This window comes from Frankia sp. BMG5.60 (assembly GCF_059428125.1).
Genome location: NZ_CM182091.1, coordinates 6,908,040 through 6,965,710, shown reverse-complemented (window position 1 = coordinate 6,965,710; position 57,671 = coordinate 6,908,040). Strand labels below are relative to the sequence as shown.

Sequence of the window (57,671 nt, the reverse complement as noted above, 5' to 3'; positions counted from 1 at the left end):
GTCACGTCGACTTCGCCCTCGTGAGCTCCGCCATCTGTACCGCGCGCTGAGCCGCGCGGGGGCGTCCTCGCCCCGGGCGGTGTACTCAGCGCGTTCCTGAGGTTCGTCGGCGCCCGGGTGCCCCGCCGTCACCGCGCGGGGCCGGTCACCCTCGCCGCCCAGCTCCGGCCAGCCCTCTTCACGCGAGCGTCCTCTCGCCGGCGAGATCCGTCCGGCCCCGCGCCCCCGCGCCCCACCGTCCCCGGGGCCAGCCGGATGCGGTGCCCGGGCGGGGCTCGGCGGGCTATCCGTTCGCCCACGCGGTCGGGCCGGCCGCTGTTCGGCCGAAGCGGCCCGGCCGCGATCCACCGATCTCCCCGTGGCGGCCCCCGCAGTCCATCGGGTCCGGCCCGAGCCACGGCCAGCTCCTTATCTTCCCGCGATGCATCGAAACGAGGTCCCGCATGTCCCGCCGCCTGTTCACGTCGGAGTCCGTAACCGAGGGTCATCCCGACAAGCTGGCCGATCAGATCAGCGACGCCCTGCTCGACGCCTACCTGGCCGCCGACCCGAGCTCCCGGGTCGCGGTGGAGACCCTGCTGACCACGGGGCACGTCCACGTGGCCGGCGAGGTCACCAGCTCCGCCCACGTGGACGTGACCTCGGTGGTGCGACGCACCCTCACCGAGATCGGCTACGACGCCGCGACGGGCTTCGACGGGGCCACCGTCGGCGTTCTGGTCTCGATCGGTGCGCAGTCCCCCGACATCGCCCAGGGCGTCGACCAGGCCTACGAGGCCCGGGTCGAGGGCGGCGAGGACGCGCTCGCCCAGCAGGGCGCCGGCGACCAGGGAATCATGTTCGGCTACGCCAGCGACGAGACGCCCGACCTGCTCCCGCTGCCGATCACCCTGGCGCACCGGCTGGCCCAGCGGCTGTCCCAGGTTCGTCACGAGGGCGTGCTGCCCTACCTGCGCCCGGACGGCAAGACCCAGGTGACGATCGAGTACGACGACGACCGGCCGGTGCGGCTGGACACCATCGTCGTCTCGGCGCACCACGCCGCGGACGTCGACCTCACGACCCGCCTCATCCCGGACATCCGCGACCAGGTCATCACGCCGGAGCTCAAGCGGCTGGCCGAGGAGAACCTCGGCCTGGAGGTGGACGGCTACCGGCTTCTCGTCAACCCGACCGGCCGGTTCGAGATCGGCGGGCCGATCGGTGACGCCGGCCTGACCGGCCGCAAGATCATCATCGACACCTACGGCGGGTACGCCCGCCACGGCGGCGGCGCCTTCTCCGGCAAGGACCCGTCCAAGGTCGACCGGTCGGCGGCCTACGCGCTGCGCTGGGTGGCCAAGAACGTCGTCGCGGCGGGCCTGGCCCGCCGGGCGGAGCTGCAGGTCGCCTACGCGATCGGGAAGGCCGAGCCGGTGGGCCTGTTCGTCGAGACCTTCGGTACCGAGACGGTGCCGGTGGCCGAGATCTCCCGGGCCGTCACCGAGGTCTTCGACCTGCGGCCCGCGGCGATCATCCGCGACCTCGACCTGCTGCGGCCGATCTACCGCCAGACCGCGGCCTACGGTCACTTCGGCCGGCCGCTGCCCGACTTCGCCTGGGAGCGCACCGACCGCGCCGACGCGCTGCGCGCCGCCGCCGGCCGCCGAGGCTGAGCGGCGGATCCTTCGCGGCTCGCACCCCCACCCGGAGCGGCACGGCACCTCCCGTGGCCCGTCCCGGCTCCCCCGCCGGGACGGGCCACTGCCGTGCCGGCACCAGTCCGACGCGCGTGGCGACCGCCACCCGGGACAATCGCGGGCGACAGAGCCCCACCGCCTGGTCACACTGACTGAGATGACCAGACCACGACACCCCGGGCCGGTGCCCGCCGGAGCAGACTCCACCGGGCCCACGCACCAGGGGCCCCGCCCGGATGGACCGGATGGACCGGACGCGTCCGCGGGCGAACGCGGCGGCGCCGAACCGCAACCGCCGTCGACCCGACCCGCCGAGCGCCCCCGCGACGCTCTCGGCCGGCCCCTGCCGCGCGGAGCGGCCGGCGTGGCGCCCCTGAGCCTGCCGAACCCGCTGCCCCCGGGCGCCGCGCTCGCCGCCGCCCAGCATCTGCTCGACACCGGCCACCCCTTCCAGGCGCACGAGGCGCTCGAGGCCGCCTGGAAGGCCGCCGCGGACGACGAACGCGGCCTGTGGCGCGGGCTGACCCAACTGGCCGTGGGGATCACCCATCTGGCCCGCGGCAACGTCAGAGGCGGCGTGGCCGTGCTGGCTCGCGCGTCGGACAACCTGGCGCCCTACACCGAGCACCCGCCACACGACGTGGACGTCGCCGGCCTGCGCGGGTGGATCGCCGACCGCGTCACCGCGGTCGAGCGCGCGCATCCTCGGCCGCCCTGTGTCGTGGGCGACCCGACCGCCTCGGCCGATCTCCCGTCCGGCGGGGACGGACGCCCCGGCACCGCCGCCGGTAACCGTCCGCCGCGGCTGGTCCGTTGACGCTCTCCGCCGCGGTGGGCGGCCGGCGGTCCCGGGCCGGCGGGGGACTCGTCCTCCCCGCTCCCCCGCGTCCCCGGCGCCGGGCCGGGCCGGTCGGTCGCACCGGGCCGCGAAGTATGGAATTGTCACTCCAATTTGCTTGTTGACCCATCAAGAGCAGGCTCGTAGCGTCGACTCGAACGATCGCCAAGCGGAACATGGCACGACCCGCCCGGCGCGATCCTGGCCAGGGCGGCAGTACCGCGCATGTGAGGGCGGGTCATGGCAGGGTCTACTTAGCGAGCGCTAGACAACCAAGCGAGCGCTGGACATCGGGTGGGCGACACGGGCAGCGTGGCGGATCGGTCCGCCACGCTGGTGACGAGGGAGATCCCATGGAAAACGCAGTCATCGTCGATGCGGTCCGGACGGCGTCGGGTCGCGGCAAGCCCGGTGGGGCGCTGTCCGAGACCCACCCGGTGGAGCTGCTGGCCACCGTGCTCAAGGCGCTGGTCACGCGCAACGACCTCGACCCGGCGCTGGTCGACGACGTGATCGCGGGCTGTGTCGGCCAGGTCGGCGAGCAGTCGCTGAACATCGGTCGCACCGCGTTGCTGTCCGCGGGCTTCCCCGAGTCGGTGCCCGCCACGACCATCGACCGCCAGTGCGGGTCGAGCCAGCAGGCCGCCCACTTCGCCGCGCAGGGCGTCATCGCGGGGGCGTACGACGTCGTCATCGCCGGTGGGGTGGAGTCGATGAGCCGGGTGCCGATGGGCTCCGCGGTCATCGGCAAGGACCCCAACGGCCCGGGTTTCCACGCCCGCTACCCGGAGGGCCTGGCCAACCAGGGCATCGGCGCCGAACTGATCGCCGCGCGCTGGAAGCTCAACCGCGAGGACCTGGACGCCTTCTCCGCCCGCTCGCACCAGCTCGCCGCGGCCTCGGCGGCGGCCGGCGACTTCGCGAACGAGATCGTCCCGGTGGAGATCACCCTGCCGGACGGCACGAAGACCCAGCACCTCGCCGACCAGACCGTCCGGCCCACGACCACCTTCGAGGGTCTGCAGCAGCTCAAGCCCTCCTTCTACAGCGAGCAGTGGGCGGCCCGCTTCCCGGAGATCACCTGGAGCATCACCCCGGGCAACTCCTCACCGCTGACCGACGGCGCCTCCGCCGTGCTGATCATGAGTGAGACGAAGGCCAACGAACTCGGCCTGCGGCCCCGGGCCCGCTTCCACACCTTCGCGTTGGCCGGCGACGACCCGCTGCTCATGCTGACCGCCCCCATCCCGGCGACCCGCAAGGCCCTCCAGCGCTCCGGGCTGTCCATCGACGACATCGACGCCTTCGAGGTCAACGAGGCGTTCGCGCCGGTGCCCCTGGCCTGGGCCCGTGACACCGGGGCCGACCCGGCCAAGCTCAACCCGCGGGGCGGGGCGATCGCGCTCGGCCACGCCCTGGGCGGCTCGGGTGCCCGCCTGCTGACCACCATGGTCAACTACCTGGAGGCGACCGGCGGTCGCTACGGCCTGCAGACGATGTGCGAGGGCGGCGGCATGGCCAACGCCACCATCATCGAGCGGCTCTGACATTCGCGAAACGGCTCTGACATTCGAACGGTTCTGACATTCGAACGGCTCTGACGTCCGAACGGCTCCGGCCGACCTGGTGACGCGGTGCCGTCGGCGGCCTGGCTCGTCGACGGCACCGGCCCGTCGATCGATCCGCCCCGAGCACGCGAGCTCGCGGCGGTTCGGTCACCCTGCGCGTGGTCCGGATCCACGCGTGGGATGGCCGGTCCACACTGGTCAGGACCAGCCACACCCGGGAGGCCCATCGTGACGGCAGGACCCGTGCTGGCGGCGGCGAACTGGCGCGAGTTCGCCCCGCCCCAGCTCACCCCGATCCTGCAGGGCGCGATGGAGGCCCTCTATGAGCACGGCTACCACGGCACGACGGTGCGGGACATCGCGCGCCGTGCCGGCGTCACCGTGCCCGCGCTCTACTACCACTACGCCAACAAGCAGGGCATCCTCGTGGCGCTGCTGGACCTGGGGATCGAGGATGCGCTCGGCCGGGCCCGCGCCGCGCTCGCCGAGGTGGGCGAGAGCGCACCCGCCCGCGCCCGCTTCGTCGCGTTCGTCGAGTCGATGACGCTCTTCATGGCGCACCGGGTGCGGATGGCCGTCCTCGACTCCGAGCTGCGTTACCTGGAGCCGGCCAACCGCCGCGGTTACGCCGCCAAGCGCAAGGAGCTCGAGACCCTGCTGCTCGACATCCTCGTCGACGGCAACAGCAGCGGGGTGTTCCGGATGGCCAGTCCCGCGGACACCTCCCGAGCGCTGCTCGGCATGCTGCGTTCGATCACCGGCTGGTACCACCCGGACGGGCCGCTCACGCCGACGGAGATCAGCAGGCGTTACGTCGACATCGCCCTGAGCACCGTCGGAGCGGCCGACCCGGCCGCCGGCTGACCACCGCCCCCGGTGGGTGCGGCGGCGGTGGTCAGCCGATGACGCGTCAGCGGGTGAAGGCGGTCACCGACAACTGCTGCACGGCCGGACTGCTGCACGCCGAGACACCGGACAGCGCCAGCCGCAGGGCCGTCGTGTTCGCCGGCGGGAAGATCCGCAAGGCGGCGACGGGTGTGCTCTGCTCCGGCTCGTCGCAGCCCTCCTGGATGCCGGGGTGCACGGTCCGCAAGGTCGCCCTGGCCGAGGCACCGGGGGCCAGCCGGACGGCCGGGCCAGCCGGACCCGTCCGGACCGCGGCCGCGCCGACCTGACGGCCCGCGGCGTCGAGGTAGGAGACGCCGGGGAAGCCGCGCAGCACGCAGGACGTGGTGCCGGTATTGGTCAGCACCAGGTGTTCGTACGTGCTGCCGGCCGCGCCCTCACCGTCAGCGGAGCGCACCGCCAACCGGGCGGTGGGGCACAGCCCGCCGGCCGGCGCGGTGACACTCCCGGCCGGCGCCCTCGACGCCGAGGCCGCCGTGCCGGCACCGGTCGCCCCCGCAGCGCCCAGCTCAGCCGTGGCCCGGGCAGCCGTGGTCTGGGCAGCCGGCCCGCGCGTGCCCGGTGTCGCCGTGCCCGGTGTCGCCGGGGCGGCCGACCATCCGGCTGGCGGGCCACCGCGGGGCGCGGTCACCGTGGCGGGGGCCTTCCCGCCCGCGGAGCTCCCAGCGCAGCCGGCGGCCAGCAGCAGGGTCGCCGCCGCCACGAGGAGCGCCGCCCGCGACGCGGTCGCCGTCGTCGGCCGCGAACCCGGTTCCACCGGGTGGGGAGGCCGGGACACCGTGCGGTCGGTCGGGAGCGCGGGCGCCTGATCGGGCCAGGCGGGTATTGGCACGGACCGTGTCTGAAGTCGATGCATGGCGACCTCCTCGCCCGACGGCTGGGTGGCGGCACCCGGCGACGACACCCACCTTCTTCCCGCTGTCACCCTCCGTGACACCCGAGGAATTCGTGCGTGTCGGACCCGAGCCGCTTCCTCCCATCCTGGCGATCGCCCGGGCCCGCGACCGGCCTTTCAAGGCCGCCGTCCGCGGCCGGCCGCCCGTGTACGCGGCGACGGTCGTGGCGGATCGTGGCCGGGCGATGGGGCTTCGGCCGGCACGCGGCCCCGGGACCACGCAGTGATCTACTACCGAACGCCCCCCGAGGTCTGGACCGTCCGGCGACGACAGGTCATCGTGAAACGGACGGGCTGCCCGGCGCGTTGAACCCGCGTGACGCGGGTAAGCCCAGCGCACGGGCCGACCCGGACCGACCGGAAGGGATCATGAAGGACTCCGACGACGCCGGATGTAGTTCCGGCCGGCCCACGCGTGGAGAAGCGCCCGCGGGGGTCGACCGATGATCGAGGCGCTTCTGCTGGTGCTCGGCCTGGCGCTCGTGGCCACCTGCGGGGTTTTCGTGGCCGCCGAGTTCGCCCTCGTCACCGCCGACCGGCCGTCGGTGCAGCGGGCCGCCGACCGGGGTGAGCGGGGCGCCCGGGGTGTGCTCGCCGCCCTGCGTGGCCTGTCCACCCAACTGTCCGGCGCCCAGCTCGGGATCACGGTCACGAACCTGGCGATCGGTTTCCTGACCGAGCCCGCCATCGCCACGCTGCTGCGCGGGCCGCTGACCTCGCTCGGCGCCTCCGACGGGCTGGCCGGCGCCTTGTCCGTGGTGGTGGCCATGGTGCTCGCCACCGCCGTGACGATGGTGTTCGGCGAACTCGTCCCCAAGAACCTGGCGCTGGCCCATCCGCTTGAAACGGCCAAGGCGGTGCAGGGCCCGCAGCGGATGTTCACCCGGGCCACCGGGCTGCTGATCCGCTTCCTGAACGCGACCGCGAACGCCGTGCTGCGCCGCCTCGGCATCGAACCGCAGGAGGAGCTGGCCTCGGCCCGCTCCGCCCAGGAACTGTTCTCACTGGTGGGGCGGTCCGCCGAGCACGGCACCCTGTCGCAGGAGACGGCGACGCTGGTGCAGCGCTCGTTGCTGTTCGGTGACCGGACTGCCGAGGACGTGATGACCCCACGGATGCGGATGCGCACGGTGCACGCCGATGAGCCGATCAGCGAGGTCATCACCCTTACCCGGCGAACCGGCCACTCCCGGTACCCGGTGCTCGGCGCGGACAGCGACGACGTCGTGGGAGTGATCCACATCAAGAACGCGGTCGGCGTCCCCGAAGACGACCGCGAGCGCACACCGGTGCGTGATGTCATGGTCGCGCCGGTCACGGTCCCCTCCACGCTCCTGCTGGAGCCGCTGCTGGAGACGCTGCGGGCCGGCGGGCTGCAGATGGCCATCGTCGTCGACGAGTTCGGCGGCACGGACGGTCTGGTCACCGCCGAGGATCTGATCGAGGAGATCGTTGGCGACGTCGTCGACGAGCACGACCGGGTCTCCCCCCGGGCCCTGCGCCGTCACGACGGTAGCTGGCTGCTGTCCGGTCTGCTTCGTCCGGAGGAGGCGAGCAACGTCACCGGGATCGCGATCCCGACCGACGACACGTACCAGACGCTCGGCGGTCTGGTAGCCCGCGCGCTGGGCCGCATCCCCCGGGCGGGGGACGCCGCGGCCGTCGAGGGGGTCCGCTACACCGTCGAGCGGATGGACGGCCGGCGAGTGGACCGGATCCGGCTGGAGCCGGTGGCCCCGAGGGGGGTCACCATGGCGGACGACCCGGCTCCGGCGCACCGGCCCGCGGGGACGCGGGATCGCGATCGGTCAGGGGGGCACCGCGAGCGGTCCACCGGCCCGCGCGAGCGTGGCGGCGGGTCCGGCTCCCGGACGCACGGCGACGGAGCACGCCAGCCGGCCGCGGGCGGCGCGCCCGAGGCGCTCGGGCGGGCGGCGCAGCGATGAGCGGCCTGCTGGCGATCGCCGCCACGATCCTGCTGCTGGTGCTCAACGCGCTGTTCGTCGGCGCCGAGTTCGCGCTGATCTCCGCCCGGCGAACGAGCATCGAGCCGATGGCGCAGGCCGGTTCCCGGCTGGCGAGGATCACCCTCGGCGCGATGGAGAACGTGTCGTTGATGCTCGCCGGCGCGCAGCTCGGCGTCACCGTCTGCACCCTCGGACTGGGCGCGCTCGGCGAACCGGCGATCGCGGACATGCTGCACGGCCCCTTCGAGGCGGCCGGGCTGCCCTCGGCGCTGCTGCACCCGGTGTCCTTCGCGATCGCGCTGGCACTGGTGACCTTCCTGCACGTGGTCGTCGGGGAGATGGTGCCCAAGAACATCGCGCTCGCCCTGCCGGATCGGGCCGTGCTGCTGCTGGCTCCGCTGCTGGTCGGCGTCGTCCGGCTGGGCAAGCCGGTGATCATGCTTCTGAACGCGGTGGCGGGCATGTCGCTGCGCGTCGTCGGCGTCGAACCGAAGGACGAGGTGGCCAGCGTCTTCACCCGCGACGAGGTGGCCGGCCTCATCGAGGAGTCGCACCGGGAAGGTCTGCTCGCCGAGGACGAGCACGAGCTGCTGACGGGAGCCCTGTCGTTCGAGGAGCGAACGGCGCGCGCCGTGCTGCTCGCGCCGGACGGGCTGGTCACGGTCCCGCCGACGATCACTCCCCGGGAGGTCGAGCGGCTCGCCGCCCGCACCGGGTTCACCCGGTTCCCCGTGCACGACGGCGACGGCGACGGCGACGGCGACGAGATGACCGGCTACCTGCATCTGAAGGACGTGCTGGAGACCCGCCCGGAGCGGCGGTCGAGCCCGGTGGCGGCGAAGTGGATCCGGCCGCTGGCGCATGTCGGCGCCGAGGACAGCCTGCGCACGGCCCTCGCGACGATGCAGCAGTCGGGCGCCCACCTCGCCCGGGTCACCGACGCGCAGGGCTCGGTCCTGGGACTCGTCGCGCTGGAGGACATCCTCGAGGAACTGGTCGGCAAGATCCGCGACGACGCGGTCCGCGGCGGTCACCGGCCCGAGCACCAGCCCGCCTGACGGAAGGCGGCGCGGCCGGCCGGTCAGGACCGGCGCGGGCGGGACCGTCGTGGGTCAGGACGGCCATGGGTCAGGACCGCCGCGGGTCAGGACCGCCGCGGGCCGCGGGCCGCGGGCCACGATGACGGCCATCGAGGGCGCCCACCAGTAGCTGCAGTCCTCGGGTGGGCGCAGGCCGTCGACGATCTCGACCGCGAACGTGCGGAAGTGGCGCAGCAGCGCGCGCTGGTGTCGCCGGGAGACCGAGTCGATCTCGTTGGAGTAGTAGGTGAACGCGCCGCCGTCGGTCAGGGCCGCCGCGGCCGGCGCGAAGAAGTGCTCGGCGAAGGTCGCGTCACGCATGACGTACTCGTCGACCTCCGTCTCGTCCATGGGATAGGTGTCGAACAGGACGCCGTCGAACCGGCCGAGCCCGGCGAGGGCGTCCTGCCAGCGCCCGGTGACGATCTCCACGCCGCGCCGGCCGTCGGCTCGCGCCCACTGCTCGGCGACCGCGGCGGTCTGCGGGTTCGCCTCCACGATGACGTGGCGGGCGGGCCCGACCTCCTGCACGAACCCGGCGGACAGCCCGAGACCGAAACCGATCTCCAGCACCGCTCCCCCCGGCGTCGTGACCGCCTGCGCGAGGGCCCGCATCAGCGGCGCCTCCCAGGTCTGCATCACCTCCTGGCCGGAGACGAGCAGGGTGCCGTCGACCACCGCGGGCGCGGCCGCGTCGATGGCGGTGTCGATGCGTGGGCGGGCGGCGCCCGGCACCATGGCTGCGGCCGCCTCGTCCAGCGCGCCGAGATCGGCGACGAACTCGTCCAGGGCCCGGTCCAGCAGGAACTGGCGAGGCTCGGCGGACATCGGGGCGAGCAGGGACTGCGCGGTCGGGTTCAGCGTCACCTCGAACTTCGCGGCACGGCGGAGCACGCGGCCTCCCGGGTCAGGGCGCGCCGGGTGCGGCCCGGCATCCGTTCCATATCGTAGAGCGATCAATCCCCTGCTACCGACGATCCGCCGGATGCGGGCGGTTATGATCGTGCCACGCTTCGGCGCAGACGGGGGATTGTGCCGGGGTAAGCAGAACGGCACCTCGGGGGAACGCGTGCGATACCAGCTCGGCATCAGTCCCGGCGTCGACGTCACCACGGCCGCCATCGCGGAGAACGGCTGGCCGTCCGCCATCGCCGTCGAGGGCGAGCCGCAGATTCCGACCGTGCTCCATCTCGCCGCCGACGGCACGGTGCGCGTCGGGCGCTCGGCCGTCCGGCTGCGAGCCGGCCAGCCGGAGCGGACCGCCGACGGCTTCGTGCACTGGCTCGGAGATTCGACGCCGATCCTCGTCGGCGGGATCGGCTACACCGCCTCGGCCCTGCTCGCCCGCTTCCTCGACGCGGTGATCCGCACGGCCACCGCCCAGCGCGGTGAACCGCCGGAGCTGGTCGTCGTGACCAGTCCGGCGACCTGGCCGGCGCGCCGGCAGGAGGGGCTCGCCGACGCGCTCGCCCGCCTGGAGACCACCACGCCGGTCGTCGCCCGCAGCTCCACGGAGGCGATGGCCGCCCTGTTCTCGCAGACCACTCCCGTGGCCGACGGGCGCGGCGCGGCGACCTACCAGCTCGGCTCCCACTGGTTCGAGGCCGCGGTGTTCACCGCGACGGCCGGCGGCTACGTGCCCGTCGGTTCCGCGGTCGGGCTCGGCGACGTGTCGACCTCGATGCTCGACGACCTGCTCTACGCCCACGTCGCCGGGCTGGTCGGCGACGCGGGCGAGCGTCTGCGCGGCGGCCCGCGGGCCTCGGCCGACGGCGCCCGCCTCGGCGCGGCCTGCGCCGAGGCCCGGGAGATCCTGACCGAGGAGACGTTCGCCGACGTCGCCGTGCCCACCGGCGACACGACCACCGTCGTTCAGGTCAGCCGGGACGGCTACGAGTCGCTCGTCCGGCCGTTGCTCGATGACTCGGTCCGGGCGTTGTCCCGGGCGATGCGCGCCGCGGCGGGCGAGACCAGCGCGCTCGGCCTGCTCGCGGTCTACGGTCCGGGTGCGCGAATCCCGCTGGTCAGCCGGTTGCTCGGCGAGCACTTCCCGGACGTGGGCCGGCTGGAGATCCGCCACGACGGCGAGTTCGCCCTCGGGGCGGCGCTGCTCGCCGCGCGCGACGCCGTGGCCGAGCCGGCGAGCTCGGAAACGGTCCTGCTCGGCCCGGCCGCCTTCGCGACGACCCCGCCGCCGAGTGTGCCGCCCGTCGTCGGGCACACCCCGCCGCCGACGTTGGAGTCGTCGGGTCCGGCCGCGAAGGGCGGCTGGGCGGGTTCCGGCACCCCGACGGGGCCGGCCGGCCCGCACGGGATCGCTGCCGCGGCGTCGGGTGAGGGCGCCCAGGCGTCCGTGGCCGGCGGGCGTCGGCGCTGGTCGGCGGGCGGTCGGCCGAGGCGCCGGCTCTTGGCGGGCGTGCTGGCGCTGGTCGTGTTCATCGCCGGAAGCGTCACTCTCGGCCTCGTTCTGACCGGCGGGGGCGACGGCACCTCGGTGACCGCCGCCGCACTGCCCCGCTCGACGGTCGATCAGCATCCCCAGCTACCCGCCGACACGATGCGCGCGGCCGAACGGGCCGCCGGGATCGCTGGCGGGGCCGGCGCGGGCGGAGCGGGCGCCGGCGCAGCGGGCGCCGGCGGCGGCGCCGTCGACCCCAATGCGGTGATCACGACGGGTTCGGCGGAGGTGGCCGCGATCACCGGGACGGCGTACAGCCTGTTCCGCGAGTCGGCGAAGGGCGTCACCGTCCGCGTCGGCAGCACCGACACGGACGACGGTTTCCAGAAGGTCTGCGCCGGCCAGGCAGACATCGTCGGGGCCTCCTACGCGCTGCCCGACAAGGCCTGCGGGGCTCGGGTCGCCGGCTTCGAGATCGCCCACCACCTGCTGCCCATCGTGGTGAGCAGGCAGAACACCTGGGTGCAGTGCCTTACCACGGCGCAGGTCGGCCGCATCTGGTCGCGGGACTCGACGGTGACCAACTGGAACCAGGTCGATCCGAGCTTCCCGAACGTTCCGCTGTCACCCATCGGCCCCGCGGCGTCGACCGTCCACGCCAAGGTGTTCCTCGCCAGCATGACCGGCAGCTCGACGAACACCCGCGCCTACGAGACCCGGGAACTCGACGAGATCCCGGCCCGCGTCGACGGCGACCGCGGCGCCATCGCCTTCATGGACTACTCGAACTTCCTGACGACGAGCCGGGCCGTGCGCGCCATCAAGCTCGACTCCGGCCGCGGCTGCGTCGAGCCGAACGCGCTCACCGCCGGCACCGGTATGTACATGCCACTGTGCAAGCCGCTGTACCTGTACGCGAACAAGGCATCGCTGCGCAAGCCGGCGGTGGCCGCGTTCCTGCGGTACTACCTGCAGAACCAGAAGGAGATCACGTCCCAGGCGCACTACATCGCCCGCGACGACGCCACGGTGCGTGACAACATCGCCATCGCGCAGAACCTGACGGCCGGCGTTCCGGCCGTCAAACCGGCCTAGCCGCGCCCTGGCCATCCACCGGGCGGCGCACCGTCGCGAACACATCAGTGTTGGTCTGATCCGGAAACGCTGCACTACATCGTCACCTGGTATGAACATGGGGTCAGACGGACGCCGAGGCCGGCGTGCCGTGATTGCGGGGCGGGGCATGCGGGGCCGAGACGGCCCCGCGGGAGTGGGGCACGGTGACGGGGACGACACCACCGCCGTTGTCCGGGAACACGGCGCGCCCGTTGCAGCCCGAGGATCCTCGCCGCCTCGGCCCCTACCAGGTGATCGGCCGACTCGGCCAGGGTGGGATGGGCACGGTGTTCCTCGGCCGGGCCCCCGACGGCACCGTGGTGGCCATCAAGGTGATCCGGCCGGAACTCGCGCAGCGCCCCGAGTTCCGTGCCCGGTTCGCCCGGGAGGCCGAGAGCGCGCGCCGGGTGCGCCGGTTCACCACTGCGGCCGTGCTCGACGCCGACCCCCACGGCCCGCAGCCGTACCTCGTGACCGAGTTCGTCGAGGGCCCGACGCTGTCCCGGCACGTGTCGGTCCGGGGGCCGATGCGGCCCGCCGACCTCGAGCAGCTCGCCGTCAGCGTCACCACCGCGCTGAGCGCCATCCACGCCGCCGGGATCGTGCACCGGGACCTCACCCCCGGCAACGTGCTGCTGTCCCCGGTCGGCCCGAAGGTGATCGACTTCGGGCTGGCCCGGGAGTTCAACGCCGACACCGAGCTGAGCCGGAACGTGCGCCAGGCCATCGGGACGCCCGGATACATGTCGCCCGAGCAGATTCTCGACGCGCCGATCACCTCGGCGGTCGACGTCTTCTCCTGGGGCGCGGTCATGGTCTTCGCCGCCACCGGCCAGCCGCCGTTCGGCACCGGCCGGATGGAGGCGATCCTCTACCGGATCATCAATGAGCCGCCTCGGCTCGACGGCGTCAGCGGGGAACTGCGCGGCCTCATCGAGGTCGCGATGGCGAAGGACGCCGCGGCCCGACCGAGCGCGGAGGAGCTGCGCACGGCGCTGATCGGCGGTGGGGCGCTGCCTGCTCGACCGGCGCCCGGGGCAACGCCGGACGAGCCCGCCGAGAGCTCCGCCGCCCAGCCCCGGCGATGGGGACGGCGTGGCCGTGGCGCCGCGGCCCCGAGCCCGGCAACGCAACCACCCGGCACCGCAGGTCCCGCAGGCGCTGCGGGGGCAGGATTCGCCGGCTCGGCGGGGACACCCGCGCCCGGCGGGTCGCCCCCGCCCACCACAGGACAGGGCGGGGGGGCCACGGTCGCCTCGCTGGGCGGCCACCCCGGCACCGCGGTGCCGCCGTACGCGACCGGTGGTGGTCCCCCGGCCGCGGCGATGCCGGCGACCCAGATGTCGCCGGCGCCGCTGGCATCCCCGCCCCCGATCCCACCTCGGACCCCACCGCCCGGCGGGTCGCCGGGCTCGACACCACCTCGGGTCGGCTCCTCTGGCCCGGCGGGGCGTACCGGTGCGGGTGAGCCGGCGACGCCGCCCATTCCGCCAGGCGGATCAGTCCCGCCAGGCGGATCAGTCCCGCCAGGCAGATCAGTCCCACCAGGCAGATCAGTCCCACCGCCGATACAGGCTCCGGGCAGCGCATCCACGACGCCGGGTGGTCCGCCGGACAGCGCGCCGCCCACCCGGCGCCGGCGCCGTCCCCGTGCGCTCGTGCTCGCCGGCGCCCTGGTGGTCCTGCTCTCCGCCGCAGTGGCGATTCCGGTCATCGTCCTGAGCGGCGGCGGCGGGCCGGGTGCTGCGAGCCCGGCCGAGCGGGCGGCCGCGTCGACGCGACTGGCCACCGGCGCCGCCGCACGTCGCGCCCAGGATCCGCAGCTCGCCGCGCGGCTCAGCCTCGCGGCCTACGCGATCGCCCCGACCACCGCGGCCCGCGACGCGCTGATCGCCTCGTTCGCGCAGCCGACCGCGACGCGGGTGCCCGCCGGCGCGTCGGCGTACTCCGACCTCGCACTCAGCCCGGACGGCACGACACTCGCCGGCACCGACGACGCCGGCCGGCTGCACCTGTGGCGCCTGGACGCCGCCGGCCGGCCGACCGTCGCCGCGCAGGGCTCGGCCGACGACCACACCAGCGGGGTGATCTTCGACAGCGGCGGGCGGACGCTGGCGACCGGCGGAGCCACCGACGCCGGCCGGCTGTGGGACGTCAGCGACCCGACGAGGCCGCGCCCGGTCGGCGCGCTCGGCACCCAGTCGACGCCGGTGCACCGCCTGGCCCTGTCCACCAGGGCTCATCTGCTCGCCACGGCCGGCGTCGACTGGTCGGTCGGGCTGTGGGACATCACCGACCCCGCCCGGCCCGCCTCTCTGCAACTGCTGATCGGGCGGTCCGGGCCGGTGACCGGGGTGGCGCTTCGCCCCGACGGCGCCGTGCTCGCCATCGCCGGGGTGGGTGGCACCGTCCAACTGTGGAACGTGCGCGACCCGCGCAACCCCGCGCAGATGGGGTCGGTGCCGGGCCACACCGGCGCCGTCAACACGGTGACGTTCAGTCCGGACGGCACGCTGCTGGCGACCGGGGGCGACGACCGGAACCTGCAGGTGTCCGATGTCGCCGACCCGAATCATCCTCGGGTCGTGCACCGCCTGCCCGGGCACGCCGCGCCCGTGACCACCGTCGCCTTCGCCACCGACGACCAGTTGCTGAGCGCGGACAGCGCCGGCAGCGTCGCCCACTCGAACCTCGCCGCCGCCGCGCCCGCGCTCATCCCGGTGGGCACGCTGGACTCGCCGGTGCGGGCGATGAGCACGACCGCCACCGGGACCGTCGCGCTGACCACCGACAGGGGCACGATCCTGCTCGGGACGGTGGACCCGCAGCGGCTGCGGCAACGCGCCTGCGCGAAGCCGGGGGCGGCGCTGAGCCGGGCCGAGTGGAGCCGACTCGTCCCCGGCCTCCCCTGGTCCGACGCCTGCGCGAGCTGATCACCTGCCGACCGCGGATCTCAGGGGGCCGACCGGCGTCGGCGCCACCGGCGCGCGAGCATGACCAGCATCCCGACGCCGAACAGCGACCCGCCGGTGGCGATCGCGGACGTGACCGCGACCCGGCGGGTGGAGGCGCCACTCACGCGGACCCGTTCGGAGGCGCCGCGACGGTCCGGGAAGCGGATCACCGCCGTGGCGGTCCGCTCGACCAGCCCGCTGTGCAGTTTCACCGTGGCGGTCCACGGCCCGGCCGGCATCTGCCCGTCGAGTGCGAACGAGACCGGGCTGACCTCCCCGGGGGCGATCGTCGTCCCGAGGTTCGCCGCGAACGGCCCGGCCTGCAGCCCGCCGGGGCCCTTGGTCAACGTCAGGTCGCCGGACATGTCCAGGGCCCGACCGCCGGTGTTGTGGATCTCGGTACCGACCGCCAGTCGCCCGTCGAGCAGGCGGCTCGCGGTGAGTGCGGCGATGGTGAAGCCGGCGGCGGGCGGGCCGCCGGGGCCGATGTCCAGATACATCCGGATCCCGACCCGGTTGACCATCTGGAATCCGACGCCCTCCGGCGCTGCGCTGCCTGCCTGTGCCCAGAGCACGCCGTAGTGCTCGCCCGGCGAGGCGTCACGGGGGACGGCGAAGGTGACCTCGGCCTGTTCCCGCGAATGCGGGCCGACCTCAATCGCACTCCGATCCAGACTGACCCAGGTGGTCAGCTCGTTGGGCGTGTGCCCCTCGGCGAAGTGGAACGAACTCCTGCCGAGGCTCGCGGCCCCCGGATAGAGCTCGATCCGCATCGGCCCGTCGGTGTTGTTCACGACCTCCACCTGGCGGCGCATCGTGGTGCCCGGGTTGAGGTGGTCGACGATGTACTGCCTGGCCCGGGGGTCCTTCCACAGCGACGCGGTGACCTCGCCCAGCCTGATCCCGAACGTCCCGTCGGAGTTGACGGTCCCCCTGCGGGGCGCGGCCGACACAGCAGGAACGGTGGTGGCCGGGATAAGCATCCCGGCCACCACCGCGAGGACACCGAGGATGGTGCCTCTGTTCATCCCGTAGCCCCGATCACGGCACCGTGGAGTGGGTGATCGTTGCGGTGTAGTTGGTGCCGGCGACGGCGGTGGGCGGGATGTCCACCGTCAGCGTCGGGTTCCACGACGCCGAGTTGATGCCCGGCCCGCCGGTGGCCGTCACCGTCGGTACCGGGGTGTTTTCGGCGGTGAAGGTGACGTCAGTCGCGGTCCCCGTGTTGTTCACGCGGGTGACCGTCCCCGGCGCGTAGTGGATGTTCGTGACGGGGATCGGAGCGATACCGGATCCCACCGGCGCGTTGAAGTTGGTGGTGGACACGCTGGCCACCCAGGAGGGCGCTTCGATGCCCTGGGTGTCGGTGACCGTGACGAGCCCAAGCGGACCCGACACGGGTGTCGTGCCGATCGCGCCGGTCAGGGTGGCGGTGGCCGGGGCCGTGATGTTCACGGCCCCTCCGGTGAGGGTCAGGGTCACCACGGTGTCGGCGGTCGCGGCACTGGCCGGTAGCGCCGTGCCGAGAAGTGCGGCCGCCGCGGCGGCCGCACTCAGAAGAAACAGCGATGACTTACGCAATGGAACTACTCCCCTACGTGAGGCCGAAGCGCCCTCTGCTGCGGTATCGAGAGGCAAGATCCGCCGGGCACGCAGCGAAAGCTATCACCCTGAGTAGCGATCAATCACGTAGGGCAACCGACCGCGTGTCTCGAGAGCTTTCCTCGGCCTCCGCCCGCCCCCGCGCCAGCCGGACTCTCCCCGTCCGCCCCCGAGGTGCAAGCTCACCGTCGTCCGTCGTGGTACCAAGGCCAGCATCGTGCCGCGGACCTGGTCGGGAGTCGTCGAGATGCGGTGCAGCCTCCTCGCGCAGGGGCGGACGGCAGGCAGGCTTTCGACACTCGCTGGCCTACTGGTCCGGCCCCGCCACCGACACGACCGGCCCGCTGTCCCTGGTCACCCCTGGCCAGGCCACCGCGGTCAGTGCCGTGCCGCTGGATGCCTCCCGCACCGCCTTCTCCGCCACCGCGAACAGCGTTGCCACGAGCACCGTCTCCTGGCAGCCGACACTCAGCGTGGCCATCCCCACGAACGTGATCGTCGGCACCTACACCTGCACCGTCGCCCACTCCGTGGCCTGAGAGCCGGCGGGCTCTGCGTGGCCTGACAGCCGGCAGGCTCACCGTGGTCTGAAAGCGGCAGGCTCTGCGTGGCCCGAGAGCCGGCAGGCTCACCGCGCCCTGCGACCGCGCGGCTGACGTACCCCGCCCTACCACGGAGATCGGCCGGCCCGCGTGCTGCGCGGACCGGCCGCCCGGTCAGGCGGGTACCTGCGCCACCCCCGTCGTCAGCTTCTCCAGCCTGGCGACGTTCTCCCCGACGGTGTCGTCGCTGCGGGGCACGTAGTGGGCGTCGAAGGCGATCTTGCGACCGTTCTCGAGGAAGTAGCGCAGGAAGGCGGCGGTCGCCGGCTGGCGCAGCGCGTCGGTGCGGGCGTAGACGAAAAGCGGCTTGCACAGCGGCAGGTACAGGCCGGTGCCGACGGCCACCGCGGTAGGCGCGACGCATCCCTCGCCATTGTTGATCTCCACGCCGCGCAGCCGGTTGCCGAACGTCTCGTACGTGGGGTAGTCCAGGAATCCGATGGCCGACCGGTCACCGGCCACGTCGTTGGCAACCCCGCTCAGGTCCACCTGCCGATAGGCGCGGGAGCGGTCGCTGGCGTCACTGATGGTCGCGTTGAAGACCTCCGCCTGCACCGAGTCGTGGGGCGGACCGACGAACGCGATCGGTTCGTCTGGGAACGAGCTGTCGATCTGGTTCCAACGGGTCACCGACGAGTCGGCGCCCCAGATCTGCTTGACCTGCTTGAGGTTGAGGCAGTGCAGCCAGGTGTTCTGCGGATTGACCACGATCGGCAGGGTGTGGTGCGCAACCTCGAACCCGACGACCTTCTTCGCGCATCCGGGATCCCTGACGACTCCCGGGGTGAGCTCGAAGGAGGCGTCGGCGAGTTCGGCCCTGCCACTGCACAGGGCCGCGAAACCGTCCTCGGTGCTGGTCGCCTCGATGCTGACGGTGACGTTGCGCTGGGCCTGGCGGAACTCGTTGTAGGCGGTCTCGGTGATGGGAGCGACCTCGGAGGAGCCCGCGACCCGGACGAGGTTCGCGGCGGGCGGCGGCTCGGAGGTGGGGCTGGACGACGGCGGAATCGGATCCGTGGTTGGGAAGGAGGCCCCGACGGCGGCCACGGAGTCCCCGCCCGAACCCGAGTCGCGCCCCGTGAGCACGACTCCGGCGGTCGTCCCGATGGCGACGAACAGGACGGCGATGATCGCCGCGGCCACCATGACCCGACGGGACCCGAAGATCCCGCCACCGCCTCCCCCGCCGCCTCCCCCGCCGGCACGGTGCGACCCGCCGGCGTCCGCGGGCGGACCCGCCGCGTCGGCGGGGAGCAGTCCGGTCTCGTCTGCGCTCGCGGCCGCGGCATAGGCAGCAGGGGCCGCGACATAGGCACCTGGGGCCGCGCCCGACTGGCCGAGCGCACCACCGCCGCCCCCACCCGCCGGGCCGGCGGCGCCACGACCGTGACCGGCGTCCGGTGTGAGCACGGTGGCCTCGCCGGAACCGGGTGAACCGCCCACAGCCCCGTAGGGATCCGGACTCCCCCCGTCCGACGATCCGGCGGCGACCGTCACCCCGCCCTCGTCGGTCGCCCCGGCGGCACCGGCCCCCGGCGGCGTCCCGCCCCCGGAGAGGAACGGCGGCAGCGATGTGAGGCTGGCGGCGTCCGGCGGGCGGATGACCGCGGTGACGTCGTACGGCTCGTCGATGGCCCCGGCGCCCGCCGCTCCCACGGCGCCGAACAGCGCCCCGCCGGCCCGGGCGGAACGATCAGCGAGGTCGGCGGCGATCAGCGCCGCGCCCATCGCCACGTCCGCGTCCGCGCGGTGCTCGATCCGGCCGATCTCCGGGAAGGCGGCACGCAGCCGGCGCAGCACCAGCGGCAGGTGCGCCACCCCGCCGGACAGCAGGATGCGGGAGAGGTCGGTGGGGCCCGCCGGCACCGAGCGCAGCGCCCGCCGGAAGGTCTCGACGGTGTCGTCGACGGTCGGGCCGGCGAACGTCTCCAGCTCGCCGCGGGTCAGCGTGACCGTGACGTCGATGCCGGGAAGCTCCACCGCCAGGTCGACCTCGTCCTCCTCGGCAAGGATCTCCTTGGCCTGCGCGGCCTCGCGGCGCAGTCGGGCGAGCGCGGTGCGGGTGGCGGCGTCGGCCCGGTCGAGGTGCGCGGGCGCGGCGCCGGCCGCGGCCAGCACCCGGTCCACCAGCAGCTCGTCGAGGTCGAGACCGGCGCCGTGACGCATTCCCGCCGGCGCGCCGACGAGCTGGAACCCGAAGGGCGAGAAGGACAGGATCGCGGCGTCGAGGAAGCCAGCGCCCAGGTCGTACCAGCCGACGAGGTCGACCGTCTGGGTCACCGAACTGCGGGCGAGCAGCGTCCCCATCGCGTCGGCCGCGGGCAGGGCCACGACCGGCAGCTCCAGCCCGGAGAGCTGGGTGATCGCGTCGGTGAAGGTCTCCCGCCGGCCCGGGGACCAGAACGTTGGGAAGGTCACCACCACCTGGTCCGGGGGTCCGCCGAGCTGATCGGCGGCCAGGGCGACGAGATGGGCGACCAGGCGGGCGAGCAGGCCCTCGCGGCTGTAGGCGGCGCCGCCGAGCAGGATCGGGCCGCCGTCGCCGAGCCGGCGCAACAGGTCGGTCGCGGACCGGTCCGGATCGGCCTGGGCCCGCCGCGCCGCCGCGCGGGCGAACTGCAGTCCGCCAGCCGGTGGCGCGTACACCGCCGACGGCAACCGCCGCTGCCCCCCGAGTTCGAGCACGCGGGGCCAGCCGCCGTCCGCGACCGCGACGATCGTGTTCGCGGATCCGATATCGATACCGAGCTGATAACCCACCGCGACTCCCGAAACCCACACGATCACCGAGGCGTCCCGGGGCGCATGGACCGCCCCCGGCCGCCGGAGCTCTCGCCCCACCAGATGGTGCGATCATCGTAGACGCTTGACCAGGCAATTTTCGTGTCCGGTGCAAGACAGGACAGGGTCGGACCAACCCTTGCCGAAGGCACATCGCTCAGTGGTCGTCCGCAGCCGAACGGTAGCGACTGCTTGGGTGAAGTGCGTCGTCCGGCACCCGGATCGGATCGGCAGGTGCGGAACGGCAGGCCGAGGACGTCGGCATCGGCATCGGCATCGGCATCGGCAGTCCTGGCCGCGTCGTCACCCCGCCTTCCGGCAGCCACATATGGGTTATACAGAACATACGGGCCATAAGCCTCGATTGTAATCTTCCATTTCACCAGGCCCTACGATGCTCCTCAGCAAATATTTGGACCCGGGCCGACCTGGTTCAGTGCAGATCCGGTTCGAGTGGTAAAAAAGGGTCGAGCGTGCTGGGCGGTGTCATCGCGGCTCCACCCGCCAGCGCCCGGCGATCATTGGAGATCGGATGGCAATTCTTTCGGGGGATGACGCAGATCCGGATGAGGCGACCGAGTCCCAGTTCGAACTCGCCAAACGGATCGCACTGCTCGCGGATCGGGCGGGGGCCGACACCGCGGCGGCGTTGATACGGCAGGCAGGACGGCGTGCCCAATCGTCGGCCGCCAGGGTGTGCGTTGTAGGCGGCACCAACGTTGGTAAGTCCAGTCTGATTAACAGGCTCGTCGGCGCAGAATGTGTGCCGGTCTCAGTCCAGCCGATCGTCACCGGACCAACAGTGGTCCAATCTGCCGCAGTCCGAACCGCCGCTGCCGAGTCGTCGCGCCAGGGCCACGGAACCAGCGGCTACAAAACCGTGACCGTCGGCGGGGACTCGGGCATGTGGCTGACCCGGGCTGGCCTGGAACTGGTGGACACCCCGAGCTGGGAGAACTGGACCAGCCAGGATTCGGCGCTCGCCGACACCGGCACGCTCAGCCGAGTTGTGACGGACTGCGACCTGGTGGTGGTCGCCACCGAGGCGCGCCGGGCACTGCCCGGAACGGACCAGGCCAGAATCGGGGCGTTGGTCAGCCAGCAACATAGTCCACCCGTGGTCGTGATCGTCACCAAGCTCGACGAGGTCGGCGACGAGGTGGACGAGGTGATGCGTCGAGTCCGGTACCTCGCCCGGGAGACGGCTCCACAGATCCAGGTGTTACTGGGGCCGGCAGACCCACGAAGTTCCGCGTCTACGGAGCGTCTGGAGCAGTGCCGCAGCGCGTTGGCCGCGCTGTCCGGCGCACACCACCGCATCGGTCTACGCACCATTCGCAGGATCCATCTTCTCAACGCCACCTGCGAACTGATCGCAGACGCCGCCGAGCGGGCCCTCGCGGACGCCCATTGGAGCGATCCGACGAAGGCACGGGCGGCGCAGGTCTGGCAGGCGGCGCGGGAGAGCGCGCAGTTCAACTGGATCGTCCTGGTCGCAGCCCTCGATGACCAGCGGGGGACCCTCGTCGCCCGGATACGGGCCGAGACCGACAGGCGTCGTGTGCAGTGCATGGCAAGCCTGGCCGCAGAGCTTTCCGAAACCACGACCACCACCCGGTCCTTCATGGAACTGCGGGTCACCCCACAGATCGACGTCATTCGGCAGGAACTGCAGGCATGGATCGTCGAGGCCGTGAGCTCCGCGCTTTCCGACGCGGCCGGCTGGCTGCACGGCGAACTCCTGCGCAACCGGCCGGGCGAGGAGTTGTTCACCGGTCCCTCCGGGCCGCACGTCTATCGACCCGTGCCCATCGTCGCCGATACCGCATCGCCGGCAGGCGCAGCGGCCGACCCGGACGGCTGGGAAGCCTCCTGGCTGCCGGAATTCGTCGGAACAACCCTGCAGAGCGTCCTGACACCGATGATCTCCGAAACGATCGCCCACCTGGTGGGCGCGGTCGGCGCCGCAGTGGTGGGTGAGGCGGTTCAACACGGACAGGACCGCCGTCTGCGCAACACCGTCGACACGCTCAGACAGTTGGTGGTGTCGGCCTTCGCCGACCAGCTGGCCCGTGCTGAGGATCACGTCGAGCAGGAGTTCCGTCGGCTGGCCGTCCGTGCGCGAGACCGCGACGAGCAGTGGTGGCGGCTGCACTCGGCAGCGCTCGCCGCACAGCCGGAATCTGTTGAACACTGGCGCGCCCTCCTGGCAGAGGCCCAACTTCTCCGCCGGTCAGCACGCATCAATCTGTCCTCCGTGGAAGGAAGATAATGGGCGACACGAGTAGCCCGGATTACAGTCGATCCGCGGGACAGTTTGACGATTGGAACACACGTGTCAACACACTGAAGAATCTCTATTCAAGCATTCAGAGGATCGCCCGAGGCTCTGGCGGCCTCCTCGGCGACCCGGCCGACGACGATCGGTTTCTTCGGTTGGAAAATACTGGCAGCGTCTTCGAGAGAGAGACGTTTCGGATCATGGTCATCGGTGAGTTCAGCAGTGGAAAAAGCACCCTGATCAACGCCATGCTCGGGAAGCGACTACTGCCGACCAAGGCGAATCCGGCGACGGCTTTCACCACCGTTCTGCGGTGGGGTGAGAACGAGCACGCCGAGCTTTACCGGAGTGTCGACGGCCGGGGCGGCATGACGGTGGTCGGTATCGAGCAGTTCCAGCGCGAGGTCTCGCTGCAGATCGACGCCGATGGAGCTCCGCGCGAACCCTCGTTCCTCCTCGCCGTCGTCTCGCAACCCCTGGAACTGCTCCGAAGGTCTGTGGAGATCGTCGACTCGGCGGGCGTCAACGAGAGTCCCGCGAGGGAGCGGGTGACCCTGGGCTTCCTCGAGCAGGTGGATGCCGTCATCTTCGTCACCGACGCGGGCCGTCCGTTCACGCTGCACGAGACGCAGAATTATCTTCGCCATGTTCAGGAACTCGGCCATGAGGATATCTTCTTCGTGGTTAACCAGTTCGACCGTATCGACGAGGAGGAACGGGGGGAGGTACAGAGTCGCTGTCGCAACGCGGTGGCGGAGATCGGCGCCGACTCGGGTCGGAATATTTTCTTCGTCAGCGCTCGCGACGCCCTGCGGGCACGATTGGACGACGATGAAGAAGGCCTCAGAAGGTCGGGAATAAATAACCTCGAACGAGCCTTGGAAGCCTTTTGCATAAACGATGCCGCGCGCGTCAAGTTCGTCAGGCTTGCCGAGTTTCTTCGGCACAGCTCCGTTGATCTCCGACGGCGCCTCCAGGAAGAGAGCGGGCTGCTGGCGAAGTCTGCGGCCGAGTTGCGGGACCTTCTTGACCAAAGCCAGCAGACACAGGATCAGATCCAGCAGAACGTCGGACAGATCGGCGAGATAATCGATCGCTGGATATCAGATGTCGAGCGGGAGATAAAGGCCGAATTCACCATTTTCCTCCGGGATCTGAGCACCAAGGTCCCGTCCTGGGAGGCCAAGGTGAGCGGACGGATCGACCGCGCCCGCAAGACGGTCACCAAGAGCGGCCGGGAGGCACTTCAACGCGAGATTGTCAGCGGCTATATGAGCAACCTCCAACGAAAGATGCAGGTTTTCTGTAATCAGGAGATCGATCCCCTGATCCTGGCTCGCCAGAAAGAACTCATCGATCGTATCGACCCGTTGATCAAGGCTCATGAGGAGGCCTTCGAAGAGCTGCGTGGAACCCTGACCGGAACCAGCTCCGAGCCGGACCCCGACTACCTGCTGCGTTCGCTGGCCTTCTCCGTCGTCCGCGAGGGGGCTGCCGAGGCCCACCGCGGCGACGTTCCACTGCTGTTCAGGCCGAATCCGGTCCTGGCCATCGGCGCCGGCACGGGAGCAGCGGCCGGCGGGGCAGCCCTGGCCGCCGCGAGCCTCATCGGCCTTGTCATGCCCCCGCTGGGACTCATGGTGGGCATCGGCGCGGCGTTGGGGCCCATCGTCGCGGCGGGAGCGGTGGTGCTGTCGGACGGCAAGTTGCGCGATCTGGTCGCCGAGAGGTTCGCCGATGATCTGTACCGTTCGGCCGAGATCTCGGCAGAACAGTACGCGCTGAATCGCGCAACCGAGCTGCGCAGCTCCTGGAGCAAGATCGAGAGAGGTCTCGCCGCCAGACTGCAGGAGCTCGTCACCAGCGTGAAGCGAAGTATCGAGGAGTCACGAGTCGACGAGCAGGAGAAGCAGCGCATGCGTAACGGTCTCTATCAGTACGAACAGCAGTTGACGGCCATCGAGGGCCGCATCGGAGATTTCCTGCGACCCTATGTGGCAGGCCGCACACAGGTGTAAGTCCGGTCCGCCGCCCGGAGGCGGCCGAGGGGTGCGGCCCCCTTCACCGCCGCCGTGTGGTCGCCGCGTGGTGCATGCCCCCGGACTCAGCTCGGGGGCGCGGAAGCTTCCGGCGCGGGTTCGCCGAAGGCGGTGAGGATCGCGTCGGCGGCGAGGGCGGGGGTGAGCGTGCCGTCGCGGACGCGGCGTTCGAGGTCGGGGGTGATCTCCCGGACGCGCGGGTGCGCCCGCAGCTCGGCGAGCAGCCGGTCGTGGACCATCGCCCAGGTCCAGTCCACCTGCTGGCGCCGGCGGCGGGCGGCGAGCTCGCCGGAGGCGTCGAGGGTGTCCTGGTGCTTGACCACCTGCGCCCAGACGGTGTCGAGACCGGTGCGCTCGGCGGCGCTGCAGGTGAGCACCGGGGTGTTCCAGTCACGTGGCCCCGAGGAACCCTGCAGCATCCGCAGCGCCCCGGCCAGCTCGCGGGCGGCGCGGCGGGCGTCGAGCTCGTGCGGGCCGTCGGCCTTGTTCACCGCGATGACGTCGGCGAGCTCCAGGACGCCCTTCTTGATCCCCTGCAACTGGTCGCCGGTGCGGGCCAGGGTCAGGAACAGAAAGGTGTCGACCATGTCGGCCACCGTCGTCTCCGACTGGCCGACGCCGACCGTCTCGACCATGACGACGTCGTAGCCGGCCGCCTCCATGACGACCATCGCCTCCCGGGTGGCCTTCGCGACCCCGCCGAGGGTGCCCGCGGTCGGCGACGGCCGGATGAACGCCGCCGGGTCCACCGACAGCGCGGCCATCCGGGTCTTGTCGCCGAGGATGCTGCCGCCCGTCCGCGTCGACGACGGGTCGACGGCGAGCACCGCCACCTGGTGGCCCCGCCCGGTCAGGGTGGTGCCCAGCGCGTCGATGAACGTCGACTTGCCCACGCCCGGCACCCCGGTGATGCCGACGCGGCGCGCCTTACCGGCGTGCGGGAGCAGCGTCACCAGCAACTGCTGGGCGAGCTCCCGGTGGTCCGGCCGGCGGGACTCGACCAGCGTGATGGCCCGCGCGATCCAGGTCCGCGACGAGGCCAGCACGCCGTCCGCGTACTCGGTCAGATCGATGCGCCGGTTCACGGTGCCAGCGACGCCAATGCCGGAGATTTCATTGCCGGAGACACCATCGCCGGAGATACGGATGCCGGAGACGCGGATGCCGGAGACACGGATGCCAGCGATGCCACAGCTCGGGCCGCCTCAGGCGGCGGAGTGGCCGAGCTGCGCTGACAGGGTGGCGAGCAGCTCCAGCGCCGCGTCGGCGATGACCGTCCCCGGCGGGAAGATCGCCGCAGCCCCGGCGGCCCGCAGCTCGTCGAAGTCGCCCGGGGGGATGACCCCGCCGACCACGATGAGGATGTCGGAGCGGTCCAGCGCGGCGAGCTCCTCGCGCAGCGCGGGCACCAGGGTGAGGTGACCGGCGGCCAGCGAGGACACGCCGACGATCTGGACATCCGCCTCGATCGCCTGGCGGGCGACCTCGGCGGGCGTCTGGAACAGCGGGCCGACGTCGACGTCGAAGCCGATGTCGGCGAAGGCGCTGGCGATGACCTTCTGGCCGCGGTCGTGGCCGTCCTGGCCCATCTTCGCAACGAGGATGCGCGGCCGACGGCCCTCGGCGCGCTCGAACTCGGCGGCGGCCTCGCGGGCGGCCGCGACGTTCCCGGCGGGTCCCGCCTCGTCCCGGTACACCCCGGAGATGGTACGGATCTGGCCGGAATGGCGCCCGTAGACCTTCTCCAACGCGTCGGAGATCTCGCCGACCGTCGCCTTGGCGCGGGCCGCGTCGACGGCCAGCGCCAGCAGGTTCTGCTCCAGCCCGGGACCGCGACGACCGTCGCGGGCGGCGTCCGCGGCCGCGGTGAGCGCGTGCAGCGCCGACTCGACCGCGTTCGGGTCACGCTCGGCGCGTAGGCGGCGCAGCTTGTCGATCTGTTCGGTGCGCACCGCCGAGTTGTCGACCTTGAGGACCTCGATCGCCTCGTCGGCGTCCACCCGGTACTTGTTCACGCCGATGAGCGGCTGGCGGCCGGCGTCGATGCGCGCCTGGGTGCGCGCGGCGGCCTCCTCGATGCGCATCTTGGGGATGCCGGCGTCGATGGCCTGCGCCATGCCGCCGGACGCCTCGACCTCGCTGATGTGCCCCCATGCCTTGCGGGCCAGGTCGTAGGTGAGCCGCTCGACGTAGTGGCTGCCGCCCCACGGGTCGATGACCCGGGTGGTGCCGGACTCCTGCTGCAGCAGGAGCTGGGTGTTGCGGGCGATGCGGGCGGAGAAGTCGGTGGGCAGCGCCAGCGCCTCGTCGAGGGCGTTGGTGTGCAGCGACTGGGTGTGGCCCTGGGTGGCGGCCATCGCCTCGACGCAGGTGCGCACCACGTTGTTGAACACGTCCTGGGCCGTCAGCGACCAGCCGGAGGTCTGCGAGTGGGTGCGCAGCGACAGCGACTTCGAGCTCGTCGGCGAGAACTGGTTGACCAGCCGCGCCCACAGCAGCCGGGCCGCCCGCAGCTTGGCGACCTCCATGAAGAAGTTCATGCCGATCGCCCAGAAGAACGACAGTCGTGGGGCGAACGCGTCGATCGCCAGCCCCGCGCCGAGCCCGGCGCGGATGTACTCGACGCCGTCGGCGAGCGTGTAGGCCAGTTCCAGGTCGGCCGTCGCCCCGGCCTCCTGCATGTGGTAGCCGGAGATGGAGATCGAGTTGAACTTCGGCATCTTCTGCGAGGTGTACGAGAAAATGTCCGAGATGATCTGCATCGACGGCTGCGGCGGGTAGATGTAGGTGTTGCGGACCATGAACTCCTTGAGGATGTCGTTCTGGATGGTCCCGGCGAGCTGCTCCGGGGCCACCCCCTGCTCCTCGGCCGCCACGATGTAGAGCGCGAGCACCGGCAGCACCGCGCCGTTCATGGTCATCGACACGCTCATCCGGTCCAGCGGGATGCCGTCGAAGAGCTGGCGCATGTCGAGGATGGAGTCGATGGCCACCCCGGCCATGCCGACGTCGCCGGTGACCCGCGGGTGGTCGGAGTCGTAGCCGCGGTGGGTCGGCAGGTCGAAGGCGACCGACAGGCCCTTCTGCCCGGCGGCGAGGTTGCGCCGGTAGAACGCGTTCGACGCGGCGGCCGTGGAGAAGCCGGCGTACTGGCGGATCGTCCACGGCTGGGTGACGTACATCGCCGGGTACGGGCCGCGCAGGAACGGCGCGATCCCCGGGTAGGTGCGCAGGAAGTCGAGCTCCGCGGTGTCCGAGGCGGTGTAGAGCGGCTTGACCGCGATGCCCTCGGGGGTGTCCCAGGTCAGGGCGTCGACGTCCTTGCCGGTCGCCGACTCCAGCGCGGTGCGCCACTCGGCCTCGGGCGTGTCCGCGCCGGCCGGCGGGGCGCCGAGCTCCACCTGGGAGAAGTCCGGGATGGCGGCGGAACGCCGGTTCGAGCTGTCCACGGACATCAGCGCACTCCCGCCTCGGCCTGCGTCGCCTGGAGCACGGCGACCGCATTGCATCCTGTGAAGACGTACCCGTCGATGCCCGCCTCGGCGTCGGACTGGGCGCGCGAGCCGGGCTGACCGGCGAGCCAGACCTGGCGGGCGCCCGCGTCGCGCAGCGCCTGGGCCACCGCGACGGCGTGCTCGGCGTACACCTTGTCGCCCGAGCAGAGGCAGGCCACCGCGGCGCCGGACGCGGCGAAGGCCGCCGCGATCGCGGCCGGGTCGGTGCCCGGGCCGGACGTCGGGGTCTCGAACCCGCCCGCCTGGAACAGGTTCGCGGCGAACGTGGCGCGGGCGGTCGACGCCGCCGCACTGCCGAGGGTGGCCAGGAACACCACCGGGCGGGCGGCCGCCTCGGCGTGGGCGTCGGCACGCGACCGCAGCGCCTCGAAGTCGGCGTCGTAGTGGATCTCGGGCAGGCCGGGCACCCCGTCGGTGGTGGGGCGCTGTTCGGCCGGGGCCGGGACGCGCTCGGGCAGGCTCTCAGCCAGGTTCGGGAACTCGCTGACGCCGGTGAGGGGATCGCGCCGGTGGGCGATCGCCTCGGCGCGCGTGGCCCAGGTGGCCCCGATCCGCTCGGCGACGAGACCGGAGCGCAGGGCGGCGACGATCCCGCCGGCCCGCTCGATCTCGGTGAACCAGGCCCAGCCGGCCTCGGCGAGCTCGGCGGTGAGCGACTCGACGAACCACGAACCGCCGGCCGGATCGATCACCCGGATCAGGCTCGACTCCTCCTGCAGGAGGGTCTGGGTGTTGCGGGCGATCCGCCGGGAGAAGTCGTCGGGCACGCCGAGGCGAGTGTCGAACGGCAGGACCGTCACCGCGTCCGCGCCGCCGACGCCGGCGCCGAAGCAGGCCAGGGTGGTGCGCAGCATGTTCACCCAGGGGTCGCGGCGCGTCATCATCGCCGCCGAGGTGACCGCGTGCTGGCGCTGGGCGCGCTCGGCCGGCTCGGCCCCGCACACCTGCGCGACCCGGGACCACAGCCGGCGCGCGGCCCGCAGCTTCGCGATGGAGGAGAACTGGTCGGCGGTGACCGCGTAACGGAACTCGAGCTGCCCGAGGGCCTCGGGCAGGCTCAGCCCCGCGTCGGTGAGCGCGCGCAGGTAGGCGACGCCGGTGGCCAGCGACGCGCCGAGCTCCTCGGCGTCGCTGGCGCCGGCGCGGTGGTAGGGCTGGGCGTCGACGACGAGGGCCCGCACGCCGGGGAACTCGGCCGCGCAGCGCGCCGCGAGGGCCGCCGCCTCGGCCAGCCCCGCCGGCCCGTCCGCCGGCAGTCCCGCCCGCGCGGCCAGACCGATCGGATCGGCGCCGAGGCTGCCGGCGAGCTGCGAGCCGGGCACGCCGCGGGCGGCGGCGAGGCGGAAGAGCTCCTCGGCCGCCGACCGGGTCTGCGCGCCCGCGTCGAGGACGACGGGGGCGAGGTCGAGGTAGACCTCGCCGAGCACCGTGGCCAGCGAGTCGACCGGCAGCCCGCCGGGGCCGAGGCGTAGCCACAGCGACGTGACGCCGTTCTCCAGGTCGGTGAGAACGGCGTCGGCGGCGGCCTTCGCGTCGGGACCGGCGTGCAGGGCGCGGACGTCCCAGCCGGTGGAGCCCGCGCCCTGGGGCCGACCGCCCCGCACGAACGGCGCGAGGCCCGGCAGGCCCACCCCGCCGGCGGGCAGATCGTCGGCGGTGTAGAGCGGTCGGATCAGCGGGCCGTCATAGGTCCGCGTCGCCAGCAGCTCCTCGACCTCGCCGGCGGCACTCGACTCGGTCGCCACGCCGGACTTGCGCAGGACGCCCAGGACGAGCTGCTGCCACTCGGCGCGGGTGGCCTCCGGAAAGTCTGCGGCCAGCGACAGCCCGGCCGATGGAACGCTCATGTTCCGGATCGTAGGCGTGGGACGCCCGGACGGCTTGGAATGTACTTCCTGTCACAAGTCCTTGCACGCCTTTGTCCGGATGGTGGCAAGTCTCACGAGGCCCGACGCTCTTCCATGTCCCGCGCCGCGGGAGCGGCGAGGAACCGGTCGACGGCGGCGACGATCCGCTCCGGGTACCAGGCGACGTCAAGCGCGCTGAACCGCAGCACCGCCCACCGCCGGGCGGCCAGCAGGTTGCCGCGCAGCCGCTCCAGGTGGAACGCCTCGGCGGAGCTCGCCGTGGTGTAGGTATCGGCCTCGACGTCGAGGCGGTGCTCCGGCCAGGCGAGGTCGAGCTTCGCGATCGACTGGCCGCCGCCGTCCTGGACCGACCACTGCAACTGGGGCGGCGCGAGCCCCGCGTCGGCGAGCAGCAGCCGCAGCCGGGTCTCGAGCGCCGACTCCGACCGCCCGTCGGCCAGGTCCCACCAGTCCTGCGTCGGCCGGAAGCCCCGCCGCCCGGCCGCCGCCTCGCGGGCCGCGCGCAGGTTCAGCACGACCCCACTGCGCAGGGCGGCGTCCATCTCAGTGACGGCGGCCTCCCGGCTGGGCGCCGCGAGGACGAGATCGGCCAGGGTACGCGCCGGCGAGGTGACGGGAATCCCGGCCAGGTCGACCTGCTCGCCGGCGCCGAGCTCGGTGAAATGCAGCCGGATTCCCCGCGGCTGCGCCCGCGTGAGCCGGGGTGGCAACAGCAGGTGTACGGGCTCGGCCGGACTCTCCGGCTCCCCACCGGGAAAACCGAGCAGCCGGGCGGCGGTGATGTTGCAGACGACCGCGTGCGGACGGCCGACGAGCGCCGCCCGCACGCGCGCCGACAGGGCAAACGGAGGCGGCGCGAACACCCCCGAGCACACGCCACCGGAGCCCGCGCCACCGGAGCCCGCGCCACTGGGAACCGCGCCACCGGGAACCGTGGCGGCCGGGAGCACACCACCGGGGAGCACCGGGAGGAGCGGGCCGCTACGAGCGGCGAGGTGCCCGCAGTGCCGCCCGTCCCCGGCGACCGCGAGGGGCTCGTCGGCGAACGGCGCCGGCTCCGGCGCCCAGCCCGAGCCCTGCCGCTGGTGGCCGGGCCCGGCGACGTCCTCGTTCAGGGGGGCGACCGGGACGACGAACGCGCCGCGGACGGGGTGGCTCCACTGATCGGACTGGACGAGCTGGCGGAGCTGACCGCGGGTCAGGCCGGCGGCCATCGCCTGCCGGAACGTGATCACCCCGCCCTGCCGGCGTGCCAGCGCGACGGCGGGGTCGAGCCCGGGGTAGCGGCGGACGACGGGTCGGGTCGGCGGGGTCGAGGCCGAGAGGGAAAAGGTCATGAACCGAGAATCCAACAGAATCGACCCGCCAGCCAGAGGCAACATGAAAGCTGTGGATAACCGCCGCGACGGTGGACGGAAAGCAGATCACGAATCCCCTGAACGGTGACGACCATTTCCCAGACTCACCACCCCCCTATTCGAAGAAATGGTCGGTGAATGGCATCCGGCGACTGGCGCGGCGGCGGTGCGCGGTCAGCAGTTCCCGCGTGTCGGCAGGCCGGCGAAGCGGTCGGCGAGAAACCGCAGCACGTCCTGCGTGCGCCCCACCCCGTCGATGTGGTTGCCGGGGAAGGGGGCCCAGGTCACCGCGACCCGCCGGGTGCAGTACTCGGTCCGCAGGCGTGCCGCCTGATCGAACGCGACCAGGCTGTCCGACGTGGCGTGGTAGAGGTAGATCGGGACGCGGGGCGCCACCCGTCCCAGGGTGTTCTCGGCCAGCCGTGCCCGCCAGCGCGGCAGCGTCATCGGATTGGTGGTCGTCAGGTCGGCGATCCGCCTGCCGGCGAATCCGGTGACCAGGGCCAGCGAGCAGGCGGTGCGAACGGCGGCGAACACGCTGCGGCCGGACGCGGTCAGCAGCGCGTCCAGCCGCAGCTCCGGGTAGGCCGCGTCGAGGCCGACCGCGGCCGCCAGACCGAGCCCGGCGGCCCCGGTCCCGTCCAGGGCGCGCCCGACAGCCCCCAGGTCGGCCGGCACGCCACCGGCGGCGACCCCGCGCAGGTCCAGTTCCGGCGCGTAGGCGGGGGCGAGCTGCGCCGCCCACACCGCGGCTCCCCCGCCCTGCGAGTAGCCGGTCAGCCCGACCCGCCGACGCGCCGTGCCGGTGAGTCCCGCGATCCGCGGGGTGGCCCGCACGATGTCGAGCAGGGCGTGCCCCTCGGCCGGTCCGACGACGTAGGTGTGCTCGCCCGGGGTGCCGAGGCCCTCGTAGTCGGGCACGGCGACGATCCAGCCCCGGCCCAGCGCCGCGGCGATCGCCCCGACGGCGAGGTTGACGCCCACGGCGAGTCCTTTCGACGCCGCGCAGTCGTCGCCGAGCCCCTGGGTGCCGGGCGCGTAGCCGAGGATCGGCGCGTCGCCGGCCGGGTGGGCGGGGACGAGAACGGTGCCGCTGACCGCGATCGGCCTACCGAGCGCACCGCTGGACAGGTACAGCACCTGGACCACCCGTGCCCCGGCCGTGGCGAACGGTCCCGCCGCCGGCACGGGACGCGACCACAGGACGTCCCCGGGACGGCCGGCGGGCAACGGCACGGGCGGGCGGTAGAACCCCTGTCCCGCCGGCGGGGCCACCGGACCGGAATAAGGCGGCCGACCGACCGCGCCCTCGGCGGCCGCCCCGGCCACGGGATCACCGGCCGACGCCCGGCCACCCGACTCACAGCCGGCCAGCGCGAGCACCAGAACCAGCGCCGTGAGCACGCCCGCCGGACGCGGCCAACGGCGGAGGAAAGCGCGACGGCACAGAGAAACACGAGGGCCCAGCGAAACACGAGGGCCCCGAGCAGCACGGCGCGCCAGAGAAGCACAGCGGGCGAGAGAGGCGCGGCGGGCGAGAGAGGCGCGGCGCGCCAGAGAAGCACAGCGGCTCTGGGAAGCACGGCGGCGGCTCCGGAAGGCGCCCGGCTGCGTGCTGTCCGGCATCCGGGCCCCTCACCTCGCCACCGTCGCGTGGCGCCGGGCGGTCAGGCCCCGCGCTCAGCTCTCTCCCGCGAGCAGCAGGGGGATGTCGTGGGCGTAGTCGGCGACGGCGGTGCCGGCGAGATAGCCGACGCGGGCGACGCCGTCCGGGCCGATCGCCGTGACCTGGCTGCCGTGCGGCACCACGATCGTGCCATCCGCGGCCGGCGTCGGCGTGCTGAAGGTGACGCCGGCCGTTTCGGCGAGTCGGGTCACCGCCGTGGCCGGCCCGGTCAGGCCGACGAACGACCGGTCGAACTGGTCGAGCCAGTGGCGTAGGACCGGACCCGTGTCGCGGGCCGGATCGGTGGTCGCGACGACCACCCGGACCCGGGCGCGCTGCGCGGGGGTGAGCAGACCCACCGCGGCGGCGAGGTCGGCGACCGTCGTGGGGCAGACGTCCGGGCAGGAGCTGTAGCCGAAGAACAGCAGGGTGAGCCGACCATCGGCGGCCGCCGGCAGGGTCCACGGCCGGCCGGCGGTGTCGGTGAGGGTCACAGCGGGCAGGCGCACCGGGGGATCGAGGCGCACGCCCCGCACACCGGTGGCCCCGCCGACGTCGTCGAGGTGCACCGGTCCCCCGGCCGGCGACCCCGAGCCGCCGGCGGGCCCGCAGGCGGCGAGCAGGCCGAGCAGCGCGACGAGGCAGCCGACCAGGACCGCCGCGCGGCCCCGCCCCGGCGGCCCGCCACCGCGTCGACCTGCCGGGCCTACCCGGCCAACCGGGTCGGCCGGCCCGGCCAGGTGCCGGTCGACCGCCGTCCCGGGGCGGCGGGGCCCGCCGCGCATCGTCACGCGGCCCTGCTCGCCAGGCCCAGGGCGTAGTCGAGCCACCATCCGCCGGCGGCCGGACCGCCGTTGCACGCGCCGTCCGACTCCCCGGGCACCTTGATCCACAGGTAGGCGTCGGCTCGCGGGTTGCCCGTCCGGTCGGTGGGCGCCACGCCCAGGCCACGGCCGGGCGGGTTGCACCAGGCGTTGTCGGCGGCCGGCCCCCGACCGTTACGGGAGGTGTCGACGACATAGTGGGTGGTACCGCCGAGGGCGGCGACGACCGCATCGCCGTAGGCCGTCTCGTCGGCGGTCTCGTCGAAGTTCGACACGTTGAGGGCGAAGCCCCGGGCGCGGGCGACGCCGGCCTGCCGCAGCCGGGCGGCGGTGTCGGCGGCCGCATGCCAGGATGCGTTGCCGGCGTCCAGGTAGACCTCGGCCCCGACCGCGGCGAGCTGGTCGACGGCATAGCCGAGCATGCCGTACCGGGCGGTGGCGGCGGCGGGCGTCAGGCAGTCGATCTGGGCCAGGGCGTCCGGTTCCAGGATGACCGCGGCGGGGCCGGAGCCGATGCCGGCGGCGAAGGCGGCGATCCACGCCCGGTAGGCGGACTCGCCGGCGACCCCGCCCGCAGACTGGCCGCCGCCGCAGTCGCGCTGCGGAATCGCGTAGGCGACGAGCACGGGCAGCGCGCCGGCCGCCCGCACCACTCGAACCCGGTCGGCGACGCGGGTGCGCACGGTGGCGGGATCCGGGTCGCCGAACCAGTCTGCGTGGGAGCGGTCGGCCAGCCGGGACAGCGTCTGCGCCCCGGCGGGATCGGTCTGGCGCAGCGTGCGCACCGCCTGGGCCGCGTCGCCGTCGGGATCGACGTAGAGGGTCGCGGCGGCGAACGGGTCGCCGGCCGTCGCACCGACGACCGCCGGCAACGCCGCGGCGCCGGCCGACGCGCCGGAACCCCCGGTGCCCGCGACGGTGGGCCCGCCCACCGTCACCGCCGGGCTGGGCGACGCCACCGGCCGGGTGCCGCGGGCCGCGGGCGCCAGCGCCACGCCGGCCTTCCCCACCTGGACCGTGCCCGGCGAGGCCGGCGTCGGAGCCGGCGGCGCCGGGGCGGGGGTGAGGGTGATGACGCCCGGCTGCGAGGCGACCGTGCTCGATCCGCCGGAGGACCCGTAGGCCGGCTCGATGACGAGTTGTTCCAGCCCGAAGCCGGCGCACACCATGAGCGCCGCGAACGGCCAGAGCAGCGCGAAGAACCGGCCGCGGTGGCCCCGCGGTGCGCCGGCGGCCGCCGCGACCCGACCCGCCGCCGGGGTGGGACGACGATGACGGCGGTGACCCGAGGCGTCCGACACGCGACCTCCGAATGCACGCCACCGCGCGGCGTGACGCGCAGTGCCCCGATGTCGGGAATCCGATGTCGGGAAAGAGCATATCGATCGCCACAATGACGACGCTCCGGCGGGTATCAGGAAATCTTCCGTATCGGAAGACTTACCTCCCCCGTCCGGGGGAAGCGCGTAACCGGCCGGCGTTCAGCCCGCGGCGTTGTGCACGAGCTCCGCGGCCTGTTCCGGCCACCACGTGCCCGCCGCCGGATCACCCCGGCCGCATTCCCCGTCGCTCGCGCCGGGCGTCTTCACCCAGAGGAACGCGTCCGCATGCGGATATCCCGTGCTGGTCGTGGGCTTCTCGCCGAGGCCGCGACCGGGCGGATTGCACCACGGGTTCGTCAGCCCGACCGCCGGGCCGCGGCCGTTGCGGGAGGTGTCGACGACGTAGTGCGCCCCCCCGACGAAGCGGGAGAGGACCTCGGCGCGGGCGACCTCGTCCTCGGTGCGGTAGTAGTTCGCCACGTTGACGGCGAAGCCGCGGGCGTGCGCGATCCCGGCCTGCGCCAACCGCCCGGCCATGACCGCCGGGGCGATCCAGCCGCAGTTCGCCCCGTCGAGGTAGACGCTGGTCGCCGGCAGCGCGCCGTACACGTCGACCGCGTCGCGCAGCAGCGCGTAGCGTTCGGCCGCCTGCGCGGCGTCGAGGCGGTCGATCTGCCCGAGCGCATCGGGTTCGAGCACGACGACCGCCGCCGCGCCGCCGATGCCCGCGGCGACCTGACGGGTGAACTGGCGGTAGGAGGCGGCGTCGGGCAGCCCGCCGGCGGAGAAGCCGGCGTCCACGTCCCGATGCGGGATGGCGTAGACCATGAACACCGCGGTGGCGCCGGTCGCCGCCGCCGCGGCTGCCCGGCTGTGGACCTCGCCGACGACGTCGGAGACCCAGTCGCCGATCGGGAAGGCGGTCGAGGTCTGCACGAGCGGGGCGATGGCCCCGGCGTCGACCGGGTGAACCTGCGCCTGCTGCGCCGCCTGGCTGGCCGGGTCGACGAGGAACGGGCCGCGGGGCGCGCGGCCCCGGGCGGCGGCCCCGTCGGCGGTGGGGGACGGACCGGCTCCGGCGCCGCCGCCCGCGGGGCAGCGGGTCGGATCCGGGGCGGGCACCGCGGTCGTGGCACGGGCCGCGCCCACGGCCCCGCCGGCCGACTTCCCGCCGGCCGACTTCCCGCCGCCACCCGGGCCGCACCCGACCAGCGTGACGACCAGCGCCGCGACCAGTGTGAGGACGGCGGCGACCCCGCGGGGACGTCCGCAGGCGTGCGGGCGCCGCGCCCGCCCTCCCTGGCCGCGAGGGGCCGGGGCCCGCCGCGGCCGGCCTGGCCGCACGCGGCCGCCACCCGGCGGCATGGGGGCGGCGGCCCGGGACCTGGACGTCGGCACGAAGGCACTCCTCTCGACGGTGGCCTCGCCGACCTCGGCATGGGGTGGCCGCCGCGGGGCCCACTCCCCCCGCCGGCCACGACCCGCCACGATCCGGCCACGACCCGCCGCGACCCACCGGCCGCCGCCACCGGCCGCGGCGGCGGCGGCCGTCAGGGGGTCACGTGCACCCAGGTCGCGACCGACGGCACGTTCGCACCGTTGTCGACGAAGAGCATGTACCAGTCACCCGGCAGGACGTTCGGATTGTCCGGCACGCTCACGGTGACCGTACCGTCCGCCTGTGCCGTGATCGGCAACGCCACCGACCGTTGCTCGGTGTCGGTCACGTGGGTGTAGGCGCCGGGCCGCATCAGCCGGACCTTGCCGATCTTCTGCGAGGCGCGCAGCGTGATCGTGGTGCCCCGGGTGATCGTGCCCGGGGCGCCGCTGATCACCGGGCGTTCCCCGGCGTACAGGTAGGGCGGGGAGTAGACCTCGACGCGGGTGTCGAACGTGTTGTCGTCGCTGAGCGGGTTGGAGCCGAAGACCGCGACCCGGCCGTCGGGCAGCAGCAGGTACTCGGAGTGGTAGTCGCGGCCGACGTGTGGGTCGGCCACCGGGCGGAACGCCTTCGTCGCCGGGTCGTAGATCTCGGCGGTGAGGGTGTCCTTCGCCCGATAGCGCCGCGACCCGCCGGAGACCAGCACGGTGTCGTCGGGAAGCAGCACGGCGCCCGGGTACCGCTTCGGCGAGCTGAGGTCCGGACCGCGCTGCCAGGTGGGTTGCGGCGCGGCCAAATCGACGATGGCGGTGCGGTCGGTCGCCACCTGGGTGTCGCCGACGCCTCCACCGCCGATGAACATGACCTTCTGGTCCTGCGCCGGGGCGAGCAGCACGGTCCCGGCCGTCTCGTTGACCTCGGGCAGCGGCAGCCCGGGAACGGCCTGGAACTGGTTGTTCGTCAGGTTCCACAGCCCCGACTGGCGCGCCTCCAGCGACGCCGGCCCGTACCCGGCGTTGGCGCCGGAGAAGAACAGCCGCCCGTCGGCGGCGAGCAGCAGCGACGGGTAGGTCGGGAACTCCTTGACCAGCTCCGGATGCTCGATCCAGGCCGAGCTCGCGATGTCGTAGGACTCGGTGTTGCCCGGGTCGATGTCGCCGTTGTCGTTGAGTCCGGAGACGGCGACGACGGCACCATTGGCGAGCGTGACCAGCGTCGGGTACCAGCGGGCATGCTGCAGGAACCCGGTCTTGACGTACCGCTCGCTGATCGGATCGAACACGTAGGAGTCCTTCAGCCCCTCGTATTCCTTCTTCTTGCCGTCGGGAGCGTCCTGGGCCAGCACCTCATAGGCCTTCGTCCCGCCGGCGATCAGCAGGTCGCCGTTGGGCAGGAACGCGTGCCCCGCGCAGAAGACGTCCCAGGGCGTGTAGATCTTCTGGAAGCTGTTCGCCGTCGGATCCCACAGGACGGTCTCGAACCGCTTGGCGTCGAAGTTGTTCTTGTCGTTGCCGGAGCCGGCCATCAGCAGGACCTTGCCCGTGCGCAGCAGCGCGGCATGGATCGACCGCGAGCCGCTGTCCGCGACGATGTCCCAGCGCCCGTTGTCCCGCATGTACGCGGGCTGGTGGGAGCGCCACTCGTCGTACCGGTCGGACGCCCAGGAGTCCATGTACGGGAAGTTGCCGGCGAGCACGACGAGCACGATGACCGTCGCCTGCAGCAGCCGCCGACGCCGCCGGGAGGTCGTCGGCCGGGCGACGACGGGGGCCATCCGCGGATCGTCGGCCGGCGCGGGTGCGCCGAGCGCGTGCAGGTCGGAGACGGTCGGCGGGTCGGGATCCGGCGATGATCCGGACCGCCGGGGACGGTCGGCCATCAGCCCAGCTCCTCAAGCGTGCCGTCGAGGGTGACGCGGCGGCGGCGCGGGGTGAGCCTCATCGTGACGTCCTCGACGTAGGCGGGCAGCTCGCCCGCGGCGGACACCCCGGCCAGCTCCTTGCGCGGGGTCAGCATGGTCTCCTGCTCGGCGTAGACCGGCTCGTCGTCGGCGTAGGCGGGCAGGTCGGCGGGCAGTGCGGCCGCCCGGCGCTCGCGGCGCCGCTCGCGCCCGTCCGCGGGCCGGTCGTGACCCCGCGGCGGCCGCTCCCCGGGACCAACGGGCGGCGTGCGGGTGATGACGGTGTCCTGATCGACGCCGCCGACGCGAACGCTGGCGCCGCCGCTGCCGCCCTGGCCGACGCCGCCGGCACCGGCCGCCGCCCGGGCCGCGGCGGCGGCCGCCGCGGGGGCGGACAGCAGGATGGTGGGACCGTCCACGCCCGTGGAATCGCTCGCCCGGCCGGCCGACTTCGTCGACGCGGCGGCCGCTACCTTCGGCCCGACGATCGTCAGGGTCTCGTCGCCGACGCCCGCCGCGCCGGCGCCGGCCAGCCCCACGGGGATCGGCACGTGTTCCGTCGCCGGGTCGGCGAACGCCGCGACGACGGCGGCCGGCACCTCCTCGGTGATCGGGTCGAGGGCCGACGGATACCCGGCCGCGGCCGCGCGGACGGGCGCGGGCCGACCCGACCCGACGGTCCGCGGCGCGCTGCGCGACGCCGGCACGTGCGCGGCGGGCAGCGGGTTCGGCGCCGCCGCACGGCGCGGTGCGAGGATCGGTTCGAGGCTCCACAGCCCGATCGGCAGCAGGCAGATCACCAGCGACAGCGAGACCCAGACCATGTTCGCCGGGTACAGGTGGCCGAGCGAGGCGGCGGCCGCGATCGACCCGGCCGACCAGGCCGCCCAGAACAGGTGCTTGCGGAAGGTCAGCAGCCGGTCCGGGCTCGCCTGGTCGCCCTTCGGCGTCACGACGAAGCCGAGCTTGCGCCGGAAGACGGCCCCGACCAGCGCGGTCGAGTAGAACGGCGTGCACAGCACCGACACGAAGATGCCGGACATCCCGGCGCTGCCCGCCTCCTCGTGCGGGCTGGTGTTGAACCGGCGCAGCCAGAAGTAGAGCAGCAGCCGGGCGGCGAACACATCGATGTAGAGCGCCAGCCATGCCGAGACGTGCAGGACCACCCCGGTGGAGCCGAGCGCCATGTACGTCGTGGTGAGGATCATGCCGAGGATCCAGGTCAGAGCGACCGTCGGGTAGTGCAGCATGAGCGTGGCGTAGTGCAGCCGCGGGCCCCAGGCGAGCTTGCGCATCCGGCCGGCGGCCTCGGTGACGAGGACCTCGTTGGCACCGCGCGCCCAGCGCAGTTGCTGGCTGAAGAAGTCCGTCCAGGTGGCCGGCCCCTCACCCACGGCGATGACGTCCGGGGTGTAGACCGAGGTCCAGCGGTGGTTCGTCCGCGGGTTGCGGGCGCCGTGCACGGCGAAGGACGTCGCGAGGTCCTCGGTGATCGAGTCCTGAAAGCCGCCGATCTGCCGCCAGGTCTCGACCCGGTAGGCGTGGTTCGTGCCCACGAACATCCCGGCGGCGAACCGGTTTGCCGCCCGCTGGACGACCGAATGGAACATGTAGTTCTGCGCCTCGGCCCCGCGGGTCAGGTAATGACGAAAGTTTCCATAGACCTGCGGGCCGACGACGAACGCGACGTTCGGATCCCGGAAATAGCCGAGCATGCGTTCCGCGAAGTTCGGCAACGGAATATGGTCCGGGTCGACGGAGAGCACCACGTCGTAGGTGTCGCCGTGCGCGTCGAGCCAGGAGTTGTGGTTGCCGTGCTTGGTCTTCGCCCGGAACGGGCCGCGGCCGGTGTTCCAGCGCTCCACGCCCTTGCGGGAGAAGTGGTTGACCCCGATCTCGGCGCACATCGCGCGCACGGCCGGGTCGTCGCCCTCGTCGAGCAGCCAGACGTCGATCGTCGAGTCATGGCGGATGTTGCGGGCCGCGATGAGGGTGTCCCGGACGACGTCGAGGGGCTCCTTCGCCGGCACGATCGTCGTCGTGAAGGCGACGCGCAGCCCCCTCGGCGGTCGCACGGGCACCGGATTGCGCATGATGTACGCCGACCAGCACAGGGTGATCGAGTTCAGCAGTCGAATACCCTCCGTGACCACAATCAGCCAGAACATCACGGCATTGCCGACCTGCACGGCGGTCGGCAGGTACTTCGAGTGCGGGTAGTGCGCCGGCTGGATCAGCCACACGAAGAACAGTGACGACAGGCCCACAGTGGCGATGAGCTGCGGCAACACCTGGTAGAGCGCGCGCCCGACCATGATCTTGCGGTAGGCGACGTGGTACTCCCCGCGGGCGGGGGGCTCCTGGAGCGGTCCGGCGAGCGTCGAGAACGACGCGTAGTCATAGGCCATGGTCGACTCCGCGTTCCGCGGTGCCGTCGCCGCCCTGGATCCCACCGGGGGCCACCGGCCCGGTACCGGACACCTCGGTGGAGGCGGGCCCGGAGACAGGGGCGAAGCCGGCCTGCGTCGCTCCGGCGGAGCCTGCCCATCCGCCGGCCGTCGACGCGTGGGCCGCCGCCGCGGCCCGGCGGGTGAGCCGCAGCCAGCCCGCGGCCGCCAGCACGACCACGATGCCGGCCACGGCCGCGACCCACAGGCCCGCGCCGGCGGTGCCCGCCGCGACCGGCTCGTCGGTCTGGAAGGTACCGATGCGCAGTCGGCCGATCGTGTGCACGAGCGGGTCGGCGGCGTGCAGCCGGCTCAGCGCGAGACCCGTGACGGCGGCGCCGAGCAGGGCCAGCAGCGCGCCGAGCGCGGCCCGGCCGCGGCGGTGCGCCAGCACGCAGACCAGGGCCGTGAGCAGGCCGAACGCGACCACCAGCGGCCCGGCCGGGCGCAACTGCCAGCCCGATCTGGAGACCACGAGCAGCGCCGAGCCGCGGTCCGACAGGGTCGCGCGCGCCCAGGTGCGCGGCACGGAAGCCGCGGCGATCAGCCCGGCCAGGGCACACAGCGCCAGCGCCCGGTCCGACCAGCGCGCGACCCCGGCCGACGGGCGGCTCGGGCCCCGGCCACTCACCCGCGGCGCCCCCGGCCGTGCCGCGTCGGGCCGCCCGACTGCAATCGGTTCATCGTCGAACACAAGACCCCTCCCAGCGGACCGGCCACGCGCGTCGGCACTCCGACCGACCGCACTGGCGTACCGCGAAACCGCGCCACCCCCTGGCGCGACAGGACCCACCGACCCCGCGCGGATCACGCCTGGCAGCAGCCCCACTGATAGACGCTCAGCGGCGCGATAATGTTGCGCCATCCGCACAGGATTACCGTTACGTGAGCGTTCCTCGGGAACACTGCGTACACAGATTATGCGGAGGCGCCGAATACGACTCCGCCGGGCCCGGCTAGTCGGGCTGCCATTGCGACAGTAACGTGAGAGTCATTCGAGGAGCGGACCGGCAAGATTATCGGACGCGGGTCGGGACGTTGTCCGGCCGGTTGTCCCGCGATGAGATGGCCGGTCGCGAGATGGCCGGTCGTGAGATGGCCCGCGGCGAGATGCCCCGCGCGGCGCTGATCAGTTCCGAATGATGAGCACGATCGCCACGCCGACCCCCAGCGTGATCACGGCCGCGCGCAGGAGGGCCGGGCGCAGCCGCCGGGCGATCCGGGCGCCGAGCAGGCCGCCGAGCAGCGAGGCGACGACGAGGATGCCCGCATATCCCCAGGCGACCTTCGCGGTGATGAGGAAGATGGCGACTCCCACGGCGTTCACGCCGAAGGCGAGCAGCGTCTTGAGCGCGTTGGTGCGTTGGAGGTCGTCGACGAGCAGGATGCCCAGCACACCGAGCAGCAGCACCCCGAGCCCGGCGCCGAAATAGGAGCCGTACACGCCGGCCGCGAAGATCCCGATCCGGGTGGGCCAGGTGACCGTGTTCCCCGACCCGCCAATTCCCGCCGCCGAGGCAGCCGGGACCGGCGAGGCAGCCGGGACCGGCGAGGCAGCCGGGACCGGCGAGGCAGCCGGGACCGGCGAGGCGGCCGTGGCCAGGGCGGCCGCGACCCGCCGCCGCGCCACGACAGCGGCCAGCCGGGTCTGCGCCGCCAGCAGCAGACAGGACACCAGAACGAGGTAGGGAACCAGGGCCCGAAAGCTGTCCGACGGGGTGGCCAGCAGCACGACCGCGCCGACGATCCCGCCGAGCATCGCGGGCGGTCCGAGCGCCCGCAGCCGGTCAACCTGGTCGGCGAGCTCGCGGCGGTAGCCCAGGGCACCGCCGGCGTAGCCGGTGAGCAGGCCCACCGAGGAGGTGATGTTCGCGGTCAGCGCCGGCAGCCCGGTGGTGAGCAGGGCCGGAAAGGCAATCAGCGTACCCCCGCCGGCGATGGCGTTGACCGCTCCCGCCAGCAGACCCGCCCCGGCCGCCAGCAGGGCATCGGCTGGACCCACGCATCCTCCCCATCACACGCCGTCACGCCGGGGATGAACCCGGGCGGGCGTGGGCACCGCAATCCGCGCCCGCCGGCCAGCCGGCTCCCCGGGCAACCCGCTGACCTGTAGGCCAGCGCGTTCCGGCGATCTGCCCGAGCATCCAACTCCGCCGGCGAACATGGGAGGAAGTGTGACGAGATAGGCGCGCGGCGACCGCCGCACCCCGGAGCGGATCTACAGATCGAACTCCTCGGGGCTGATCCCGACCGCGAAGCACGCCTCGCGCACGACGGCCTGCTCGCTCTTGTCGAACGTGCCGTCCGCCCCGCCGATGACGATCCCGATCTGGATGACGGCGCGCGCCTCGGCCGGCTTCTTCTTCGTCTTGCCGATGTCCTGCAGGACGGACACCTTGCCGAACTCGAAGTCCGCCTGGAGCTTGCCGACGTAGTCGTTGAAGCGTCGCTGGAGGTCGTCGGCCGGAAAGTTGTTGAGCACGTCGTTGGAGATGATCAATGACGCGACCCGCTGACGCTCGGCCGGATCGATCGTCCCGTCCGCCGCCGCGACCAGCGCGCAGATCGCCATGCTGGCATCGCGAAAGGCGCCGCTCTTGAGGTCGTTCTTCTTCGCGGCGAGCTGGCCCTGCATCGTCTGGGCGGACTGCCGAAGCTGGTTCCAGATGGGCACCTGAGCTCCCTTGCGCGGGTGTGGGGTCGACAGAGGCGTCTTCTCGCTGTTTGCAACGCACGATGGCCGATCCATGCTCCCACCATCACCTCCGCCGCCACATCACCTCCGCGACCACGTCACCTCCGCCGCCGCATCAGCCGCCGCATCAGCCGCCGGCGGTGGCGGCGGGCGAAGCGGGGAGGCGGTTGAGCCGGTCCACCGCGGCCTGCGCCGCGCCGATCGTCGAGAAGTCGACCGCGACGAACGTCGGCGTCCGCCCCTGCTCTGCGCGGCAGCGCTCGGCTCTGCCGACGATGGTGTCGGCGGCGTTGGAGGTCAGCGCGGCCCGCCGGCTGGGCGCGGCATCGGTGAGCCAGTGGTTCATCAGCAGCAGCCCCGCGCCGGCCGCGCCCCGATTGCGCACACAGCCGCGCAGGTCCTCGGGCCGCTTCGCGTCGAACGGCGTGTCGGCGGCGTACCGGTAGAAGCCGCGCAGGAAAGTGCCCGGCAGGTCCTGGCGCTCGGTGAAGACCACCAGCCGCCGACCCGAATCGATCATGGTGCGCAGGGTCGGCCAGCGTCCATGGGGATCGTCGGACGGCGTCGCGACCATTCCGGCGAGCCCCGCCGCCGCGATCCCGCCGGCGATCTCGCTGGCCGGGACGTCGTCGTCCTGGATGACCAACGTCACCACCTCGGTCGGGTTGCGGGTCATCCAGTCCCGCACCCGGCCGAGCTCCGCGACGAAGTCCAGCGAGCCGAGCTGGCACAGGTCGTGGCACAGCCAGACGCCGGGCCGCGTCGACACGGCACCCCGGGTCAGCGGTGCCAGCGCCGCGCGGGTCGCCGGCGGCAGCGTGGCCAGGTACGCCTCGACCTGCGCGGGTGGCGTCCAGTGATGGACGTCGAGCAGCAGCGTCCGCACGCCCAGGTCGAGCTGGTGGACGATCGTCGGGTCCTGGGACGGGCCGAGGAACCGGTCCTCGCTGTTCGCCATCGCGTTGTGGGTCGCGAGGTAGGTCACCTGGTCGTAGCGCCGGTCGCACAGCGACGGGCTGCTCTCGCACAGCTCGCGCGGCTCGGCGGCGGCGCCGGGGAACGCGGTCCAGGTCACGGTGACCATCACGGGCACGGCCAGGACGAACGCGGTGGCGACCCGGCGGCGGCGACCGGTCCGGCTCCACCGGGCCGACACCGCGACCAGCAACGACAGCCCGGCGGCGGCGACGCCGACGACGAGCGTCCAGGCCACGACCCGCAGGTAGTCGCCCTCCACCGTCCCGTAGGCGTACCGGGAGAAGTCGACGAGCACCCCGCTCGCCCCGGGGGGCAGCGGCGAGCGCGGACCGGCGAGCGAGGTCAGCGGATTGGGCAGGGTCAGGCGCAGCACCGCCCCGAGCAGGGCCGCGCCGAGCCCGGCCGCGATCACCGCCCCGGCCGCCGCGCGGACCCGCGACACCCCCCGCCGCCCGGCCAGCACGACGATGCCGGCCAGCGCGCCCGCCATGATCAGGCCGAGTAGCACGGTCGCCCAGGTCAGGGTGGCGGCGACGTCGTGCAGGCGGCCGATCGCAGTGATCGCCGGTTCATCGCGCAGGTCCGACAGGCGCAGGCCGAGGTCGAGGGTGGAGCCGTGCAGCGACGCCTGAAGCCGAGCGGTGGCCCGCTCGTCGCCCTGGAAGACCTGCGGTCCGATCAGCGCCAGCGCTCCGGCAACATCACCGGAGCGCAGCATCGCCCGCAGCTCGGGGCCGACGCGCGCGCGGGTCGCCGGGTCCACCCGGTCGAGCACGAGGGGCAGGATCCGGTCGGTGTCCTGCGGGGTCAGCTCGATGCTGGGCAGCGATGCCGGGGGGCGGCCCGCCGCGATGTCGTCCAGCGCGGTCAGCACGCCGTGGGTGAAGTCCTGCACGGAGGCGGCCCGGTAGCTGGTGCCGGTGCCGAGCTCGCCGGCGATGTAGCGGTTGGCGAGGCCGGAGATGTTCCCGAAGATCGGCCGCAGGTCGACGGCGAGCTCGACGTCGCCGGTACGGGCACGCAGGTAGTCGACGATCCGGGTGATCTGCTCGTCGGTCATCTCCTGCACCGTCGCCGGCGGCAGCACCGTGCGCAGGTTCGCGGTGACCAGTGAGCTGTCGATCGGCAGCCCGGCGAGCAGGGTGTCGACCGCCGGGTCGGGCAGGACCTCGGTGTAGATGCGGTCGTAGGCATGCGCCCGGGCCAGCGACTGGGAGTAGAAGGCCGGGTTCAGCACGGTCCGCGCCGCGGTGAGGATGACCACCAGCGGCAGCCCGCAGAACACGACGAGGGCGACGAGACCGACGTGCGCGGCGCGGCGGCGGTGCGTGTTCGAGGGCCCGGCGACGCCCGCGCCCCGCCCGGCCCGTACCGACGGCTCCCGCTCATCCGCGCCCTGGCTCACCACGTTCAAGATATCGCGCCTCGACGCGGGACATCGCGGCCGGCGGCGGCCGGCGACTCCCCCGGGCTCCCCCGCCGGGGTGACCGGCCCCGGGGTGACCGGCCCCCGGGGTGACCGCCCCAGTGACCCACCCGATGACCGGCCAGACGACCGACCAGATGACCGGCCCGATGACCGGCCCGATGAGCGACGCAGTCACCGAGCGGGCGCCGCCGGGTCCCGTCGTCGAGCGGCACGGCGGCCGGGCGCCGCCGTCAGCCGGGCAGGTGCAGCTCGGGGTGGGCGGTGTCCTCCAGCACGCGCTCGATGCGGGCGGCCACCTCGTCGGGAGTGCCCGCGCCGTCGACGGTGCGCAGCAGGCCGCTGCTGCCGTAGTAACGGCGCAGCGGCGCGGTCTCCTCCGCGAAGACCTTCAGCCGGCGGCGAGCGGTGTCCTCGGCGTCGTCGACGCGGTCCTCGGTGTGCGCGCGGCGGCGGATGCGGTCGAGCACCTCGTCGATGTCGACGTCGAGGTCGACGACCGCGTCGAGGGGTCCGCAGCTCGCGGCGAGCATCCGGTCCAGCGCCTCCGCCTGCGGGTAGGTGCGGGGGAAGCCGTCGAGCAGGAAGCCGACGGCGCAGTCCACGGCGCCGTCGAGCCGGTCGGCGACCATGTCCAGGACGATCTCGTCGGGGACGAGCTCGCCGGCGCGGACATACCGCTCGGCTCGGCGGCCCAGCTCCGTCCCGGCGGCGATCTGCCGGTCGAAGAGCTGGCCGGTGGAGATCGCGGGGATGCCGTGGCGGGCGCTGATGCGCGCGCCCTGCGTTCCCTTGCCGGAGCCCGGCGGGCCGAGCAACACGAGCCTCATATGACAGGACGGTACCGCCACCAGCGCCGATGCCCCTAGCAGATCTCGGTCAATCAGGGCAGATCCGGCATGGAGCAAGGCACATCACAGCGAGATGTCCCCCAACGCGAACATTCGGCCCACGCGGCCGCACCGGTGACGCCGGCGGAGACCGGCCGCGACGGCCGCCCCACGCGGGAGGCGGCCGTCACCGTCAGCGACGGGTCGGGGTGATCGGCTCGGGCAGGTCGGTGCGGCCCATGAGGTAGCGGTCGACCGCGGCGGCCGCCGAGCGCCCCTCCGAGATCGCCCAGACGATCAGCGACTGGCCGCGGCCCATGTCCCCGGCGACGAACACGCCGGGCACCGACGAGGACCAGCCGGCGTCGCGGGCGACGTTGCCCCGGGGGTCGAGCTCGACGCCGAGACCGGTCAGCAGGCCGGGCTTCTCGGGCCCGGTGAAGCCCATGGCCAGCAACACCAGCTCGCAGGGCAGCTCGATGTCGGTACCCTCGACCTTCTCGAACTTCCCGCCGGCGAAGCGGACCTCGTGCATGCGCAGCGCACGCACGTTGCCCTCGTCGTCGCCGAGGAACCGCTCGGTGTTGACGGCGAAGACCCGCTCGCCGCCCTCCTCGTGCGCGCTGGAGACCCGGTAGACGATCGGGTACGACGGCCACGGGTTGGCCGGCGCCCGCAGCTCCGGCGGCCGCGGCATGATCTCGAGCTGGTGCACCGACGCCGCGCCCTGCCGGTGCGAGGTACCCAGGCAGTCCGCGCCGGTGTCGCCGCCGCCGATGATGACGACCCGCTTGCCCTTGGCCGAGATCGGCGAGGTCGCCAAATCACCCTGGGCAACCCGGTTTGCCGGCACCAGGAACTCCATGGCGAGGTGGATGCCGCCGAGCTCCCGGCCGGGGACCGGCAGGTCGCGACCGACCGTCGAGCCGCCCGCCAGCACGACCGCGTCGTAGGAGGAACGCAGCTCGTCGGCGGAGATGTCGACTCCGACGTTGCAGGAGGTGACGAACGAGGTGCCCTCGGCCTCCATCTGGGCGAGCCGCTGGTCGACGACCTTCTTCTCCATCTTGAACTCGGGAATGCCGTAGCGCAGCAGCCCGCCGACCCGGTCCGCCCGCTCGTACACGACGACGTCGTGCCCGGCACGGGTGAGCTGCTGGGCGGCGGCGAGCCCGGCCGGCCCGGAGCCGACGACCGCGACCCGCTTCCCGGTGCGCACCGTCGGCGGCACCGGCACGACGGTGCCGTCCGCCCAGGCCCGGTCGATGATGCTGACCTCGACCTGCTTGATGGTCACCGGGTCGTCCCCGATGCCCAGCACGCAGGCCGCCTCGCATGGCGCGGGGCACAGCCGGCCGGTGAACTCGGGGAAGTTGTTCGTCGCGTGCAGCCGCTCGATCGCGTCGGGCCAGTCCCCGCGCCGGGTCAGGTCGTTCCACTCGGGGATGATGTTCCCCAGCGGGCAGCCGTTGTGGCAGAACGGGATGCCGCAGTCCATGCACCGGCCGGCCTGCTCGCGCAGGTGCTCCTCGGGAAAGGGCTGGTAGACCTCCCGCCAGTCCTGGAGGCGGAGGTCGACCGGCCGGCGCTTCGGCAGCTCCCGGCGGTGCTTGAGGAAGCCTGTCGGGTCAGCCATGACACTCCTGTCGGATCCGGCCGGGCCGCCCGGCCCCCCATGCGATCAACTTCGGCGCGATCAACTTCGGCGCGATCAACTTCGGCGCGATCGACTTCGGCGCGATCGACTTCGGCGCGATCGACTTCGGCGCGATCGACTTCGGCGCGATCGACTTCGGCGCGATCAGCGTCTCCGCGGCCGGCCGGCCGCCGCGCCCCGCGCGCCGCTCAGACACGACTCGCCGCCATGATGACGTCTTCGGCCACGAGGCCCTGCTCCTCGGCCTGGCGGATCGCGGTGAGCACCCGCTTGTAGTCCCGCGGCATGACCTTGCGGAACGCGCCGCGCACGTTCTCCCAGTCGGCGTAGAGCCGCGCGGCCACCGTCGAGCCGGTCTCCCGGCGATGGCGGACGAGCAGGTCGCGCACGACCGCCTCGTCGGCGGCTTCCAGGTCCTCGACGTCGACCATCTCGGTGTTGATCCGGGCCTCGACCGGGTCGTACAGGTACGCCACGCCGCCGCTCATGCCGGCGGCGAAGTTGCGCCCGATCGCACCGAGGACCAGCACGGTTCCGCCGGTCATGTACTCGCAGCCGTGGTCGCCGACGCCCTCGACGACCGCGGTCGCCCCGGAGTTGCGCACGCAGAACCGCTCGCCGACGATCCCGCGGAAGAACGCCTCCCCCGCCGTCGCCCCATAGAGCAGGACGTTGCCGGCGACGATGTTCTCCTCGGCGCGCAGCGGCGACTCCTTCGGCGGGAAGACGAAGATCTTGCCGCCGGACAGGCCCTTGCCGGTGTAGTCGTTCACGTCGCCCTCGAGGGTCAGCGTCATGCCCCTGGGGGCGAACGCGCCGAAGCTCTGCCCGGCGGACCCGGTGAAGCGCAACTGGATCGTGTCGTCGGGCAGCCCGGCCGCGCCGTACCGCTTCGTCACCTCGTAGCCGAGCATGGTGCCGACGGTGCGGTTGACGTTGCGGATCGGCATCTCCAGCCAGACCGGCCGGCCGTCGTCGAGCGCCCCCTCGCAGAGCTGGATCAGCGAGTTGTCCAGCGCCTTGTCCAGCCCGTGGTCCTGGCTGGAGGTGCAGTTCAGCGAGCCGCCGAACGGCCGCTCGGGGGTGTGCAGCAGCGGGGTGATGTCCAGCCCGGACGCCTTCCAGTGCTCGATGGCCGCGCGGGCGTCGAGCAGGTCCACGCGGCCGACGGCCTCCTGCAGGGTCCGGAAGCCCAGGGCCGCGAGGTAGCTGCGGACCTCCTCCGCGATGAAGGTGAAGAACGCCTCGACGAACTCCGGCTTGCCGGTGAAGCGTTCCCGCAGCGCCGGGTTCTGGGTGGCCACCCCGACAGGGCAGGTGTCCAGGTGGCACACGCGCATCATCACGCAGCCGGCGACGACCAGCGGAGCGGTGGCGAAACCGAACTCCTCAGCGCCGAGCAGCGCGCCGACGACGACGTCGCGGCCGGTCTTGAGCTGGCCGTCGACCTGCACGACGATCCGGTCGCGCAGCCCGTTGAGCAGCAGCGTCTGCTGGGTCTCGGCCAGGCCCAGCTCCCAGGGGGCGCCGGCGTGCTTGAGCGAGGTCAGCGGGGACGCGCCGGTGCCGCCGTCGTGCCCGGAGATCAGCACCACGTCGGCGTGCGCCTTGGAGACGCCGGCGGCGACCGTGCCGACGCCGACCTCGGCGACCAGCTTGACGTGCACCCGCGCCTTCGGGTTCGCGTTCTTCAGGTCGTGGATGAGCTGGGCGAGGTCCTCGATCGAGTAGATGTCGTGGTGCGGCGGTGGGGAGATCAGCCCGACGCCGGGCGTCGAGTGCCGGGTCTTCGCGATCCACGGGTAGACCTTGTGGCCCGGGAGCTGGCCGCCCTCGCCGGGCTTCGCCCCCTGCGCCATCTTGATCTGGATGTCGTCGGCGTTGGCCAGGTACTCGCTGGTCACGCCGAACCGGCCGCTGGCGACCTGCTTGACCGCCGAGCGGCGCAGGTCGCCGTTGGCGTCGGGGACGAAACGGCGGGCGTCCTCGCCACCCTCGCCGGTGTTCGACTTGCCGCCGAGCCGGTTCATCGCGATCGCCAGGGTCTCGTGCGCCTCGGCGCTGATCGACCCGTAGGACATGGCGCCGGTCGCGAACCGCTTGACGATCTCCGAGACCGGTTCGACCTCCTCGATCGGCACCGGCGGGCGCACCCCGGTACGCAGATCGAACAGCCCGCGCAGGGTCGAGTTCTCCCGGGACAGGCCGTCGACCTTGCCGGTGTACTCCTGGAAGACCTCGTACTGGCGGGTCCGGGTGGCGTGCTGGAGCAGGAAGACGGTCTCCGGGTTGAACAGGTGGATCTCGCCCTCGCGCCGCCACTGGTACTCGCCGCCGACCTCCAGGCCGCGGTGGGCGAGCTCCGAGGCGACCCGCGGGTGGGCGCGGCGGTGCCGGGCGGCGACCTCCTCGGCGATGACGTCCAGCCCGACGCCGTCCAGGCGTGAGGGGGTGCCGACGAAGTAGGCGTCGACCAGCTCCTGGGACAGGCCGATCGCCTCGAAGACCTGGGCGCCGGTGTAGCTGGCGACGGTGGAGATGCCCATCTTGGACATCACCTTCAGCACGCCCTTGCCGAGCGCCTTGATCAGGTTCTTCTCGGCCTGCTCCCGGGACACGCCGGCGATCTCGCCCTCGGCGATCAGGGTGTCGATCGACTCGAACGCCAGGTACGGGTTGACCGCCGCGGCGCCGTAGCCGGTGAGCAGGGCGATGTGGTGCACCTCGCGGGCGTCACCGCACTCGACGATGAGGCCGACCTTCGTCCGGGTCCGCTCCCGGATCAGGTGGTGGTGCACGGCTGCGGTGAGCAGCAGCGACGGGATCGGCGCCTTGCGCGCGTCGGAGTCACGGTCGGAAAGCACGACGATGCGCGCCCCGTCGGCGATGGCCTCGCTGACCCCGGCGCAGATCTCCGCCAGACGAGCCGCGAGCGCCGCGCCGCCGCCGTCGACGTCGTAGAGGCCGCGCACGGTCACCGAGGCGAAGCCGGGCATGTCTCCGTCGTCGTTGATACCGATGATCTTCGAGAGCTGACCGCTGGAGATCACCGGGTAGGGCAGGTGCACCATCCGGCACGACGCCGGCGACGGCGCGAGCATGTTGCCCTCCGGGCCCAGGGTCCGCCCGAGGCTGGTGACCAGCTCCTCCCGGATCGCGTCCAGCGGTGGGTTGGTGACCTGCGCGAAGAGCTGGGTGAAGTAGTCGAACAGCAACCGGGGACGGCTGGAGAGCACGGCGACGGGCGTGTCGGTGCCCATCGAGCCGATCGGCTCGGCGCCCGCGCGCGCCATCGGCGCGACCAGGACGCGCAGCTCCTCCTCGGTGTAGCCGAACACCTGCTGGCGGCGCAGCACCGAGGAGTGGCCATAGATGACCTGCTCGCGGTCGGGCAGGTCATCCAGCGAGATCAGCCCGGCGTGCAGCCACTCGGCGTAGGGGGCGGCGCTCGCCAGCTCCGACTTGATCTCCTCGTCACTGACGATGCGCCGCTGCGCCGTGTCGACGAGGAACATCCGGCCCGGCTGCAGCCGACCCTTCTGGACGATCTTGTGCGGCGGGATGTCGAGCACGCCGACCTCGGAGGCCATCACGACCAGCCCGTCGTCGGTCACCCAGTACCGCGAGGGGCGCAGGCCGTTGCGGTCGAGGACCGCACCGATCACCGTGCCGTCGGTGAACGCGATCGACGCCGGACCGTCCCAGGGCTCCATCAGGGTGGAGTGGAACTCGTAGAAGGCCCGCAGCGCCGGATCCATCTCGGCGTGGTTCTCCCACGCCTCGGGGATCATCATCAGCACCGAGTGCGGCAGGCTGCGCCCGGCGAGGTGCAGCAGCTCCAGCACCTCGTCGAAGCTCGCCGAGTCGCTCGCGCCGTCCGCGCAGATCGGAAACAGCCGGGCCAGGTCGCCGGGGATGAGGTCGCTGGCCAGCAGCGCCTCGCGGGCGCGCATCCAGTTCCGGTTGCCACGGACCGTGTTGATCTCGCCGTTGTGCGCGACGAACCGGTAGGGGTGCGCCAGCGGCCAGCTCGGGAACGTGTTCGTCGAGAAACGGCTGTGCACGAGCGCGATGGCGCTGGCGAACCGCGGGTCGTCGAGGTCGGGGAAGTAGGCCGAGAGCTGATGAGTGGTCAGCATGCCCTTGTAGACGAGGGTCCGGGACGACAGCGAGGACAGGTAGACGCCGGTCTCCCGCCGGATCCGCTTGCGCACGCAGAACGCCCGGCGCTCCAGGTCACCCACGTCGAAGCCGTCGTCGGCGCCGCCCGCGGCCGGCCCCTGCGCGTTCGCCACGCCCTTCGCCCCCGCGCCGGGCAGGCTGCCCGGCAGCGCGAGGAAGAGCTGGCGCATCCGCGGCTCCACCTCGCGGGCCGCGTGCCCGACGATGTGGCTGACCGTCGGCACCTCGCGCCAGCCGAGGACCCGCAGGCCCTCCTGGCGGACGATGCGGCTGATCGTGCGCACCGCGTCGTCGCGCTCCCCCGCGACCTGCGGCAGGAAGGCGATGCCGACCGCGTACCGCCCGGCTGCGGGCAGGGCGAAGTCGACCACGTCGCGCAGGAACAGATCGGGGACCTGGACCAGGATGCCGGCTCCGTCGCCGGTGTCCGGGTCACTGCCCGACGCACCTCGATGGTCGAGGTTGCGCAGCACGGTCAGGCCCTGGTCGACCAGTTCATGGCTACGTCGGCCGCGCACGTCGACGACGAAGCCGACGCCACAGGCGTCGTGTTCGAAGGTGGGGTCGTAAAGACCTTGCGCACTCGGCATCCGGCGAAGTCCTGTCCATCTTCAAGGGCTGAAGGAGGTGCGGACGACGCTGTCCGAGGTGGAACGAGACATGACAGCGCTGGCCCAGCGCCGGCTGCCTCCTGTCGAGTGTGCCACGCGCCGCGTCGATGCGCCGTGATCATATATGTCCAGGAGATCACGGCCGTATAACGTCACATTTCCGGGCATGACCACGGGTGGCCCGAGTAGTGCGGCGGCCCCGGGCCGTGAACCCGCGCGCGCCGCTCGGGGCAGCGGCGTAAACCCTCAGGTCGCGGGCGGTCTGTCGACCCGCGTCCGGCCGGAGGACACCGCGCCCGCCCCGGTTTCGGCCCCCGCGACCGGCTGCTCTGCGCGGGAGGCGTCCTCGACGTCGTCGGCGCCACCCTCTCTCGCGGGGGCACGGACCGCATTCGCGGCACTGCCCGCACCGGCGGCACTGTTACCGACGGCACTGTCACTGGCGGCACTGGCATCGGCGGCGCTGGTGGTAACCGCCCCGGTGGCATCGGCCCTGCCAGCGGCATCGTCGTGGCCGGCGGCCGTTCGGGCTCCGCTGCCGGGTTCGCCGCCGGCGTTCGTCGGCTGGCGCCGGGGACGCTCCTGGATGAGGCCCAACGCCCGCTGCTCCTCGGGTGACACATCCGGATCCACCGGCCGGCGCACGACCAGCAGCGCCACCACCGCGCCGACGCACACGATCGCGGAGGTCCAGATGTTCACGCGCAGGCCGAGGATCTCGTCCGCGGTGTCGATGCGCAGCATCTCGATCCACAGCCGACCGAACGTGTAGAGCGCGACGTACAGGGCGAACAGCCGGCCGCGGCCAAGCCGGTGGCGCCGGTCGACGAGCAGCAGGATGCCGGCCACGACAAGGTTCCACAGGAACTCGTAGAGGAAGGTCGGCTGGTACGTCGCCACCCCCGGGTCGGCCCGGTGTTCGGGGTCGATGCGCACCGCCCAGGGCAGCGTGGTGGGCTTGCCGTAGAGCTCCTGGTTGAACCAGTTGCCCCAGCGACCGATGGCCTGGGCAAGGATGATCCCGGGCGCGGCGGCGTCGGCGAACAGGGCGAGGCTGATCCCGAGACGCCGGGCGGCGAGCCAGGCGCCGAGCGCGCCGCCGGCGATGGCCCCCCAGATCCCCAACCCGCCGTTCCAGATCTTCACCACGTCGGCGACGTGCCCGTTCTCGCCGAAGTAGGCGTCCGGGGTGCTGAGCACGTGGTAGATCCGGGCGCCGACGATCCCGAAGGGGACGGCCCAGTAGGCGATCTCCCCGGCGATCGCCGGATCCATGCCCCGGGCACGCAATCTGCGTCCGGTGACGACGACGGCGACCACGATGCCGATGATGATCATCAGGGCGTAGGCGCGCAGCGGCACCGGCCCGAGATGCACCACACCGCGGGAGGGGCTGGGGATGGCGGCGAATACCACGGTCGTCAGGCTATCCCGCGGGCCGCGGCGACCTGGTGGGGGGCCGTGGCGCCACACCGGTACGACGCCGTGGCCCACCGCATGGCCCGCCGCGTGCCTGCTCCTGGGCCCGCAAACGCGGGGCAGGACCGAGCGGTCGCGGCGGCACGGGGTACCCCGGATCGCCGCGGGTGCCGGCGGAACCGGGTTACTCCGGCGGAACCGGGTTACTCCCGCCGAAGCCCGGGACGGGTGAGGCGGAGCCGGGGTGTTCCAGCCTGGGCCGGGGCGGGGCGGGACCCGAGGCGCTCAGGCCGAGGCGCTCAGGCCGAGGCGCTCAGGCCGAGGCGCTCAGGCCGAGGCGCTCAGGCCGAGGCGCTCAGATCGAGGCCGCGAGGGGGCACGCACCCCTTCGGCGAGCTCGGCGGCCAGCCGGCCGATGCCGGCGAGGGCGGCGGCGTCGCCCGCGCCCGAACGCTGCGCGTCCACCAGAACCTTGACCAGCGCCGAGCCGACGATCACCCCGTCGGCGAACCCGGCGACCTCGGCGGCCTGCGCGCCGGTGCTCACCCCGAGGCCGACCGCGACCGGCAGCTCGGTGGTGGCCCGCACGCGGGCGACCAGGTCGGCGGCCTGGGTACCGACCGCGGCGCGGGTGCCGGTGACGCCCATCAGGGAGGCGGCATAGACGAACCCGCGGGAGATCCCGGTGACCAGCCGGATCCGGGCGTCCGAGGAGCTCGGCGCGACGAGGAACACCGGGTCCAGTCCGTGCTCCGCGCTCGCCGCGAGCCACGGGGCCGCCTCCTCGGGCGGCAGGTCCGGGGTGATCGCCCCTGCCCCGCCGGCCGCGGCGAGGTCGGCGGCGAATCGCGCCGGGCCGTAGCGGTCGATCGGGTTCCAGTAGGTCATGACCACGGTCGGCGCACCGGTGGCGGCGACCGCCTCGACGGTGCGCAGCACGTCCGCGGTCGTCACCCCGCCGCGCAGCGCCGCGTCGGCGGCGTCCTGGATCACCGGCCCGTCCATGGTGGGGTCCGAGTAGGGCAGGCCCACCTCGACGACGTCGACGCCCGCCGCGACCATCGCCCGCATGGCCGCGATCCCGCCGTCGACCGTCGGGTAGCCGGCCGGCAGGTAGCCGACCAGCAGGGATCGGCCCTCCTCGCGGGCGGCCGTGAAACGCTCGTCCAACCGACTCTGCACCGTGCTGCGTCCGTTCCGTCTGGCCCGAGGGCTGCCTGTACGCCGGCGTCAGCCGAGCGGGTCCGCGTCGGCGGCGGCGCCGCCCGCGTCGTCGAGCAGGCCGAACCAGCGGGCCGCCGTGTCGACGTCCTTGTCGCCGCGACCGGAGCAGTTGACCACGACGGTCGCGTCCGGGCCGAGCTCGCGGGCGACATCGAACGCGCCGGCGAAGGCATGCGCGCTCTCGATCGCGACCAGGATGCCTTCGGTACGGGCGACCAGTGCGAGCGCCGCCATCGCCGCGGCGTCGTCGACGACGCGATAGCTCGCCCGGCCGGTCTCGTGCAGCAGCGCGTGCTCGGGGCCGATGCCGGGGTAGTCCAGGCCGGCGGAGATCGAGTGAGACACCTGCGTCTGGCCGAACTCGTCCTGCAGCAGGAACGTCCGCATTCCGTGCAGCACGCCCGAGGAGCCGCCGGCTATCGCCGCGGCGTGCCGCCCGGTGGCGACCCCGTCCCCGCCGGCCTCGCAACCGATCAGGGCTACGCCGGTGTCGGGGATGAACGGGTGGAAGATGCCCATCGCGTTGGAGCCCCCGCCGACGCAGGCGACGACCGCGTCGGGCAGCCGGCCGGTGCGGTCGAGCACCTGGGCCCGGGCCTCCACGCCGATGATGCGCTGGAAGTCCCGGACCATCATCGGGAACGGATGCGGGCCCATCACCGAACCGATGCAGTAATGGGTGTGCTCGACGGTGGCGACCCAGTCGCGCATCGCCTCGTTGATCGCGTCCTTGAGGGTGCGGCTGCCGGAGGCGACCGGGACGACCTCGGCGCCGAGCAGGCGCATCCGGGCGAGGTTGAGCGCCTGCCGGCGGGTGTCCTCCTCGCCCATGTAGACCACGCACTCCAGGCCGAGCAGGGCGCAGGCGGTGGCGGTGGCCACCCCGTGCTGGCCGGCGCCGGTCTCGGCGATGACCCGGGTCTTGCCCATCCGCCTGGTCAGCAGGCACTGCCCGAGGACATTGTTGATCTTGTGGGAGCCGGTGTGGGCGAGATCCTCGCGCTTGAGCAGGATGCGGGCGCCGCCGACGTGCTCGGTGAGCCGGTGAGCGTCGGTCAGCGGCGTGGGCCGGCCGGCGTAGGTGGCGAGCAGGCCGTCGAGCTCGGCGACGAAACCCTCGTCGGCCCGGGCCTGGTCATAGGCCTCGGTCAGCTCGTCGAGGGCCGCCATGAGCGCCTCGGGCACGAACCGCCCGCCGAACCGGCCGAAGTGCCCACCGGAATCGGGAAACACCTGCCAGTTCTCCGCCTGCGCCCGGACGGCGCCGGCGGACGGCGTCGAGGTCACGGTCTCGGCGGGAGCTGGCTGGGCAGCGGTTCGGGTAGCCACAGTCCGACTGTATCGGTCCGCACCGACAGGCCGGACGGACTCGCCGGCCCCCCGGCCCGCTAGCGGCCGACCCTGGCCGCCGGATGCGCCCCGGCGGCCACGAGGTCGGCGACGGTCTGGCGAGGATCGCCGGTGACCGCCGCCTCGCCGACCAGCACCGCGTCGGCCCCGGCGGCCGCGTAGGCGAGCAGGTCGCGCGGGCCGCGTACCCCGGACTCGGCCACGGTGAGCACGCCGGGGGGCACCATCGGCGCCAGCCGGGCGAACGTGGCGCGGTCGACCTCCAGAGTGCGCAGGTCACGGGCGTTGACGCCGATCAGCCGGGCGTCGGCGT

Annotated in this window: 39 protein-coding genes (1 of these 39 only partly in view); 11 read left to right on the top strand and 28 right to left on the bottom strand. The window is 73.0% G+C overall.

Annotated elements, in window-relative coordinates:
* The first annotated feature begins 443 nt into the window (after nucleotides 1-443).
* The 4 genes from metK to AC5R91_RS28545 all read left to right on the top strand — a co-directional run bounded on the left by metK (nucleotide 444) and on the right by AC5R91_RS28545 (nucleotide 4,949).
* A complete protein-coding gene (metK, locus tag AC5R91_RS28560) occupies nucleotides 444-1,655 on the top strand; it encodes a methionine adenosyltransferase (protein ID WP_495394378.1) in 1,212 nt (403 codons plus the stop codon).
* 388 nt (nucleotides 1,656-2,043) lie between these two features.
* Nucleotides 2,044-2,496 (top strand): DUF309 domain-containing protein, encoded by a 453-nt coding sequence (locus AC5R91_RS28555; RefSeq protein WP_495394377.1) that lies wholly within the window; start codon nucleotides 2,044-2,046, stop codon nucleotides 2,494-2,496.
* A 374-nt stretch (nucleotides 2,497-2,870) separates the two neighbouring features.
* Nucleotides 2,871-4,064 (top strand): thiolase family protein, encoded by a 1,194-nt coding sequence (locus tag AC5R91_RS28550; protein ID WP_495394376.1) that lies wholly within the window; start codon nucleotides 2,871-2,873, stop codon nucleotides 4,062-4,064.
* A 249-nt stretch (nucleotides 4,065-4,313) separates the two neighbouring features.
* Nucleotides 4,314-4,949, top strand: a complete 636-nt coding sequence (locus AC5R91_RS28545) for a TetR/AcrR family transcriptional regulator (protein WP_495394375.1) — start codon at nucleotides 4,314-4,316, stop codon at nucleotides 4,947-4,949.
* A 46-nt stretch (nucleotides 4,950-4,995) separates the two neighbouring features.
* On the opposite strand, the gene AC5R91_RS28540 is transcribed toward AC5R91_RS28545, so the two are convergent.
* Nucleotides 4,996-5,388, bottom strand: coding sequence for a DUF4232 domain-containing protein (locus AC5R91_RS28540; protein WP_495398082.1), 393 nt, complete (start codon nucleotides 5,386-5,388; stop codon nucleotides 4,996-4,998).
* Between AC5R91_RS28540 and AC5R91_RS28535 the strand changes: the two genes are divergently transcribed.
* From AC5R91_RS28535 to AC5R91_RS28525, 3 genes are all read left to right on the top strand, one after another.
* Nucleotides 5,327-5,800 carry a hypothetical protein gene (locus AC5R91_RS28535; protein ID WP_495398110.1) on the top strand — a complete coding sequence of 158 codons (474 nt, stop codon included), beginning with the start codon at nucleotides 5,327-5,329 and terminating at the stop codon, nucleotides 5,798-5,800. The two genes, AC5R91_RS28540 and AC5R91_RS28535, sit on opposite strands and share 62 nt — an antisense overlap.
* A 529-nt stretch (nucleotides 5,801-6,329) precedes the next feature.
* Nucleotides 6,330-7,832, top strand: coding sequence for a hemolysin family protein (locus tag AC5R91_RS28530; protein ID WP_495394374.1), 1,503 nt, complete (start codon nucleotides 6,330-6,332; stop codon nucleotides 7,830-7,832).
* Nucleotides 7,829-8,911 carry a hemolysin family protein gene (locus tag AC5R91_RS28525; RefSeq protein WP_495394373.1) on the top strand — a complete coding sequence of 361 codons (1,083 nt, stop codon included), beginning with the start codon at nucleotides 7,829-7,831 and terminating at the stop codon, nucleotides 8,909-8,911. Before AC5R91_RS28530 ends, AC5R91_RS28525 begins: the two co-directional genes overlap by 4 nt.
* 54 nt (nucleotides 8,912-8,965) lie before the next feature.
* On the opposite strand, the gene AC5R91_RS28520 is transcribed toward AC5R91_RS28525, so the two are convergent.
* Nucleotides 8,966-9,826, bottom strand: a complete 861-nt coding sequence (locus tag AC5R91_RS28520) for a class I SAM-dependent methyltransferase (protein ID WP_495394372.1) — start codon at nucleotides 9,824-9,826, stop codon at nucleotides 8,966-8,968.
* A gap of 109 nt (nucleotides 9,827-9,935) precedes the next feature.
* On the opposite strand from AC5R91_RS28520, the gene AC5R91_RS28515 reads away from it, so the two are divergent.
* Together AC5R91_RS28515 and AC5R91_RS28510 are read left to right on the top strand one after the other, a co-directional pair.
* Entirely contained in the window at nucleotides 9,936-12,425 is a 2,490-nt protein-coding gene (locus AC5R91_RS28515; RefSeq protein ID WP_495394371.1) for a substrate-binding domain-containing protein, read from the top strand.
* A 185-nt stretch (nucleotides 12,426-12,610) separates the two neighbouring features.
* Nucleotides 12,611-15,379 carry a WD40 repeat domain-containing serine/threonine protein kinase gene (locus AC5R91_RS28510; RefSeq protein ID WP_495394370.1) on the top strand — a complete coding sequence of 923 codons (2,769 nt, stop codon included), beginning with the start codon at nucleotides 12,611-12,613 and terminating at the stop codon, nucleotides 15,377-15,379.
* 20 nt (nucleotides 15,380-15,399) lie between these two features.
* On the opposite strand, the gene AC5R91_RS28505 is transcribed toward AC5R91_RS28510, so the two are convergent.
* The 4 genes from AC5R91_RS28505 to AC5R91_RS28490 all read right to left on the bottom strand — a co-directional run bounded on the left by AC5R91_RS28505 (nucleotide 15,400) and on the right by AC5R91_RS28490 (nucleotide 20,391).
* Complete coding sequence (locus AC5R91_RS28505; RefSeq protein WP_495394369.1) at nucleotides 15,400-16,428, bottom strand: hypothetical protein; 1,029 nt, start codon at nucleotides 16,426-16,428, stop codon at nucleotides 15,400-15,402.
* A gap of 13 nt (nucleotides 16,429-16,441) precedes the next feature.
* Entirely contained in the window at nucleotides 16,442-16,981 is a 540-nt protein-coding gene (locus AC5R91_RS28500) for a hypothetical protein (RefSeq protein WP_495394368.1), read from the bottom strand.
* A 328-nt stretch (nucleotides 16,982-17,309) separates the two neighbouring features.
* Complete coding sequence (locus tag AC5R91_RS28495; RefSeq protein ID WP_495394367.1) at nucleotides 17,310-17,507, bottom strand: hypothetical protein; 198 nt, start codon at nucleotides 17,505-17,507, stop codon at nucleotides 17,310-17,312.
* 211 nt (nucleotides 17,508-17,718) lie between these two features.
* Complete coding sequence (locus AC5R91_RS28490) at nucleotides 17,719-20,391, bottom strand: Hsp70 family protein (protein WP_495394366.1); 2,673 nt, start codon at nucleotides 20,389-20,391, stop codon at nucleotides 17,719-17,721.
* 526 nt (nucleotides 20,392-20,917) lie between these two features.
* Here AC5R91_RS28490 and AC5R91_RS28485 point away from each other — a divergent pair.
* Both AC5R91_RS28485 and AC5R91_RS28480 read left to right on the top strand, forming a co-directional pair.
* The gene (locus AC5R91_RS28485; RefSeq protein WP_495394365.1) at nucleotides 20,918-22,657 is read left to right on the top strand and encodes a GTPase; all 1,740 of its coding nucleotides are present in this window, start codon (nucleotides 20,918-20,920) and stop codon (nucleotides 22,655-22,657) included.
* The gene (locus AC5R91_RS28480) at nucleotides 22,657-24,684 is read left to right on the top strand and encodes a dynamin family protein (protein ID WP_495394364.1); all 2,028 of its coding nucleotides are present in this window, start codon (nucleotides 22,657-22,659) and stop codon (nucleotides 24,682-24,684) included. The genes AC5R91_RS28485 and AC5R91_RS28480 overlap by 1 nt, the downstream gene beginning before the upstream one ends.
* Nucleotides 24,685-24,770: 86 nt before the next feature.
* On the opposite strand, the gene meaB is transcribed toward AC5R91_RS28480, so the two are convergent.
* The 22 genes from meaB to trpC form a co-directional block, all read right to left on the bottom strand.
* Nucleotides 24,771-25,790, bottom strand: coding sequence for a methylmalonyl Co-A mutase-associated GTPase MeaB (gene meaB / locus AC5R91_RS28475; RefSeq protein WP_495394363.1), 1,020 nt, complete (start codon nucleotides 25,788-25,790; stop codon nucleotides 24,771-24,773).
* A gap of 120 nt (nucleotides 25,791-25,910) precedes the next feature.
* Nucleotides 25,911-28,160: a methylmalonyl-CoA mutase gene (gene scpA / locus AC5R91_RS28470; protein ID WP_495394362.1), complete on the bottom strand. Its 2,250-nt coding sequence runs from the start codon at nucleotides 28,158-28,160 to the stop codon at nucleotides 25,911-25,913.
* Nucleotides 28,160-30,067: a methylmalonyl-CoA mutase subunit beta gene (locus AC5R91_RS28465; protein WP_495394361.1), complete on the bottom strand. Its 1,908-nt coding sequence runs from the start codon at nucleotides 30,065-30,067 to the stop codon at nucleotides 28,160-28,162. Before AC5R91_RS28465 ends, scpA begins: the two co-directional genes overlap by 1 nt.
* Before the next feature lie 92 nt (nucleotides 30,068-30,159).
* Entirely contained in the window at nucleotides 30,160-31,425 is a 1,266-nt protein-coding gene (locus AC5R91_RS28460; protein ID WP_495394360.1) for a type IV toxin-antitoxin system AbiEi family antitoxin domain-containing protein, read from the bottom strand.
* A 195-nt stretch (nucleotides 31,426-31,620) separates the two neighbouring features.
* Nucleotides 31,621-32,850 carry a lipase family protein gene (locus AC5R91_RS28455; RefSeq protein ID WP_495394359.1) on the bottom strand — a complete coding sequence of 410 codons (1,230 nt, stop codon included), beginning with the start codon at nucleotides 32,848-32,850 and terminating at the stop codon, nucleotides 31,621-31,623.
* A 276-nt stretch (nucleotides 32,851-33,126) separates the two neighbouring features.
* Nucleotides 33,127-33,897 (bottom strand): SCO family protein, encoded by a 771-nt coding sequence (locus AC5R91_RS28450; protein WP_495398081.1) that lies wholly within the window; start codon nucleotides 33,895-33,897, stop codon nucleotides 33,127-33,129.
* A gap of 2 nt (nucleotides 33,898-33,899) precedes the next feature.
* Nucleotides 33,900-35,237, bottom strand: a complete 1,338-nt coding sequence (locus tag AC5R91_RS28445) for a glycoside hydrolase family 6 protein (RefSeq protein WP_495394358.1) — start codon at nucleotides 35,235-35,237, stop codon at nucleotides 33,900-33,902.
* A gap of 180 nt (nucleotides 35,238-35,417) precedes the next feature.
* Nucleotides 35,418-36,656, bottom strand: a complete 1,239-nt coding sequence (locus tag AC5R91_RS28440) for a glycoside hydrolase family 6 protein (protein ID WP_495394357.1) — start codon at nucleotides 36,654-36,656, stop codon at nucleotides 35,418-35,420.
* 152 nt (nucleotides 36,657-36,808) lie between these two features.
* Nucleotides 36,809-38,518: a galactose oxidase early set domain-containing protein gene (locus AC5R91_RS28435; protein WP_495394356.1), complete on the bottom strand. Its 1,710-nt coding sequence runs from the start codon at nucleotides 38,516-38,518 to the stop codon at nucleotides 36,809-36,811.
* Nucleotides 38,518-40,947, bottom strand: coding sequence for a glycosyltransferase family 2 protein (locus tag AC5R91_RS28430; RefSeq protein WP_495394355.1), 2,430 nt, complete (start codon nucleotides 40,945-40,947; stop codon nucleotides 38,518-38,520). The genes AC5R91_RS28435 and AC5R91_RS28430 overlap by 1 nt, the downstream gene beginning before the upstream one ends.
* Nucleotides 40,937-41,617: a hypothetical protein gene (locus AC5R91_RS28425; protein WP_495394354.1), complete on the bottom strand. Its 681-nt coding sequence runs from the start codon at nucleotides 41,615-41,617 to the stop codon at nucleotides 40,937-40,939. The genes AC5R91_RS28430 and AC5R91_RS28425 overlap by 11 nt, the downstream gene beginning before the upstream one ends.
* 498 nt (nucleotides 41,618-42,115) lie before the next feature.
* A complete protein-coding gene (locus tag AC5R91_RS28420; RefSeq protein WP_495394353.1) occupies nucleotides 42,116-42,988 on the bottom strand; it encodes a sulfite exporter TauE/SafE family protein in 873 nt (290 codons plus the stop codon).
* Nucleotides 42,989-43,204: 216 nt separating this feature from the next.
* A complete protein-coding gene (locus tag AC5R91_RS28415) occupies nucleotides 43,205-43,660 on the bottom strand; it encodes a tellurite resistance TerB family protein (protein ID WP_011606075.1) in 456 nt (151 codons plus the stop codon).
* Nucleotides 43,661-43,808: 148 nt separating this feature from the next.
* A complete protein-coding gene (locus tag AC5R91_RS28410) occupies nucleotides 43,809-46,073 on the bottom strand; it encodes a phosphoinositide-specific phospholipase C-related protein (protein WP_495394352.1) in 2,265 nt (754 codons plus the stop codon).
* A gap of 245 nt (nucleotides 46,074-46,318) precedes the next feature.
* Nucleotides 46,319-46,915, bottom strand: a complete 597-nt coding sequence (locus AC5R91_RS28405; protein WP_495394351.1) for an adenylate kinase — start codon at nucleotides 46,913-46,915, stop codon at nucleotides 46,319-46,321.
* Between the two features lie 193 nt (nucleotides 46,916-47,108).
* A complete protein-coding gene (locus tag AC5R91_RS28400) occupies nucleotides 47,109-48,551 on the bottom strand; it encodes a glutamate synthase subunit beta (RefSeq protein WP_495394350.1) in 1,443 nt (480 codons plus the stop codon).
* A complete protein-coding gene (locus tag AC5R91_RS28395) occupies nucleotides 48,544-48,768 on the bottom strand; it encodes a hypothetical protein (protein WP_495394349.1) in 225 nt (74 codons plus the stop codon). The genes AC5R91_RS28400 and AC5R91_RS28395 overlap by 8 nt, the downstream gene beginning before the upstream one ends.
* Nucleotides 48,761-53,344, bottom strand: a complete 4,584-nt coding sequence (gltB, locus tag AC5R91_RS28390; RefSeq protein WP_495394348.1) for a glutamate synthase large subunit — start codon at nucleotides 53,342-53,344, stop codon at nucleotides 48,761-48,763. Before gltB ends, AC5R91_RS28395 begins: the two co-directional genes overlap by 8 nt.
* A 267-nt stretch (nucleotides 53,345-53,611) precedes the next feature.
* Nucleotides 53,612-54,781 (bottom strand): prolipoprotein diacylglyceryl transferase, encoded by a 1,170-nt coding sequence (gene lgt / locus AC5R91_RS28385; protein ID WP_495394347.1) that lies wholly within the window; start codon nucleotides 54,779-54,781, stop codon nucleotides 53,612-53,614.
* A 330-nt stretch (nucleotides 54,782-55,111) separates the two neighbouring features.
* Entirely contained in the window at nucleotides 55,112-55,966 is an 855-nt protein-coding gene (gene trpA / locus AC5R91_RS28380; protein ID WP_495394346.1) for a tryptophan synthase subunit alpha, read from the bottom strand.
* Between the two features lie 48 nt (nucleotides 55,967-56,014).
* Nucleotides 56,015-57,295 carry a tryptophan synthase subunit beta gene (gene trpB, locus AC5R91_RS28375; RefSeq protein ID WP_495394345.1) on the bottom strand — a complete coding sequence of 427 codons (1,281 nt, stop codon included), beginning with the start codon at nucleotides 57,293-57,295 and terminating at the stop codon, nucleotides 56,015-56,017.
* 101 nt (nucleotides 57,296-57,396) lie between these two features.
* A protein-coding gene (gene trpC / locus AC5R91_RS28370; protein WP_495394344.1) for an indole-3-glycerol phosphate synthase TrpC crosses the window boundary here: on the bottom strand, nucleotides 57,397-57,671 show its 3' portion. Its footprint extends 529 nt past the window's final position; 275 of the gene's 804 nt are visible here — the last part of the coding sequence; the start codon falls outside the window, past its right edge; the stop codon is at nucleotides 57,397-57,399.

Bases quoted from the DNA above. Each gene is read 5' to 3' on its own strand.
- metK (WP_495394378.1), top strand. From the start codon at position 444: ATGTCCCGCCGCCTGTTCACGTCGGAGTCCGTAACCGAGGGTCATCCC.
- AC5R91_RS28550 (WP_495394376.1), top strand. From the start codon at position 2,871: ATGGAAAACGCAGTCATCGTCGATGCGGTCCGGACGGCGTCGGGTCGC.
- AC5R91_RS28530 (WP_495394374.1), top strand. From the start codon at position 6,330: ATGATCGAGGCGCTTCTGCTGGTGCTCGGCCTGGCGCTCGTGGCCACC.
- AC5R91_RS28525 (WP_495394373.1), top strand. From the start codon at position 7,829: ATGAGCGGCCTGCTGGCGATCGCCGCCACGATCCTGCTGCTGGTGCTC.
- AC5R91_RS28505 (WP_495394369.1), bottom strand. From the start codon at position 16,428: ATGAACAGAGGCACCATCCTCGGTGTCCTCGCGGTGGTGGCCGGGATG.
- AC5R91_RS28485 (WP_495394365.1), top strand. From the start codon at position 20,918: ATGGCAATTCTTTCGGGGGATGACGCAGATCCGGATGAGGCGACCGAG.
- AC5R91_RS28480 (WP_495394364.1), top strand. From the start codon at position 22,657: ATGGGCGACACGAGTAGCCCGGATTACAGTCGATCCGCGGGACAGTTT.
- scpA (WP_495394362.1), bottom strand. From the start codon at position 28,160: ATGTCCGTGGACAGCTCGAACCGGCGTTCCGCCGCCATCCCGGACTTC.
- AC5R91_RS28465 (WP_495394361.1), bottom strand. From the start codon at position 30,067: ATGAGCGTTCCATCGGCCGGGCTGTCGCTGGCCGCAGACTTTCCGGAG.
- AC5R91_RS28460 (WP_495394360.1), bottom strand. From the start codon at position 31,425: ATGACCTTTTCCCTCTCGGCCTCGACCCCGCCGACCCGACCCGTCGTC.
- AC5R91_RS28450 (WP_495398081.1), bottom strand. From the start codon at position 33,897: ATGCGCGGCGGGCCCCGCCGCCCCGGGACGGCGGTCGACCGGCACCTG.
- AC5R91_RS28435 (WP_495394356.1), bottom strand. From the start codon at position 38,518: ATGGCCGACCGTCCCCGGCGGTCCGGATCATCGCCGGATCCCGACCCG.
- AC5R91_RS28430 (WP_495394355.1), bottom strand. From the start codon at position 40,947: ATGGCCTATGACTACGCGTCGTTCTCGACGCTCGCCGGACCGCTCCAG.
- AC5R91_RS28405 (WP_495394351.1), bottom strand. From the start codon at position 46,915: ATGAGGCTCGTGTTGCTCGGCCCGCCGGGCTCCGGCAAGGGAACGCAG.
- AC5R91_RS28400 (WP_495394350.1), bottom strand. From the start codon at position 48,551: ATGGCTGACCCGACAGGCTTCCTCAAGCACCGCCGGGAGCTGCCGAAG.
- gltB (WP_495394348.1), bottom strand. From the start codon at position 53,344: ATGCCGAGTGCGCAAGGTCTTTACGACCCCACCTTCGAACACGACGCC.